This window comes from Parabacteroides sp. AF39-10AC (assembly GCF_003635405.1).
Taxonomy (GTDB): Bacteria; Bacteroidota; Bacteroidia; order Bacteroidales; family Tannerellaceae; genus Parabacteroides; species Parabacteroides distasonis.
Map to the genome: position 1 here is coordinate 1 of NZ_QTLP01000023.1, position 42,353 is coordinate 42,353.

The 42,353-nt window shown below is 46.1% G+C and carries 38 protein-coding genes; 28 read left to right on the forward strand and 10 right to left on the reverse strand.

Going from position 1 to position 42,353, the window contains the following annotated elements; all coding sequences use genetic code 11:
- Positions 1-217 precede the first annotated feature (217 nt).
- From DW033_RS18095 to DW033_RS18135, 11 genes are all read left to right on the forward strand, one after another.
- Positions 218-829: a DUF4373 domain-containing protein gene (locus DW033_RS18095; RefSeq protein WP_048926875.1), complete on the forward strand. Its 612-nt coding sequence runs from the start codon at positions 218-220 to the stop codon at positions 827-829.
- Entirely contained in the window at positions 732-1,346 is a 615-nt protein-coding gene (locus DW033_RS18100; protein ID WP_081024259.1) for a DUF6633 family protein, read from the forward strand. The genes DW033_RS18095 and DW033_RS18100 overlap by 98 nt, the downstream gene beginning before the upstream one ends.
- On the forward strand, positions 1,333-1,560 hold the full coding sequence (locus tag DW033_RS18105) for a DUF4248 domain-containing protein (protein WP_005863971.1): 228 nt from the start codon (positions 1,333-1,335) through the stop codon (positions 1,558-1,560). The genes DW033_RS18100 and DW033_RS18105 overlap by 14 nt, the downstream gene beginning before the upstream one ends.
- A gap of 248 nt (positions 1,561-1,808) precedes the next feature.
- Positions 1,809-2,201 (forward strand): hypothetical protein, encoded by a 393-nt coding sequence (locus DW033_RS18110; protein ID WP_233554239.1) that lies wholly within the window; start codon positions 1,809-1,811, stop codon positions 2,199-2,201.
- A gap of 63 nt (positions 2,202-2,264) precedes the next feature.
- On the forward strand, positions 2,265-2,486 hold the full coding sequence (locus DW033_RS18115; protein WP_005863967.1) for a hypothetical protein: 222 nt from the start codon (positions 2,265-2,267) through the stop codon (positions 2,484-2,486).
- A gap of 69 nt (positions 2,487-2,555) precedes the next feature.
- Positions 2,556-2,846 (forward strand): hypothetical protein, encoded by a 291-nt coding sequence (locus DW033_RS24395; RefSeq protein ID WP_005863966.1) that lies wholly within the window; start codon positions 2,556-2,558, stop codon positions 2,844-2,846.
- A 39-nt stretch (positions 2,847-2,885) separates the two neighbouring features.
- Positions 2,886-4,049, forward strand: a complete 1,164-nt coding sequence (locus DW033_RS18125; protein ID WP_048926877.1) for a 6-bladed beta-propeller — start codon at positions 2,886-2,888, stop codon at positions 4,047-4,049.
- Positions 4,050-4,065: 16 nt separating this feature from the next.
- Positions 4,066-4,206: a hypothetical protein gene (locus DW033_RS24530; RefSeq protein WP_005863964.1), complete on the forward strand. Its 141-nt coding sequence runs from the start codon at positions 4,066-4,068 to the stop codon at positions 4,204-4,206.
- Between the two features lie 153 nt (positions 4,207-4,359).
- Positions 4,360-5,079, forward strand: a complete 720-nt coding sequence (locus DW033_RS25000) for a 6-bladed beta-propeller (protein WP_229040570.1) — start codon at positions 4,360-4,362, stop codon at positions 5,077-5,079.
- A 108-nt stretch (positions 5,080-5,187) separates the two neighbouring features.
- Positions 5,188-5,574, forward strand: coding sequence for a hypothetical protein (locus DW033_RS25005; protein WP_229103509.1), 387 nt, complete (start codon positions 5,188-5,190; stop codon positions 5,572-5,574).
- 7 nt (positions 5,575-5,581) lie between these two features.
- Complete coding sequence (locus DW033_RS18135) at positions 5,582-6,793, forward strand: 6-bladed beta-propeller (RefSeq protein ID WP_008773300.1); 1,212 nt, start codon at positions 5,582-5,584, stop codon at positions 6,791-6,793.
- Positions 6,794-6,868: 75 nt separating this feature from the next.
- Here DW033_RS18135 and DW033_RS18140 read toward each other — a convergent pair whose 3' ends face one another.
- Positions 6,869-7,984 carry an ATP-binding protein gene (locus DW033_RS18140; RefSeq protein ID WP_005863959.1) on the reverse strand — a complete coding sequence of 372 codons (1,116 nt, stop codon included), beginning with the start codon at positions 7,982-7,984 and terminating at the stop codon, positions 6,869-6,871.
- A 184-nt stretch (positions 7,985-8,168) separates the two neighbouring features.
- Between DW033_RS18140 and DW033_RS18145 the strand changes: the two genes are divergently transcribed.
- From DW033_RS18145 to DW033_RS18205, 14 genes are all read left to right on the forward strand, one after another.
- Entirely contained in the window at positions 8,169-8,603 is a 435-nt protein-coding gene (locus tag DW033_RS18145; RefSeq protein ID WP_005863956.1) for an HU family DNA-binding protein, read from the forward strand.
- Positions 8,600-9,070 carry an N-acetylmuramoyl-L-alanine amidase gene (locus DW033_RS18150; RefSeq protein WP_009016469.1) on the forward strand — a complete coding sequence of 157 codons (471 nt, stop codon included), beginning with the start codon at positions 8,600-8,602 and terminating at the stop codon, positions 9,068-9,070. The genes DW033_RS18145 and DW033_RS18150 overlap by 4 nt, the downstream gene beginning before the upstream one ends.
- A gap of 70 nt (positions 9,071-9,140) precedes the next feature.
- Positions 9,141-10,115, forward strand: coding sequence for a FecR family protein (locus tag DW033_RS18155; RefSeq protein WP_005863952.1), 975 nt, complete (start codon positions 9,141-9,143; stop codon positions 10,113-10,115).
- A 262-nt stretch (positions 10,116-10,377) separates the two neighbouring features.
- Positions 10,378-13,521, forward strand: a complete 3,144-nt coding sequence (locus DW033_RS18160) for a SusC/RagA family TonB-linked outer membrane protein (RefSeq protein ID WP_122383007.1) — start codon at positions 10,378-10,380, stop codon at positions 13,519-13,521.
- Between the two features lie 19 nt (positions 13,522-13,540).
- Positions 13,541-14,245 carry a RagB/SusD family nutrient uptake outer membrane protein gene (locus DW033_RS25010; protein WP_233554240.1) on the forward strand — a complete coding sequence of 235 codons (705 nt, stop codon included), beginning with the start codon at positions 13,541-13,543 and terminating at the stop codon, positions 14,243-14,245.
- Between the two features lie 30 nt (positions 14,246-14,275).
- The gene (locus DW033_RS25015; RefSeq protein WP_233554242.1) at positions 14,276-15,109 is read left to right on the forward strand and encodes a RagB/SusD family nutrient uptake outer membrane protein; all 834 of its coding nucleotides are present in this window, start codon (positions 14,276-14,278) and stop codon (positions 15,107-15,109) included.
- Positions 15,110-15,181: 72 nt separating this feature from the next.
- Positions 15,182-16,726, forward strand: a complete 1,545-nt coding sequence (locus DW033_RS18170; RefSeq protein WP_005863945.1) for a Gfo/Idh/MocA family protein — start codon at positions 15,182-15,184, stop codon at positions 16,724-16,726.
- 98 nt (positions 16,727-16,824) lie between these two features.
- Entirely contained in the window at positions 16,825-17,631 is an 807-nt protein-coding gene (locus tag DW033_RS18175) for a DUF1080 domain-containing protein (protein ID WP_005863943.1), read from the forward strand.
- Positions 17,632-17,637: 6 nt separating this feature from the next.
- A complete protein-coding gene (locus tag DW033_RS18180) occupies positions 17,638-18,360 on the forward strand; it encodes a galactosamine-6-phosphate isomerase (RefSeq protein ID WP_005860625.1) in 723 nt (240 codons plus the stop codon).
- Positions 18,361-18,375: 15 nt separating this feature from the next.
- Positions 18,376-19,302: an ROK family protein gene (locus tag DW033_RS18185; protein ID WP_005863941.1), complete on the forward strand. Its 927-nt coding sequence runs from the start codon at positions 18,376-18,378 to the stop codon at positions 19,300-19,302.
- Positions 19,303-19,313: 11 nt separating this feature from the next.
- A complete protein-coding gene (locus DW033_RS18190; protein ID WP_005863938.1) occupies positions 19,314-20,585 on the forward strand; it encodes an MFS transporter in 1,272 nt (423 codons plus the stop codon).
- 34 nt (positions 20,586-20,619) lie between these two features.
- Positions 20,620-22,602 carry a glycoside hydrolase family 97 protein gene (locus DW033_RS18195; protein WP_122383008.1) on the forward strand — a complete coding sequence of 661 codons (1,983 nt, stop codon included), beginning with the start codon at positions 20,620-20,622 and terminating at the stop codon, positions 22,600-22,602.
- 180 nt (positions 22,603-22,782) lie between these two features.
- Entirely contained in the window at positions 22,783-23,499 is a 717-nt protein-coding gene (locus DW033_RS18200; protein WP_005863934.1) for a ThiF family adenylyltransferase, read from the forward strand.
- Positions 23,496-24,155 carry an ABC transporter ATP-binding protein gene (locus tag DW033_RS18205; RefSeq protein ID WP_005863932.1) on the forward strand — a complete coding sequence of 220 codons (660 nt, stop codon included), beginning with the start codon at positions 23,496-23,498 and terminating at the stop codon, positions 24,153-24,155. The genes DW033_RS18200 and DW033_RS18205 overlap by 4 nt, the downstream gene beginning before the upstream one ends.
- On the opposite strand, the gene DW033_RS25020 is transcribed toward DW033_RS18205, so the two are convergent.
- From DW033_RS25020 to DW033_RS18240, 8 genes are all read right to left on the reverse strand, one after another.
- A complete protein-coding gene (locus DW033_RS25020) occupies positions 24,149-25,570 on the reverse strand; it encodes a hypothetical protein (protein WP_233554243.1) in 1,422 nt (473 codons plus the stop codon). The genes DW033_RS18205 and DW033_RS25020 overlap by 7 nt on opposite strands.
- A 24-nt stretch (positions 25,571-25,594) precedes the next feature.
- Positions 25,595-29,983, reverse strand: coding sequence for a hypothetical protein (locus DW033_RS18210; RefSeq protein WP_233554244.1), 4,389 nt, complete (start codon positions 29,981-29,983; stop codon positions 25,595-25,597).
- Between the two features lie 37 nt (positions 29,984-30,020).
- Positions 30,021-31,658 (reverse strand): hypothetical protein, encoded by a 1,638-nt coding sequence (locus DW033_RS18215; protein WP_172681056.1) that lies wholly within the window; start codon positions 31,656-31,658, stop codon positions 30,021-30,023.
- 24 nt (positions 31,659-31,682) lie between these two features.
- The gene (locus tag DW033_RS18220) at positions 31,683-32,819 is read right to left on the reverse strand and encodes a FimB/Mfa2 family fimbrial subunit (RefSeq protein WP_122379033.1); all 1,137 of its coding nucleotides are present in this window, start codon (positions 32,817-32,819) and stop codon (positions 31,683-31,685) included.
- Between the two features lie 167 nt (positions 32,820-32,986).
- Positions 32,987-35,098, reverse strand: a complete 2,112-nt coding sequence (locus tag DW033_RS18225) for an Mfa1 family fimbria major subunit (protein WP_122383009.1) — start codon at positions 35,096-35,098, stop codon at positions 32,987-32,989.
- A 63-nt stretch (positions 35,099-35,161) separates the two neighbouring features.
- On the reverse strand, positions 35,162-36,631 hold the full coding sequence (locus DW033_RS18230; RefSeq protein ID WP_008778656.1) for a DUF3868 domain-containing protein: 1,470 nt from the start codon (positions 36,629-36,631) through the stop codon (positions 35,162-35,164).
- Positions 36,632-36,650: 19 nt separating this feature from the next.
- Positions 36,651-37,241: a DUF3575 domain-containing protein gene (locus DW033_RS18235; protein ID WP_005863920.1), complete on the reverse strand. Its 591-nt coding sequence runs from the start codon at positions 37,239-37,241 to the stop codon at positions 36,651-36,653.
- Positions 37,242-37,851: 610 nt separating this feature from the next.
- Entirely contained in the window at positions 37,852-38,811 is a 960-nt protein-coding gene (locus DW033_RS18240; RefSeq protein ID WP_005863918.1) for a site-specific integrase, read from the reverse strand.
- A gap of 118 nt (positions 38,812-38,929) precedes the next feature.
- Here DW033_RS18240 and DW033_RS18245 point away from each other — a divergent pair, with 118 nt between their 5' ends.
- The 3 genes from DW033_RS18245 (at position 38,930) to DW033_RS18255 (ending at position 41,900) form a co-directional block, all read left to right on the forward strand.
- Positions 38,930-40,294 carry a sodium-dependent transporter gene (locus tag DW033_RS18245; protein WP_005863916.1) on the forward strand — a complete coding sequence of 455 codons (1,365 nt, stop codon included), beginning with the start codon at positions 38,930-38,932 and terminating at the stop codon, positions 40,292-40,294.
- Positions 40,295-40,371: 77 nt separating this feature from the next.
- Positions 40,372-41,100, forward strand: a complete 729-nt coding sequence (locus DW033_RS18250) for a helix-hairpin-helix domain-containing protein (protein WP_005863914.1) — start codon at positions 40,372-40,374, stop codon at positions 41,098-41,100.
- Positions 41,101-41,135: 35 nt separating this feature from the next.
- Entirely contained in the window at positions 41,136-41,900 is a 765-nt protein-coding gene (locus DW033_RS18255) for an AAA family ATPase (RefSeq protein ID WP_005863912.1), read from the forward strand.
- Between the two features lie 2 nt (positions 41,901-41,902).
- Here the strand turns inward: DW033_RS18255 and DW033_RS18260 are convergent.
- Positions 41,903-42,353, reverse strand: a 451-nt coding sequence (locus DW033_RS18260; protein WP_233554246.1) for a flavin reductase family protein, incomplete at its 5' end; no start/stop codon positions are given.

Sequence of the window (42,353 nt, forward strand, 5' to 3'; positions counted from 1 at the left end):
TTTTTCAAGTTTTTTACGGCAACGGATATCGGGTACATTATAATATAGGATACCCTATTTAGAGTCTATATTCATCTAAAATAACTAAGTTCGCATCAAAATAGAGTTGGAAGAGAGTGTCGAATTTCGTTTTCGAGTTTGTTAGCCGAACCTTAAACCTATTTCTTCATCCCTCGTACGGGAAACTAATCTGAATGCCACACTAAATTAAAAAATTATGTCGAGACCAATCAAGAAAGGATTAAGTTATTTTCCACTGGACACCGATATGCTGTCCGATCGAAAAATACGTCGCTTATTTCAAAATTATGGATGCGAAGGTTTCTCCACCTACATGGCGATCCTGTGTGAAGCGTATGGCACCACGGGATATTACATCCGATACACGGACGATTTCTGTTTTGATATCGGATTTACGCTCAATCTGAAGGAAGAACAGATCCGTGAGATCATCGGATTTTGTGTTGAGATCCGATTATTTAATCAGGAACTATTCGCCCTGCAAGGAATCCTCACATCTTTCGGAATCCAATCCCGCTATCGGGAAATCAACAAGCGGAGCATATCCCGTATCTCCCCCGAATGGGAAATCCGGGAAGAGACCGCCCCTATTTCTACGGTAGAAATATCGGTTCCTGTTACAGAAACCCCGGTTTTAGCGACAGAAACAGCCCCAAAAGGAAAAGGAAAAGGAAATAAAACAAACACGGTAACAAAAATTCAAGCTAGAAATGAACATTCGACCTCAAATGATAACGGAGAGGCAGGCCGCAGAGCCGAGTTACTCCAAATGGCAGCCAACGCCACAAGCGCTAGCCGACATGCGTAAACGATACGGAGACGCCCAAGGTTTCCTATCGATATTCACCCCCGATCTACAGATCGCCGCCGCCCGTCACCCGGAGCGGACCTATACGGGCACGGCCCCTACGCTGGCCACGATAGCCGTCGGCTACGGTGAACCGGTAGCTATCGTATGGATCTGCATCCAGCTGGAGAACGTAAACCTGTTCGCGGGGGTAAAAGAGAAAATGCCCGTCAGCCGCCAAAAAGAGCTGTCAGCCTTGATTCTCACAGAGTACCCATTTTTAAAGGCTTCCGAGATACTCCTTTTCTTCCACCGGCTGAAATGCGGACGGTACGGACGCTTCTACGGATCGGTGGATGCCTTGACCATCACGACCTCGCTCCTGCAATTCATGGACGAGCGACGGAAAGAGAGCGTCCGCTACCGGCAACCGGACACGGCAGCTCCCGCCACGACCACCCCCTCCTCGAGTGGTATCACGTATGAAGAGTATTTAAGATTAAAAGAACAAAAACAGCAACACCATGAACACGAATAGAATCTATGGCCATCAAGAGTTGGCCCTTTTATATTTCCCGAACGTACTCCCCTCCTCGGCCTCCACGCAATTGACCCGTTTCATCCGCCGGGACCCGGAGCTACTGTCTGCCCTCGAAGCCATCGGCTATCGTAAAGGCATCCGCCTTTACACGCCCTTGCAAGTGCGGACCATCGTCGATCATATGGGTGACCCCGAGAATTGGAATCTTTAATTTCCAAGCCTCAATTATCAATTTTCCATTATTAACGGCATAACGGTGATTTCTCCCGTAATCCAACTCTTTTTTTCGAGCGAATCACGGCCGTAAATGTTCTCAAAAAAACACGTACATGTTTTTCGAAAAACACGTACGACTTTTTCCGAAAATACGTACGTCTTTTTTTCGGGTACAAATCCCGACATTGACCGACACTGACCGACTGCCCTTTTTTCAGTCTCTTACCTTTGCGGAAAAAAGAAATGATGAATAAACTTGTATGTATCGGGCTAATTATCCTATCCGCATTGTCTTGCTCGGTTTCACGAGATAACAAGCAAAGGCTGTATAAACACGAGAAAGACTCCCTCTCGGCAATCCGTATCGACCATCTCTTTCGCCAAGCCAAAAGCGACAGCCGGAATCACCTATCGGCCACCCTGCGCCAAGTAACCTTCTCTTCCCCCGACAGTTCCGGGCGGCAATATCCGCTGTCCGTGACCACCGCCACCCTGCAAGAACAATCCCGGCGATCGGCAACAGACACCTCTTCCCTATCCAGCGCCCAACGATCCACGCAAACCAGTCCGCCACGCACGTATCGCAGGAGAGCAAGGAGCGAAAAAGACAGGCGACCCCTTGGTGGCTATGGCTAGCGCCGGGCCTTGCCCTCATCGTGATTCTCAAAAAACGACCTCGACAAAATAAAAACTCATCCTATGAACCATAAAAGAAATAAGTATCAGAAAAGAATAAATATACAATTAACAGTAGCCGTGATGTTATGCCTAGCCGGCCTCTCGCTGCTGTTCATGGGATTCTGGTGTAGCCCCACGGGAGAGATCCATAATTCCGTATTAATCGGCTTCGGTGAGGTCTCCACTTTCGCCGGCGCCCTATTCGGGGTGGATTACAAATATAAGGAGAAAAGGAACTATTAAGAAATAAGAAAACGGTAGGTGATAGTATAAATTTTTTTATTACTTTTACCCCTTACATATAATGGACTTATGAGAAAAACCTTTGTTTACCTCTTAATACTAGGCTTAACCTATTTTATTTCTTGTGATAGGCCAAACCATCACCCTTCAATCTTCCAGAAGGTAGAGAGATTAATGCCCCAACATCCGGATAGCGCCTTGGCACAAAAACAGTGGGAACAAGCGGCTTTATTATCCAAACGCTATGAGTTATCGCATGATTCCATAGAAAAAGCACGTCTGGAACAAGAGCTGGAAACAGAAAAGAATAAATGTATAACCTTGAGCAAAAGAAAAGACGTTCTAACCTATGTCATGTAAAAAAATAGCGGAATAAACAATAAATAAAATAATAGGCAAATGAAAACATTCAGTTTTATAGGAGTAACCATCCTGTTTGTAGTGACAGGGTGTGGAGGCAGTCATTCATCGACCGATGAGTTTATTACCGTAGATGTAAATGAAAGTTATTCAACCAAAAAAGAACTGGTACTGCAAGACTTCATGGATGTGGAATACATTCCTCTGGAAACAAACGATGAGTTTATTAATCAGGGATATGTACAAGCGGTTGGTGAAAAATACATAATAGTGGCAAATTATAATAATGATGGGAATATATTCGTATATGACCGGAGCGGAAAGGCCATCCGTAAGATAAACCGTAAAGGACAAGGAGGGGAAGAATATATAAATTTTAGATGTGTTACGTTGGACGAAGAAAACAATGAAATATTTATAAATGATCACTATAAGAAAAGAATAAAGGTTTATGATTTAGAGGGAAATTTTAAACGCAGTTTGAAGCAGAAAACAGAAGGTGACTCTCAGTTCTATTGGGAAATATTCAATTATGACAAAGAAAATCTGATTTGTTACGATGAAATCAATGCTGAGATACCCTTCCTGCTCGTATCGAAGCAGGACGGGAGCATAACCAAGGAAATAAGACCTTCCTTTAAAGAGAAGAAGTACTTTTTTCAAGTCTTACGGATGGAAAATAGTACAAGAGCTGCCGGACCGGGATCTTACAGCAGAATCACTCCGTTTAATGGTAATTGGATTCTATTAGAACCCTCATCAGATACGATCTACACATTGATGCCCGATTGCAGTTTACGTCCGTTTATCGCACGAACGCCACCTATCCATACCATGGATCCGGAAGTGTTCTTGATTCCGAGGTTGATATCCAATCGCTATTATTTCATGGAAGGTATAAAAAACGTATATGATTTCAGGAAAGAAGAAGGATTCCCTAAAACCTACTTTGTGTATGATACCCAAGAAAAGGAGTTTTCTAGGTATATTATATACAATGGAGATTATACTTCTAAAAATGAATTCTATATGGTTATGCTGACCCCTATCAATGCCCAAGGTGAATCATGGGCTACCCTGAACGCTTTCGATCTTTGCCGGGACTATCAAAAGGGAAAGTTGAAAGGCAAACTAAAAGAAGTGGCCGCGACATTGGAAGAGGATGACAATCGGGTGGTAATGTTGGTGAAATCTAAAAAGTAAAAAAATATCAACAGTGATGGAAAACAATTCATCAGCTGGTGGTCATAGGGAATCACGCCAACACGAAGGATGCCGTCATCCGGATAAGGCATTGGAACGATCTGAGGTGAACATAGAGGGCTTTACTACCAACAAAAAGAGCCTCAATAAATGCTAGACAACACCTTTACGAAAATATCGGAGATATTATTTGCTTATATACAGGAAGAAGTATATGTTTGTCGTGAGGACTCTGTAAACACAAATCATCATTCCATTTTCATGGAATGATTCAACTTGTGTAATATTCATTGTTTAAATAAAAAAACGCATGAATAAAATCATATATTACGTATCGATCACGTTACTAACGGTTGTTTCCTCATGCGGAAATAAAGAGACAAATGTATCCAGAAAGTTGACCTTGGATAATTGCCCGGTCATAGCTCAGGTTATTAATCTGCAAGGAGATCCGGTGACTAATTTAGACTTTTCTTCCGTAAAGGATACATTCAATTTACCATTAAGCTCCTTGCTATCTTCCTTTCAAGTTATTCGCCTAGAAAATTCGGAAGACGCACTGACCGCCGCAGGACAAGATACCCATATAGCCGTGAGTGACCATTATATTTTAGTGAAATCTTTTAGGGCAGGCTCTTCTTGTAAGCTCTATAACCGTAATGGGGATTTCATCAGAAAGATCTCCTCCCAAGGACAAGGGCCGGATGAATATAACTTATCTATTTATGATCAGTATTTAGATGAAAATAATAATAAAATCTATCTAATGGAGATTCGTGCCTCTAAGATATTAGTGTTTGACCTCGACGGGCAGCCACAAAAACACATTCCTCTGGCCTATATAACCCATAAAGGACGATTTGTTATCAATGACGAGAAAAAAACAGTAACCGTCATGTGCATACCTTTTCAGGGAACTCCCACCGCATTGATCTGGACACAGGATTTCGAAGGCAATATCATCCAAGAATATCCGGTCTCCGACCAATTCATGTTGATCCCAAGCACTTACGATTATGAGGTACGGTAGTCCTTGAATACCAACGCTTCCGACTTCTATCTTCATAATTGTATAGCCTCGCAAGACACACTTTATCATTATGACATAGACTCGAATACGCTACACCCTGTTTTTACGATGCATACGGGTCATGAGCCGATCTGCCATTATTTCACGGAGCTGCCCAATCACTTTCTAGTCACTTGGTATACGCAAACCTCTTGGAATAATGAGTTACCCCGTTTCCCGAAAATCCTAGTAGACAAACAAAGCCTTAAAGGTTGTTTCGTGAATTTGAAATGGAATATGCTAGGGAATATAGATGGGCCTACCAATCCGTCCTTCAATCGAGGTTATTTCACTGCGATCATGGAACCTTACGCATTAAAAGAGCAATTGGAAAAAGTTTTGATTTCCAATCAAAAACTATCTCCGGAGGTGTTGAGAAAAGTAAAAGAGTTGAATAATCGAATTACCGATGATGATAATTGTATCGTCTTTATAGGAAAATTGAAAACAAAATAAAAGAAACATGAAAGCCATAATCACAATCTCAGCGATATGCATACTTTTAACGGTAGGATGCAATCGAAACCCAGAGAATCCGGATAAGTTGCGAACCATACTTTTCGAGCGATGCATAGAGACAGAGCAAAAGATGAAAATCTCCGAGATAGCCGATACCATTGAGTATTTAGAGTTGAAGACTCCACATGATATCGTAATCTCCCGCATCTTAAACATTGTCTGCGGTGATAATTTCTGGTTGATTCACACAAGGCAAGGAATTTACAAATTTACGAGAACCGGTGAATTCGTTAAACAGATAGGCCGTCAAGGACAAGGACCCGACGAATATCTCTATATTCTAGGCATAGATATAAATCCTACTCGAAAAGAGATCATCCATGCGGATACGCAACAGATCTTATATTATGATTACGATGGAAATTTTCTTCGGAAGGAGAAAATTAATGATTACTTTTTTAATATAGTCTTTGTGGATTCTGTATTATGGACTTGTAATCTTTGTATGCATATAGATAAATATATGGCTTGCGCATTGAGTTTAGCGGGTGATACCGTTACTGTCATGCCCAATCCGAATTATGGGATAGAGAGTCTCAACGAGGGATTTTCTTTTGTCTCCTCCTCTGAATTGAGAGAATTCTCGAAATATAAAGAGAATGTTTATATGAAAACCCGCTCGTCAAGAGATACCGTATATCAGTTATCGGGAACAAAATGGAGACCTTATCTCTATCTAGATATGGGTAAATACCAGATGCCCATAGAGTACGAGGCTTGGTATTCCGAGGACGCATATAACAAAAATGCGATTAATTATTGGAATATACCAAGATTGGAGGAAGACGATCGTTACTTCTTTTTCACCGCAGTCAGGCAAAAGCAGACTCAACGGGGAGAGAATGAGAATGATTACAAATTCGTGATTTACGATAAAAAAGAGAGGGAGGGTTTTGTTGTGAAAAATGAGGACGGGATGAAAATCACCGACGATATTTTAGGTGGCCCCAATTTCTGGCCTCGTTGGAGTACTAACGACCTATACATTACGACCATGGAATGGTTCGACCTAGCGCAATGGATAAAGGATAAGAAACGCACCCTATCCCCTACCTTGCAAAAACAGTTCGAAAGTTGGGGAGAGGACACAAATCAACTGATCGTGTTGTGTAGAAAAAAGAGAACAAATATTTTGGCATTTGGGCAAAGAAGATAATCCCATCATAATATTAATGGAATAATTTTTGGTAGTACGAGCAAACTGTGTCAACTAAATATTTTTCATCCGTTGTCATATCCGGCTGAGCCAAATAGACATGAACCTATCATACACGATATACCCATCCGGTTGCCTCAATATAAACTCCTTATCTATTAAGATCCTTAAGGAAGTATTCACGCTACTCACCGCCTTCAAATCATACTTTTTGATGAAGGCGGCAGCATTGACCTCCCGGACAATCCCTTCCTTGGCGATCGCTTTCAATAGCTGGATTTGATTAAATGTCAACAATTGGAAATAAGTCTGGTAGGTATATTCTTCTTCCCGTAAGATCTCCATCATGAGAGAATCAAGAAGCTCCGGAGAAAGTGTTTTTTCCGGTAAAGCGAAGAGACGGTTCAAAAGATATTGCACATACCAAGTATGCCCATCTACCCATGTGTACACCTTATCAAATATTTCTTCCGGAAGCTCCTTCCCTTCCTTCTCGAAGAAAGAATGGGCAAAGGAAAAATACACCTCCTTGCTGATCTTGTCTAAAAATAATTTTTGGGTGGATTGATAGAAGGGGCGCTTGATTGAGAAGAATATATATTCCATCAAGTGCTTTTTACTCCCCGAAAAGATAAAATGAACATTCGGCAAAAATTGAATATAAGAACGCAATAGGCCTTCCACCCCTTTCTCCGGATATTCCATGATTTGCTGGAACTCGTCAATAGCCAGATAACATTCTCTTCCAGACTGCCGCAAGTAGTCGAAAATCTCCTTCAGCGTCTCCTCCTCTTTCGAAGGGACGATATCCAAGGATACAGACGGAATGCCCGATAACTCATCCATTGTTATCACGGGACGGCAACTCTTAAAAAAAGAAAGCAAGGTCTTCAGCGTAGATTGAGAGAGACTATCCAGCTTACCTAAGATCTCCCTTCCCAACAAAGCGACAAACTCACGCAAATTTTGAGTAGAGAAAATATCTAAGTAGAAGCACTTGGCATTCTTCTCCTTTTCTTGTAGCGTATAAAAAACATTCTTGATCAAACCGGTCTTTCCCATACGGCGAGGGCTTACCAACGTGATATTTCTCCCATTATGAAGAGCGGATAAAATCACTTCTGTCTCTTTCTCCCGATCACAAAAATATTCTGGACCTTGATAACCAACTATTAAAAAAGGATTATTCATATTCAGCATCTTATTTGCATTACGCAATTCACGTAACGCAAATTACGTAATAAAAAACCAGAATAACAAGTAAACCGACTACTACTTACATATCCCGACACTCACCGACACTCGCCGATTCCCGTTTTTCAGAGGGTCTATCTTTGCATTGTCATTAGTAATTAACCTTTTAAAATTCAAAATTATGGCAGTGAAATTTAAAGTAGTAAAGCGTAAGGTATTGAACGGCGCAGAGAAAGACTCAGTAAAGAACTACGCGATCGCTAAAACGTCGGGGACTTCGGACCTCAACAAATTATGTAAACTGATTTGCTCTCGCTCCACACTTTCGTCGGCGGACGTGAAAGCGGTGCTCGATTCATTAAACTGGGCGATGGATCTGGAACTTTCCTCCGGCAACGTGGTGCAATTGGGAGAATTTGGAAACTTCCGTATGTCTATTAACTCCGAAGGAACGAATACGCCCGAGGACTTCGACGCCACCAAGATAAAGGGGGCACGTATTATCTTTTTCCCGGGCTCGGCCCTGCGGACTACCCGCAATGAGGTGAATTTCGAGCCTCTGGAGGTTACGAAAAAGAGCGCAGGTTCTGATAGCGAAAGCCCGGACGAGATATGAGAAAAATTGACCTGATCGTGATTCATTGCTCGGCAACCCGTGAGAATACGGATTATAGCCCGGAGCAACTGGAGAGTGACCATAAGGCACGGGGATTCCTCCGTGCCGGTTACAACTTCTACATCCGTAAATCGGGAGAAGTAGTGAACCTGCGCCCGCTAGAGCAAATTCCGGCTCATGCGAGAGGACACAACAAACACAGCATCGGGATTTGCTACGAGGGTGGACTGGACATCACCGGACAGCCACGGGATACCCGCACACAGGCTCAAAAGACCTCGTTGTTACGTTTGATCCGGCATCTCTTAATCTGCTTTCCCGGCTCATGGGTCTGTGGGCACCGGGATCTCTCGGAGGACTTAAACGGAGACGGGACGATCTCGCCGGATGAATGGATCAAACAATGCCCCTCATTCAACGCGATCCCCGAATACAAAGAACTCGTGTATGAGCTACGAAAAAAATAAGTAAAAAATCTATGCTCCCACTAAGGGTTTTCAAATTTGGTTGCGACTATTAGTATAGAAACAACTTAAAATGGAGAACAGCATAGATCATATTATCACAAGGATATTAAGTGGCAACAGCTCCTCGGAAGATTTTCTTTCGCTGAGCGAATGGCTGAACGCAGACGAAAAGAACAAAAAAGAATTTCGGTTGCTAAAGAGTTATTGGGATGCGGAAGTCTCGTTCAGCCATTCCTTAATGCCTAATGTGTCCCTCGATAATTTGAGAAAGAAGATCGACGATCAAAGCCGGCAAAAGAGATTGAGGCTGATCCGTTTCATCGCTACTCCCATTGCGGCGGCAATCGCCTTTCTTGTTCTGTTTTTCGCTACGACGCACTTAAATACCCGGGAAGGGAAGGTTCAGCAATTCTATACCTATATAACCGATAAAAATAAATCTCATTTTACATTGGATGATGGTACGAAGATCATTTTGAACCGGAATAGTCGCTTTACCTACTCTGACGCATACGGTACGGATCAGCGAAAGGTTAATTTGGAAGGAGAAGCCTATTTCGAGGTGGCGAAAAATCCGGAAAGACCTTTCATCGTCGATATGGGAAATGCCTCCATACGGGTATTAGGAACGACCTTTAGTGTAAAAGCCGATAAAGGGAAGGATCAGATCACAGCCGTCCTGCTGGAAGGGTCTATCCGTTTCGAAAGCCCGACACAACAAGTCTTACTCGCTCCCGACCAGCAACTTACATTCATCCGTTCAACGAACAAGATTGATATCCAATCCGTCAACGCAAAAGAAAATCTGGCATGGAAAGACGGCTTGCTAAAGTATAAATCAATAGCGCTTTGTACCTTGCTGAATGAGCTTGAGAAAAGATACGAGATCCCGATCCATATAGAAAACAAGAGATTGCTGGACCCGAATGTCACTGTATCCGGAACATTCAGCGAGGATCAATCTTTAAAGGAGATTTTACAAGTAATATCTCGCAGTTTGCCGATCAAATGGTCACAAAGAGATGGAACTTACTATATTCAATAAAATAAAAATATCAACACATCTTAAAAAACAAGCAATGCCTATGAGATAACACGGATCATATCTTTCAAAAAAAACAAAACCGGCTGCAAAAATACAGCCGGCCCCATTAAAAAGAATTAATTCCTGCTTCTGCTACTCCACGACCAAATTTTGTGGCAGACGCATATTATCAACCTTTTATCAGTACAAAAATATGGAAAATGTTTCGTATTATAGGTCTTTTAGGTCCAAAGACTTAAAAAAAATGCTCTCGGTCCTAAAAATGTCCTTTATTTTACTTTTCTTGACACTGTTCCAAGCGGTAGCGACTAATTCCTATTCACAATCTGTAACGATTTCCGTGAAGACGGATCAGGCCCCGCTAACCGATCTATTCGCTATTATAGAAAAACAAAGCGATTTCTTATTCTTCTATGTGGATTCTGACGTAAAGAACGTAAAAGTGAGCGTGAACTCAACCGATAAGTCCATAGAAAATATCTTATCGCAAGCACTACGCAACACGAGTTTGAAATATTCGATCGAAGGACGAAATATCAATGTATTTAATAAAAACATTGTCGCCCAGCAAACTAAAAAACGTATTACCGGTGTCGTTAAAGATGCGGAAGGAAACGCTATTATCGGCGCTAACGTTGTCGAGAAAGGCACGACCAACGGCACGATTACAGATCTGGATGGTAAATACGTTATGGAAGTATCCTCTAACGCGACCCTTGAGTTTTCCTATATCGGTTACATGACACAGTTGCAACCGGTAGGCGGTAAAAACGTGATCAATGTAAACTTGAAAGAAGACACTCAAAAACTGGACGAGGTAGTCGTAGTAGGTTACGGTACGCAGACAAAACGTGAGATTACCGGTTCTATCACCAATGTGACCGCTGAGGATTTCAACCAAGGTCTGACTCGTAACGCAGCGGATTTGTTACAAGGTAAGGTGGCCGGTTTAACGATCAATACGGGTTCCGGCGACGTAACGGGCAACTCGACGATTCAATTAAGAGGTATGTCAACCTTACAAAAGGACCAAGGTCCGTTGGTTGTTATCGATAATGTACCGGGCATGGACATGTCTACGGTTAATCCGCAGGATATCGAATCTATCTCTATCTTGAAAGACGCGTCTTCAGCCGCTATCTATGGTTCCCGTTCAGCGGGTGGTGTTATCCTTATCACTACGAAGAAAGGTTACGCCAGCAAACCGACCATCGCTTATAATGGAGCGTTCGGTGTATCTACCTTAGCTAACAAACCGAATCTGTTAACAGCGGACCAATGGCGTAGCTATACTTCCTCTACCCCGGGTAAGGATGGTAAGGATTTTGACATGGGAGCGAACACGGATTGGTTCGACGAGATCACGAGAATCGGTTTCCAACAGGATCATGCCGTGTCTTTATCAGGAGGTGGTTCACACCATAACTATAGAGGTTCCCTTTCTTATATGCAACGTGAAGGTATCGCACGCGATAACTCCATGAACCGTTACAACGCCCGTTTCCAATTCTCCCAACGTGCGCTGGAGGATCGTTTGAAAGTAAGCATCACCGGCGTGGCTACCGTTACGGATAACGCACCGACAAATACGACAAACTTCTTGCTTGCCTACAATATGATTCCCGTACGTCCGGTTAAGCTAGAGGATGGATCTTGGTTCGACACACGTGAATACGACCAAGGAAACCCGGTACGTAACCAGAAAGAGAATACACATAAGAACCGCATCAATAATTTCTATGGAACCGCTGATGTCGGTTATACGATTATCGATGGCTTAGAGGCTAAAGTTCTTTTAGCTAAAAGCCGGAACACGGAAGATGAGAGTAAATACAGTAGCATCGAGTCTCAAGCCGGCTACAACGATGGCGGTAAGGCCGAACGTTGGTCGAGATTGCGTGATAAGGATTTGATGGAATGGACCGCCAATTACTCGGCAGAGTTCAATAAGCATAAGATCAATGCCTTGATCGGTTATTCTTGGGAAGAGGAGAACTATGAGGAGACTCACGTACAGACCCGTGGTTTCGTCACTGATTTATTAGGCGCTAACAATTTGGCCGCGGGACAAAACCTGAACCCCGGAGACGCGGAGTCTGAGAAATGGCAAAGTCGCCTGATCTCTTTATACGCAAGAGCCAATTATAGCTTCAATGAGAAATATATGTTGACAGCTACCGTACGCCGGGATGGTTCTTCCAAATTTGGAACGAATAACAAATGGGGTACCTTCCCTTCCGTTTCCGTGGGTTGGAATATCACCCAAGAATCATTTATGCAAAAAGTAAACTGGCTTAACGACTTAAAGTTAAGTGTCGGTTATGGTATCACTGGTAATCAAACAGGATTGGACCCCTACAAAACCCTCGAGCTTTACGGCACAGATGGTGTATATTATGATACCGGTTCTTGGTTGCCTTCTTATAAGATCAGCCAGAACGCCAATCCGGACCTAAAATGGGAACAAACAGCGATGTTGAACATCGGACTTGATTTCTCCGTATTGGATAGCCGCCTAGGAGGTCGTATCGAATGGTATAACAAAAAGACCTCTGACATGCTTTATACCTATCCGGTACCAACCCCTCCTTATTTATATAATAAGATCATGGCAAACGTAGGTGATATGCGTAATACGGGTATCGAGTTGAGTTTGAACGCAGACGCTATCCGCACAAAGGATTTCGACTGGAACATTTCCTTGAACTTGGCTCACAATGAAAATGAGGTAACTCGTTTATCCAACGATGTATTCACGATGGATAAGATCTTATTAGGTGACGTATTCATCCGGGGTGGAAGCTCCAGTGGTACGCACGTATTGGAAGAAGGACGCCCTATCGGACAATTCTACGGTTTGGTTTGTAACGGTATTGACGAGAACGGTAGATATATCTTGGTAGATAAAGACGGCGACGGCGAGATTTCCGATCCGGCGGATTACGACTACATCGGTTCCGCACAGCCGAAATTGACTTACGGTATCACCAACTCTTTCCGTTACAAGAATTTTGACTTATCATTTTTCTTGCGTGGAACGATCGGTAATGATATATTGAATGCGACCCGCATGGCATACGCTCAATCCGGATTCCTGCCGGGAACGAATGCGCTGGACGATCCATTGACCTATACGTTAAGCGAAACTCCTAGATTCTCCAACTATTATTTAGAGAAAGGATCTTTTATGCGTCTCGACAACTTGACTTTAGGTTATAAGATCAAAGCTTTGAACGGTATCCGTGTTTATTTCACGGCACAAAACCTATTCGTTATCACGAAATATAAAGGTCTTGATCCCGAAGTCCCTATGGATTCAGGAGACGGTTTAACCCCGGGTGTAGAACCTCGTGAATTTTATCCGAAGGCACGCACATTCTCTGTTGGATTAAACTTGAATTTCTAATACATAAACAGTAACGATCATGAAAAGATTATTCAAAAATATAATATGTGCCGTACTCGCTCCGGTAGCGCTTGTCTCTTGCATGGATTTGGACGAGAACGTATACGACAAACTTCCTACCGACGAATTCGGGACAACGGAAAAGCAGATCAACGCAATCATGGCTCCGGCATATCAATCTTTGAAAAATATGCTAGCCTACGACGGTCCTTGGGGGGCGGCCGATATGACAGCCGATATCTTGATGGCACCGACACGTGTAGGTGGTGACTGGTGGGACGGTGGACAGTATATGGAACAATGTATGCATAGCTGGAAACCGAACTCTTACTCTGTAGAAAATTGCTGGGATTATTGTACGGGAGGCCTAACTACGGTTAACTCCGTATATAATATTATAGAGAAAAGCGAAGCCATGAGCGATGAGCTTAAGCTTCAATACTTGTCCGAGTTAAGAGGATTACGCGCTTTCTGGTATTATGTAATCGTAGATATCTTCGGTAACGCCCCACTAGTGACAGATTTTGAGGATACCTCCTTGCCCTCCAGCACAAGCCGTGCGGACATTTATAAATATGTGGTTAAGGAATTAACCGAGATCATCCCGAACTTGCGCTCCGATGTATCAGATGCCAGCTACGGTAAGTTTACGCAAGGTGCTGCCCGCATGGTATTGGCGAAGATGTACCTCAACGCCGAGGAATGGATCGGTGAACCGAACTAGAAAGGTGTTGTGGAGCAATGCGACGAGATCATGAAACTCGAATATATCATCGAACCGAATTGGAAAACCAATTTCGAGGTTCATAACGAGGTATCACGAGAGATCATTCTCCCGATCTGCTACAAGGCATCCGATGAGTGGGGCAACTCCATCCATCTTTGGACATTGCATTATCTGGATCCCGATGTATTAGGTTTCACCGGCGGTATGTGGAACGGTATCAACGCCCAGCCGGATTTTGTCCGCACATTTGATACGGAAGATCCTCGTTACGAAGGTTCGTTCTTGATCGGCCCGATGATCGACCCTAGCACGGGAGAGATTTTGAAAACGACCCTAGGACATGACTTGATCCATACGATCGACTTAAATGTGGTACCGGGAACAGAGAAAACCGATGCGGACGGTAACTTAACTCCGTGGGGCGAAGTTCACCAAGAAGACGGCGCACGTATCAATAAGTGGGTATATGAGAAAGGCATGCAAAATACCAATATGGAGAACGATATCGCTATTTTCCGTCTGGCTGATGTATACCTAATGAAAGCGGAAGCCTTGGTTCGCATGGGCGGGGATCTCGGTGAAGCTACTCGTCTGGTAAACGCTATCCGGGAAAGGGCTTATGGTAATTCCGATCATAATTACACGAGCGTGACATTAGATGATATTTATAACGAGCGTGGTTATGAGTTGGCATTCGAATTTGTCCGCCGCCAAGATATGATCCGCTTCGGGACTTATCTGAAACCGAGATATATGAAGCCGAAACAGACTCCGGAATATCGTAAGATCTTCCCGATCCCGTTCAAGGCTTGGCAGAAGAACAATAATTTGGTTCAGAACCCGGGATATCCGGCATTCTAATCATATCAGTCTGTTTTTAATCTCAATTCTTTAGACCCCAATTCAATTATTAATCATAATATGAACAAATTTATGAAAGAGGTAAATAAACAATCCAGTCCGACTGGAATCTCTAGAAGGGAATTCCTTGGGATGGCAGCCACAGGCGCTGCCGCCCTTACGATCCTGCCCAGCTTTACCGTAGCGGGATTAGGACATGTAGCTCCCAGCGATAAGCTTTATATCGCGAAAATAGGCTGCGGCGGTATGGGAGCCGCCGATTTGGGTAGCTTAATGAATACGCCGCATAAGAACGCGGCGATCACCTGTCTGTGCGACGTGGATGACCGTCAATCTGTCGACGCTCGCAAGACCTATCCAAAAGCTAAGTATTTTAACGACTTCCGTGAGATGTACGAGAAGGAAGGTAAGAACTTCGATGCCGTATGTATCTCCACCCCGGATCATAACCATGCGATCCAAGCTTTCGGCGCTATGCGGATGGGTAAGCACGTATATCTGCAAAAACCGATCGCGCACGATATTTACGAGGCACGTATCCTTACCGAGGCTGCCAAGAAATATAAGGTCGTGACCCAGATGGGTGACCAAGGTAACTCTTGCGACGGTATGCGTACCCTTCGTGAATGGCTCGAGGCAGATCTGTTGGGTGACATCCAGAAAGTATATTGCTGGACCAACCGCCCCGTATGGCCGCAAGGTATTCCTTGGTCGAACCAGAAACCGCCTGTTCCTAAAGGCTTGAATTGGGATTTATGGTTAGGAACAGCGGAGTATGTAGACTATGTGGATAATTTGGTTCCGTTCAACTGGCGTGGTTGGTGGCGTTTCGGTACAGGCGCTCTTGGAGATATGGGTTGCCACATCATCGGCCCTCCATTCAAATTGCTTCAATTAGGCTATCCGACCGAGGTTTCTTGCAGCACGACCAATGTTTACTCCGGAATCTTCGAAGAAGCCTATTATCCTGAAAGTTGCCCGGTAGCCAGCTCGATCCGTTATAAATTCAAGAAGAAAGACGGAAGCGACTTGAGCCTATATTGGATGGACGGCGGTATCATGCCAGAACGTTTCGAGGAGATCGACCCAGATGCCGATATGACCTGCACGATGGGAGACTTGGATATGATGGACGTGGAAGGCGCAACCGTATTCGTAGGTACGAAAGGTATGGCTTCTTGCGGCTGGGGTGGTTCCGATCCAAGATTCTGGCCGAAGGGGGTAAAGGCGAACAAGAAACCTTTATTCAACAAAGACGTGAACATTCCTCATAAATATAAACGTATCGAAGGGGGTACGAATGGCCACTATTGGGCATGGATCGACTCTTGTATCGCAGGGTACGACAAGGCGGACGTAGAATCTCCATTCGAAGGATACGCCGGTCCGTTGACGGAGACCGTATTGATGGGTAACTTGATCTTACGGAGCCATAATATCCGGGAACAAGTGAAACATAACGACTCGATCTACGGAGAGCGTGAAGGCTTCATCTATCCGGGAAGAAACAAGACTTTCCTATGGGATGGAGCGAATATGCGTATCACCAATTTCGAGCAGGCGAACCAATTCATCAAGCGGAAATACCGCGATGGATGGGAAGACCTGAAGTTATAAAAGCTAACAGGAATCTAACGGTAACCTAACAGGAACCTAACAAATTCCTAATAATTATCTAACAAGTTTCTAACAAACAACAAACATTCATAATAGCGATGAAAAAGATTTATAGCAGTATTATGGCCGTAGCCTTATTCGCATCGGCCTTGTCATGTACCTCCGGCGGTAATACCAACGATGCCGGAACGCAAACCGCCCAAACCCAAGCCCTCGATAGCGACGGTATCCCTACGGGAGGCGAGTGGATCACCATGTTCGACGGCAAGACCTTGAACGGATGGCGCGGCTATTGCCGTCAGGATGTACCCCAAGGTTGGGTGGTTGAAGACGGATCGATCACCTATAAAGGTAGCGACAATAAGGCAGACACGGGCTTCGGCGACTTGATCTACGACAAGAAGTTCAAAAATTTCGTTTTCGAGATCGAATGGAAGATCGACAAGGCCGGTAATAGCGGTATCTTCTATACAGCGCAAGAAATTGAGGGTACACCTATTTATTACTCCAGCCCAGAATATCAGTTACTCGACAACGAGAATATGCCGGACGCATGGGAAGGTTGCGACGGTAACCGTCAGGCCGGTGCCGTATATGACATGATTATGCCGGATCCACAACCCGTAAAACCGTACGGAAACTGGAACAAGACGAGAATCGTTGTCTATAACCAACGCGTGATCCATTACATGAACGACGTGAAAGTGCTGGAATTCCAGTTCGGTACACCGGTATGGCGTGCGTTAGTGGATCATAGTAAGTTCAGCAAGTTCAGCACGAGTCCGGAGAAATGCCCGGAAGCTTACGACTTGATGCTACAATGCGGAAAACAACCGGGTTACATCGGTATGCAAGACCACGGTTATGGTGTTTGCTTCCGCAATATCCGAATCAAAGAGCTCTAAAATCGTATGAGAATAGAGATTTGTCAATCTTATGAGGCATTAAGCCTTAAGGCAAAAGAGATTGTTACCTCAGAGTTAGGGCAGCACAAGGCACTTACGCTTTGTGCCGCCACTGGGGGCTCTCCTACCCGGATGTATGAGTTGCTGGTAGAGGAAGCCAGTCGCCAACCGGAATTATTCTCCCAATTCACGGTACTAAAGCTTGATGAATGGGGAGGAATCCCGATGGACCACCCGGGTACGTGCGAGTCGTATCTACGGAACTATTTCGTAGGTCCGCTTCAAATCCCGGAAGACCGGTATATAGCGTTCCAAAGCGATCCGGAAAATCCTGAGGCAGAATGTGAGCGGATCCAACAGATACTGGATCAAAAAGGCCCTATCGACATTTGTATATTAGGAATAGGGATGAACGGCCATATCGCCTTGAACGAGCCGGCTCCTTCCTTGCATACGAATTGCCATGTGGCTCATCTGTCCCAGAAATCCTTGCAACATCCCATGATCGCCGGGGATACGGAGAAACCGGGATACGGACTGACATTAGGCATGGCGAATATCTTTCAGTCACGCCTGATTATCCTTCTTATCAACGGGATAAAGAAAAGGGAGATTACTCAAGCTTTCCTTGAACAGAAGATCTCGACGGAGTTGCCGGCCTCCTTATTGTGGCTGCACCCGAACGTGATTTGCCTGATCGACAGGGAAGCGGCGCATAGTTCTAATTAAGCTTTTACAATTATCATGAAATACGCTATCGCATTAGACATTGGAGGAACAAGCATAAAATATACTCTTGTGAACCAGAATGGCGACATTCTTTACGAATCGTCGGAAACCACACAATCAAAAGAGAATCCACGCCCATTATCCGATACCATAAAAAGTATCGTACGGAAAATGACAGACTACGCCCGTTCCCGGGATTGGGGGATTTACGGAATTGGCATAGGTGTACCTTCCGTAGTAGATAATGGGGTGGTTCTCTTTGCCAATAATCTTCCTGAACTAGATAACCAACAATTGGATCTTGCGTTAGCGGAATTTAATCTACCGGTATTCATCGACAACGACGCAAACCTTATGGGGTTGGGCGAGGTGATATATGGGGCGGCTAAAGGTCTCTCCGATATCGTTTTCTTGACGGTGGGTACCGGCATAGGGGGTGCCTTGTTCTTGAACGGCCGGCTTTATGGCGGCTACCGGAATCGGGGCACCGAACTTGGGCACTTAATTATTCATGGTCTGAATGGGAATCAATGTACTTGCGGAGCGTCCGGTTGCCTAGAGGCACACGCTTCCGTAAGTGCGTTGATCGCCTTATACCGGCAATTATTGGAGAAGAACGGACGGGAGATACCTTCCCGTATCGATGGAAAATATATAGTAGAGCGCTATAAAGCTCAGGAGAAAGAGGCCGTACTCGCTATGGAGGATCATTTCCGGAATCTGTCCCTAGGCGTAGCGAGCCTTATCAACATTTTCGCTCCGCAAAAGGTGATTATCGGCGGAGGCATTTCGGAATCCGGAGATTTCTACATTGACAATATACGGGAGCAGGTCGGGAAATACGTGATGAAGGAAACCTCGTACTTCACGACTATCGAGCTTGCCCGATTAGGAAATAAGGCCGGATGCCTCGGGGCGGCGGCATTGGTGTTTAATCATTGAATCTATCTATCATGAATAAGAATAATTGGATCGTACTCCTCATCTTGTGTATTTGGTTTGTCATTTCTTTTGTTACCAATATATTAGGCCCTATGCTACCGATGATTATCGATAGTTTTGGGCTGAGCCTGACATTGGCCGCATTCTTACCGTTCTCATTTTTCTTAGCATATGGCATCATGTCGATCCCGGCAGGAATGATCATCGAGCGTTTCGGGGGAAAGATTTCCTTATTGATCGCTTTCAGTCTGGCGTTTTTGGGTGCGGGGCTTTTCGTCATATTCCCGACCTACCCTATCGTATTAACTTCCCTTTTCGCTATCGGTCTGGGCATGGCGATGCTACAGGTGATCATATTGCCTTTGATGCGTGAGGCGGGTGGAGAGAAAAAATATGCCTTTAATCAGGTATTGGCCCAGATCGTATTCGGGGCCGCTTCTTTCATGAGCCCGTTCGTCTTGGCCGGACTTATGCGGAAATTAACCGGTGAGGATTCGGCAAACGACTTCTTCATCCGTTTCCTCAAAGGGATAACGCCGGAGAGCTTACCTTGGAGCTCGCTCTATTTTATCTTTACGATTGTTTTTGTCATCATGTTAGTGGTTATCTCTTATGTCAAATTCCCGAAAGTAGAATTAAAGGAAGATGAGAAGGCGGGAACGATACAAAATTATAAGGAATTGCTCAGGCAAAAACAAGTTATATTCTATTTCTTAGGGATTATCGCTTATGTGGGAACCGAGCAAGGATTGGCGAATTGGATGAGCCTTTTCTTGAATATGTATCATGGGGTCAGCCCGGAAGGAGCCGGGGCTACTACGGTTGCTTGGTTCTGGGGATTGATGTCCATCGGCTGCTTGTTGGGATTGGTGATCGTTAAGTTAATCGACTCAAAGCTGATGTTACGTATCTTCTCGATGATAGCGATCCTTAATTTAGCGATAGCGCTCTTCGGTCCTACGCAAGTAGCGATTATCGCTTTCGCTTGTTGCGGCTTCTCGATCTCGATCATGTTTTCGGTGATATTCGCCTTAGCCCTTAACTCCGTGGATAAGCATCATGGAGCTTTTTCCGGTATCCTGTGTACGGGTATTTTCGGTGGGGCATTGATTCCGTTCATCATTGGTGGACTTGGAGATCTGATCGGGTTGCGCTATTCCATGTTTTTCCTATTTATCACGCTGGGCTATATCTTGAGTATTTCCTATTGGGCAAAACCATTGGTCAAGAATGAGACCGTCAGCCTTAAAGAATTGTTGAAGCAGTTAAACCGTACAAAATAAATATGTATATCTTTGGCCTATAAAATTATCATCCATGAAAAAAGAATCAATCTACCTCATTCTGGCATTTTTTATACTTTGCGCTCACTCTTTATACGCAAATAAAAGCGTACGGTTGTCTTCTCCAAACGGAAAGATCAAGTTCTCCTTGGTTTTGGATAAGAATAGCCCGGTATACAGCGTAGCGTTTAATAAACAAACCCTGATCCAAGACTCTCCGCTAACGTTGACTTTCGATAATGGGGCTTTCGGGGAAAATGTAAAGATCAACAAACCCGTGTTCAGCACGAAGGAAGAGACCTACGAACTGATCGTCGGCAAGGCGAAACATATACATAGCCTTTCCAAAGAGGTAATCATCCCGCTAGAGGAAACCGTTCAACCTTTCCGCAAGATTAATCTGGTCGTAAGGGCTTTCGATGACGGTATCGCCTTCCGCTATGAGTTTCCGAAGCAAAAAGGATGGGATTCGTATATCATGTATGACGAGGGAACCACCTTCAACCTACAAAGTAACCCGAACGTAACCACTTTATTCCTCCCCAACTACCAAAGTTCCCACGAAGGTAAATATACGGTCACGGATTATGCCGACATGGATAATAAACGATTGATGGATATGCCCGCCCTGTTCTCTTTCCCGAACCATGTTTATATGGCGATTACCGAGGCGGCGGTTCGTGATTACGCCGGTATGTACCTATGGAAAGAAAACGGGGCTCTTCTCGGGAAACTATCACCTAAACTGGGACAAGAACGTATCAAGGTAGAGGCATCCCTACCCCATCAATCTCCTTGGCGGGTCTTGATGATCAGCGATCAAATCGGTTCCTTGATAGCGTCCAATATCCTTACGAATCTCAATGAGCCTTGTAAGATAGAGGATACGTCTTGGATTAAGCCGGGTAAGACTACTTTTACGTGGTGGAACGGGAATGTCGTTCCGGATACGACTTTCCTTGGCGGAAACAATTTCCCCACGAATAAATATTACATTGATTTCGTAGCCCGTAACGGATTGGATTATCACTCGATCTACGGGAACGCCGAGCAAGCTTGGTATGACGAGGATGGAGCCGGATTCGGTTCTCCGGGCCCGAAAGCGGACATCTTGAAAGTCGTTCCGAGCCTTAATATGCAGGAGATTTGCGATTACGCCAAGAGCCAAGGCGTACGTATCCATTTATGGACCAACTGGAAGCCTCTGTACGCGAAGATAGACGAGGCTTTCGCCCAATTCGAGAAATGGGGAATCGCCGGTATGATGATCGATTTCATGGATCGAGACGATCAAGAGATGATCCGCATCCAAGAAGAGTTCTTGGCGAAGGCGGCCAAGCATCATCTATTCGTGCAATTCCACGGAGCTTGCAAGCCGTCTGGATTGAACCGTACCTATCCCAATGAGTTCACCCGCGAGGGTACGCTTAATTATGAGCATTGTAAATGGGACAAGGATACCGATGCGGATCATGACATCCATATGCCTTTTACCCGTTTATTAGCGGGAGCGACAGATTATCATTTAGGTGGTTTCCGCTCTTTGCCAAGGGATAAGTTCAAGAACCAAGAACGTAACCCTTACGTAATGAGTACCCGTTGCCATATGTTAGCGATGTACGTGGTATTAGAGAGCTATCTCGGCATGATTTGCGATACGCCGGAGGCTTACGAGGGACAACCGGGATTCGAGTTCCTGAAAGCCGTGCCTACGACTTGGGACCAAACAGTCGTTCCGAACGCTTCCGTCAATGAATACGTAACGATCGCCCGCAAAAAGGGAGAGGATTGGTTTGTCGGTACGATCAATAACAGCCAAGCACGCAGTATCGATGTAGACCTCAAGTTCTTGGATAAGGACAAGAAATATAAGATAACGATCTATAAAGATGCTGAAGATACGAATATAGACTCGAACAAACTCGTAAAAGAGGTTAAGGAGATCACCAACAGGGATAAAATCACCCTTCCGCTGGCCTCCGACGGAGGATCGGTCTTTCATATTCAACCCATCTGACGCAATCCACCCACTGCAACCCGGGTTGCAGTGGTACTGCAAGGCTGATGCAGTAATACTGCAACGCCCATACAGTAACGCTGCAACGCCCGTGCAGTAACAAGACACAAAGCTTTCGGATAAAAGCAAGTATTGGAGGAACCGGAACAATTGATTACTTTTGTCCTCAAAAGTATATAAATGAGTTACAATTGGAATACACGGACGGAACTTTTGTTCGGAGCGGAGCGTATGGAGCGCTTATCCCGTAGCCATGTATTGGTAGTTGGACTGGGAGGTGTAGGAGCTTATGCCGCCGAGCAGATTTGCCGGGCCGGAGTAGGAAAGATGACGATCATAGACGCCGATACGGTAAACGAGAGTAATATCAACCGCCAATTGCCCGCCCTTCATTCCACCCTAGGGATGCCGAAAGCCGAGGTCGTAGCCAAGCGTTTGCTCGATATCAATCCCCAGTTGCAACTAACCGTCCTGAATGAATTCCTGCGAGACGAGCGGACGGAGGAGGTACTCCTATCGGCCCCTCTCGATTTCGTGGTAGATGCCATCGATTCCCTAAGTCCCAAGGTATACCTGATGTACCAAGCATATATCCATAAGATCCCCATCGTGTCCTCCATGGGGGCGGGCGCTAAGGTAGACCCGTCCTTGGTACGGATTGCGGATATCTCCAAGACAATCAATTGCGCCCTCGCGAAAGCGGTGCGGAAACGGTTGCGTCCTCTAGGCGTAAGCAAGGGGATTCCCGTCGTATTTTCCACCGAGTTCGCCGATCCGGACGCCGTGATCGAAGTTGAAAACGAAACATGTAAACGTACGACCACGGGAACGGTCTCTTATATGCCGGCAACGTTCGGTTGTTTCCTTGCCTCGCACGTTCTAAGAAACTTGATATGATACAAACCGAAGGAATAACGAAAAGTTTCGGAGCCTTACAAGTATTGAAAGGCATCGACCTCACGATAAACAAGGGCGAGGTTGTCGCTATCGTAGGCCCTAGCGGGGCGGGTAAGACAACCTTGTTGCAAATCATCGGCACGCTCGACGCACCGGATAGCGGGCGGCTGGTTATCAATGGCACGGAGACAAGACGATTGGGCGATAAGGAATTGGCGGCTTTCCGCAACCGGAATATCGGCTTCGTCTTCCAGTTCCATCAATTACTGCCGGAGTTCACGGCCTTGGAGAACGTGATGATCCCGGCATTGATCGCCAAGGAGAAATCGGCCGTGGCCGAGAAGCGAGCGAAAGAGATGCTGGACTTCCTGAAACTCTCCGATCGCATGGCACACAAGCCCGCCGAGCTATCCGGCGGAGAGAAGCAACGGGTAGCGGTAGCCCGTGCGCTTATCAACAATCCGGCGGTTATCCTCGCCGACGAACCTTCGGGAAGCCTCGATACCAAGAACAAGGAAGAATTGCACGCCCTCTTTTTCGAGTTAAGAGACCAGATGAACCAGACGTTCGTCATCGTGACGCATGACGAACAACTGGCTACAAATACAGACCGTGTAATCCATATTAGAGATGGAGTGGTAGAAGCTGCTTATTGAACCCGCAGCTTCACCGTCTTCTGATCGTGGGCGATCTCCGCACGGATAATGTAGATGCCTCCCGGGAGATCGAACGTATAAGTCGGACGAGCGGGATATAAGGTACGTACCAAACGACCCATCGGTGTAAACACTTGTATCCGCTTCAATGCCTCGCTAGCACTGGCCACTACCCTACCCGATACGGCGGAATAGACAGAGATAGATTCCGCATCGCCTACCCCCTCATTACCAGTAGGCGAGCCCGCACTTAGGAAATAACGTCCATGGCTGCTGCCGTCCAAACGCAAGGTATACGTATTGTCCGACAGCTCCGTACTTTTACGGGTCACGGCATCGTACAGGTAAAGCGTCTCCGCCCAATCGCCGATACCCTCTATCGTCAGTGTAACCTCGCCCTTACCCTCGCCGGCATATACGCCAAGGGGCACTTGGTCGATCCGTCGTGCTACGTTCACGCCCACGGCACGAGTCCCGGCAATAGTGTACACCTGCGGGATCTCCTCCAGTTCCGTATCCAGCAAGATTACGGCATCCTTATCTGCCTCATAGCTGTTCGTAGCATCATCCTGCCGCGTCAGCAAGGCCGTGCTGCGATATGCATCCCGCTCCGCTGTCAGCCTCAATACCGGGTTCTTGGCCATAGCGGTACGCAAGGAAGAAGAGACCTTCTCCGGCTCTCCTTGCATCATGGAGGGATCGAAACGAACGACCTTCAGATCGGCACCGGTTGTCGTACCTTCCGCTTTCGTTTTGGCCGCATCTTTCAGCTCTACAAAGAAGGCCTGCATGGGGGCGATAACGGCTCCGGAAGTAGTATCAGTATCTCCATTTTCCCATGCCACATCAAGCGTACCGACAACAAGCCCCTCTCCAATCTTCGTATCCAATGTCCAATATTTTTGCGCTAAGATAGCCTCATTCCCTTTCAAGAAACGAGCGATATCCAACAGATACATATACGGATTACCCAGCAGGAAGTGCTTACCGTCACCATCGGCGATGGCACGGACGGTTCCATTATCCGTATTCCACCATTCTTCCGTTCCATTCGCATCTGTCAATACCACCTCGATAGGCTCGTTATCCGCCAGCTTGCCGGCATTGATCCGTTCCGCTAAAGTCGGGGCTTTGGTCATGGCGGCTCTCAATGTAGCGTTTTTCGTCTCCGGTTTCCACGGTTCATAGTCGTAAGAGTCATCCGCTTTCGGCAGGCGTACCAAGACATTTCCATTCAAAGCATCCGCATTCTTCTTTTCTACGCTGGCATAGAATCCCTTTCCTAATGCGTAAGGGACGTTCACATCGTTGTATTCACGGCTCCAGTTGGATTGGACTACCTCGTAATGAGTTGTATCCAAACCATTCTCCGGAAAAGAAGCTATTTGATCTGCTTCGCTCTTCGGCACGTACATCGTGATCGCCTTGTCCCAAGCTTTCTAGTAGAAGGCAGGAGCTTGGCGGTCGTTGTCAGCCGTGCTGTAGGTGATATCGGCGAAAGCATTGGTGTTCTGACGGCCCGTGTTCTTCACGGTGTACATATCGCCGGCGAATACGCTTTGCAGGGGCGATGCCATCCAATATTTCGCATTAGGTGTCATCTCGAATTCCACGCGGGCGGTGTCGTACGTCAGGAGTTGCTGACGGCGTAACTGCGCCTCGGGTTTGAAATAGATAGCCTTTACCTTATTTATATAGTACGGAGCTACGATAAGTCCTTTATCATTCTTATTTACCGCCATATCATATTGGATATATTGGGTAGCCTTTGTTTTAGATGTCGTATCAATTCCTTGCAGTAAATTCTTATCCTCTTTCAAGTCTTCCAATTCCAGCGTCTGCCCTCCCGGGATCGTGATACGGGTGAAATGAAGCGGGGCGAAGGCGGCAGTCACAAGATCTTTACCGTTGGCATCCGTACCGTCTGTTCCGTTCGGATCTATATACAATTCCCCTTTCGTGGATTGATGCCAGTTCATGTCATTATACCATGCCTCGCCGGTGTTTGTACCCTGCCAAGTCAGATACTCCGGTACGATCTTGACAAGCAAGGTAGCATATCCCTCGCAAGAGCCTTTTACGAAAATTCCGTCCTTATATTCACCGAATGGAATATAGAGTGAATAGATTTGGCCTTCGGCGAATTCTTTATAAGCATCCTCATTAAAGGTCATCGAGAATAATCCGCCGCCATAATCTTTTTCACTTTTAGCTTTCGCAAACAAAGCCGTCAAATCACCTACCTCTGTATAAATCTGCCCTTGCCGCAAGAATATAGTCGTAGCGTCACCGTTGGGCTTACCCAATTGGTTAGATCCTTTCATACCCATTGTCAAGCCTTCTCCTTGAATGGGAATATCCGTTATGCTTCCCTCCATGATATTCGGCAAGCCGATACGCAGGGGTACATGGGGATAATGCTCCATTCCTTCCGGGTACTCCACATCCGGGAAACCGGCAAGTAGTGTCGGAGCGGGAGCGGCTTCCATTGTTAATTCGTGAGGCTCATTACAAAAGAGCCATATACGTCCCTTTTCATCCTCATGATCATCAGGCAAGTAAGGAATCGCCACCACCTTTTCTGTCCAGCGGAACTCTGCTTTTCCATACTCACCACCAATCACTAATCGTGGCTCGTTGTCTACATCACCCAAAAGCAATTCCTTCAATTGTCGGGTTACCTCTTCCTTGTAGTTTTCTTCGCAGTACCGAATCAAACCATCCGCAGAAGCTTCAGAACCCTTAAGCTCATCTCTATAAGAGCGCAATATATCCGTTAACCCCAGCTTTCCGTCAAGAGTTGCAAAAGCCGACGAATCTCCCAAGAACCAATCGAATGTATATGGAACATCAGGGAAAACTTTTTCAAACTCATCTGTTACCCCAAGTGAATTATTGTCGTCATCTACTTCTTCCACCAACACGGTAGCCTTTTCAATCACGCTGATCCGTCCCTCGCAAGCGATCGCACCCTCCGGGAACTGGGTCTTGGTATTTGCCACGATCGTAACGGATGGGAGTACGGTGAAAGGAACCGTCAGAAGGCAAGGATCGTCGAAGCCATATCCCGCATAGGCATTCGGGAAATTCACCACTTCATCACTAGTCACTGTTGCGGCCGCACTAAATATCACCACATCATACTTGCCGGAAGCAGGCTCTACCTGCGTCCCGCTTCCGTATGGTTTCTCACCTTTATATTTCAGCTCCGTCTTATTCACATCAATGGCACCCAACTGGATGATATTTGTATTTTCCGCATCCCACCAAGGCACACGAGGACGAGAGATACCCATCACCGAACATACGGCTCGTATCAATTGTTCATATATCTCATAGCCGTTTATGACCGCATCTATATTAATATTTTGCGGATCCGGTACGATATAGTCCCAATTTTGTTTTTGACAAAGTGTTTTCAAACCCTCTGTCAAATAGTTGATATAGGCTGCCTTATCCTCGTATAGTCCACCATATTTTTTTGTAACGAGTGTGTCTATATCCGCATTCCAAACGTTGCTCTTGGCATCGTATAAGAAATCATTGATCATACGTAGGTTGACAACAATCTGCCGATGCATTGCGGTCTCATAACTTGTCAGACCTTGAAATCCATCATGATTTAACCCTTTCTCTGTCGGAACGATGATACGATACACTTTGCTTCGATTGTTATAGTTCTCATTCGCATAGTCCTTCAAATCCGTCTTCAATGTAATCCAGTCTTCAGGCTTGTCTATATCCCCGGTTTCCTTTTTATCGGTAGCTCCGACATAAACGTTTCCAATCGTTTCATTAAGACTCTCTTTTCTTTTCTTCGGATCACTCCCCATCAAACCATAGCGGTATTTCCATATATGCTTTGAGTCTTCCGTAACACCGTCTTTCATTCTATCTTTAATGGTAGCCAACGCATCCGGTTGAATGCTCCAGCCCATATTCTGAAGCAAAAGCTCATATTCCGTAGAAACGGTCAGGTTGGCAGAAGAACACACGTCTACTCGTTTCACGTCGATCTTGGGCTTGGTGCGGTAGATACGCAGACCATCGATGGCGTAGTCCGCACCGTTAGAGTGAAGGGTGTTGTTTTGTACTTCCAGATAATATTTTTCATAACCAACAAGCGATTCGGGCACAGAGAAGGTGTACATTAATTGTTGCCATTTGCCGATGTTACGATTTGTCCAAGATCCCCCATTTACAATTGAATCTTGGAGCGCATTTCCCGAAGAAAAACGGTGTAAAATGACTTCAACCTCTTTACCATCCTCCCCCTTCTTCACTCCGATAAAATTCATATTAATATTAGGAGGAAGAGTACTTCTAGCGGAGGAAAGAGTCATATCATTCACCCAAAAATTAACCAGAATACCAGTATGCTGGCATATCGTACCATCCAATTCCATTTTCACCAAGCGTCCCGGCAAATTCGCTGCATCTACATAAAAGAAATAGCCTAATGATTTTTTTCCCGTATTATAATAAGTCCGATCGTAGATTCCTTCTTTACTAGGAGAGCTACCAAGGAGCATAATCCAACGATATTTTCTGTTAGCAATTGATTCATTATTCGTTGATATTCCCTCTATATTCGCAGTACGAAATAATCCATATTGATTTTGCAGGGGTTTAAGATTATTTTCTATGATGTGATTCTTATAATCATACGGGGCATACTCTGTAATTCCCAAATCCAACCATTTCCCGCTTTCTGGAAAACCAATCGGTGCTATATTGTTCTCCGAGTTTAACTCATCTACGGATATAGTATCACCCCGGTCGAAATTTATATGCCCGATTCTCTCATAAAGATCCGGATGATTATCCGGGTTACGTCTTGTATCATCGGATATTTCTTGCCCCGACTGCAACATAAAACCATAATCACCGGGGATAAGCTTGTATTGAGCTAGCACAGGACTCTTCTTGCCACTTGCACTTATCGCCCGCACATCATACTTCACAAAATCCGTGTTTACCTCTATCGAACTTATCATCTGCTTCCAATGAAGTTTATCTCCCGATTCAATATTTGTCCATGTCCCTCCATCTTTGCGATATTGGTAATAATCTCCCTGCACAATAGTTCTATTATCATCATCGTACCACGCATAGTTATTGGCAATTTGGCCCAATTGTATATTGATCGTCTTGCTGTTTTCAGGAACGTATATATCCTCTTTAATAAAAGGAATCATATCATTCGCTCCGGAAGCTTTTATTCGCTCAGCGATCTCCTTAGCCGGACGAATAACGAACTTATAGCGTACGGAAAGGGTTGGTTCTGTAAATTCCTTGGAAGCTATGTTTTTATCATTATAATCTGTATTTTGGCTCACATCACAAAAAACAACATCGTCTTTCACCGTCTGTACTTGATATTCAATCGTAGACGCTCCCGGTACATTTTTGCCTGTGGCAAAACCTTTATACCAAAAAAGAGAAGTTCCTGCATCCCGTAAACAAGTAGGATACTTGTTCGGTTCTAAGGAACCTCCCTCCACAAAAGAACCATCATCCATAGGATTTACATCTTTACCTTTTATATTATCCTTTGTCAAGGTTTCACCATCCAATCGATACCAACGGACATACCAATCATACTCTGATAGATGAACACTTCTTAACTCCGGAATAAACAACTCCCTCGCTTCCCCGTCCGCTATATACACCGTATCCACACGTTCTGTAATATCGGTTTGGGGTGAACCATTCTTATAATTGATTGTGTACGTCTGCCCCCACGCCGACGCAACCGTACCGGCGGACAGGATCAGCAAGCAAGTTAATAACAGGGATTTATATCGTAGGTTGATTGATGGTTTCATCCGTCAGGTCCTCCTTTCTTAGTTTGTTGTTGTTATATTATGGTTGTTGTTGTTTTTCGTAGTTTCTTATTTGAATGGTGTAAGGGATTTGCATCTCTTGCTCCATGTTCTCGCCGTATTTTATCACGAGTGTGAGGACGACCGTGGCATCCGCTTCTCCGCCCAGTTCTTGGGTACGGATCGTGAAAGAGCCGGCTTTCTTCAGACCGCCTTGTCCCGTACCCGGCGTAAGCGCAGTTTCGGGAATATCCAATTCCGCATCCGTCTCAAAGCTCGTTCTGTCTACGTTTATGGCCGTGATTAGCGGTTTATTCGCATCGGCATTCTTCCAGCTGACGGAACTGTACTTCTCTGTCGCGACATTTCCCCCCTCCTTTTCCTCATAGCCCTTGATGGAGAAATCTCCTGTCACGCCATCTATGCCGGATATCTCGAAACGGATCGACAAGTCGCCGGCGGCTTGCAGGGTGTGTTCTACAGGTGTCAGGATCTGCACGCCCGTCTTCTCACCATAGACCAAGGCGGTCGGGTAGACTCCGATGGGGAGGCGTTGCTCGGCTACTTCCAATTTTGTCGTGATGTTGGTTATCAAGACCGGGATAATCAGCAGGTCGTTGCGGCGCACGAAACCGAAGCTCGTGGTATGCTCCGTGCGAGGACGGCCTTCGATATCGACACCCAGCAGGATCTCTCTCGCCCCCGCATTGCCTTCGGGGATGTAGCGGGTATAAGTCTTTATGTTGTGGCCTTCCGCACCGTCCTTGATCTTCGCAGGTACCTCTTGATTCGCTTCGGAAGGGATGATCTCCTCTTTAAATAAATCCGTTTCCTCTACCGTCTCTCCAGTCGGAAGATTCGGGGCCAGTCGCTCCGCACCACCTTCTCCGGCAGTCTCCAAATACTTGTTATTTCCCCAAGGCAAGAGCCAGATCGGCAGGCTTCCCTTGCGGAGGTTCATGATGTCCAATTGTTTTACGGTTATAGGTTTGTCTAAGTTGTTAGTTATCTTCACTTGTACCTTGCCGATCATGCGGATCAAGGGAATCTCGAATTTGTTCTCTGCCGGAGCGGGTTTCAGCGTATACTCCTGGGCGTAGCTGCTCATGGGGATGCGCTTTCGAGACGCTTCCTCGCCTCCGAATTTACCCTTTTTCTCCTCATTCCTTGTATCGATACTCGTTCCCGAGTCCAATATCTTCACCTCCGACAGTTCCGCCAAGGAATGTGCCCCGGTAATTTTTTGATACAACGATGTACCATCTTCCAGCGACTGCAAATTGGCGAACGCATAAAAAGAGTATTTGCCGAGGGGTAACCTCATCTCTACCTCCGTATGAGAATCATCAGGATCATTGACATCCGGCGTCCACGTACCCTCTCTAGATGTATATCCGGCCAATTCAGCGTTCTCATCATCATACGCCACCACCAGCCAGTCCGTGATGTCTCGCTCGTATTCATCATCATCTTCCCAAGTAATTGTCTCGCCGGCTTTCGTTTGCGGCGGTCGTGCCGAGCGGGAAGTCCGCAGGGTGATGGTCACGACACAACTGTTCGGGTCGTCGTCGGGGAGATCGCCCCCCCGGTCTTCGCCGCAGGCTACGCAGAGCCAGCAGAGGCAAAGACCGGCGGCGACCGCCATCAATTGGTTATATAGGGTATAACGTCTCATCATTCGCGCTATTTAATAAATCTCAGTTTACAATATACCATCGTTGATACGGATCACCCAGTCTTTCACCTGTATCTTGAAGCAGGCGTACCCCACGATCGTAGGGTCTTCCGGATCAGGCCCATCGGGATTATCCGGGTTGTCAGGGTTGTCAGGATTATCCGGGTTGTCAGGATTGTCCGGTCCCGGCGGATCCGGAGGCGTAGGCTTATCCGGGCAATCGGGGCATACCTTCGGCGTAAGGAAGAAGATGATCGAGTACTCATCCTGCCGGTCCAGATACTCCTGCGGGGAGATACGGTGCCCCTCCATCTTGGTGAGAAGGAGGTAATCGTTGAGGTTCACGTTCAGCACATCCTTCTCCCATCCGTGGTGACGGATGATGAGGCGGTAGTTGCGACCCGCCATCAGGCGCATGGTGTTCATCTCGGCCACGGCCACGTATTGCCCGCCCACGGTAGCGCCGGGAGTCGGGTCGGCTCCCAACTCCACGTTCTCCGTATAATAAGGCAGGTAGTGGATGGTGGGATCTTGCAGCAGGGAATTGTCGTAATCCATATACCCGTTGTCGGCCACGATCCGGAAGGAGAAGTTATTCACGTCCATGTCCTCCCCCATCACGTTTTGCAGCACGACACGTAGCTTGTTGGTATTCTTGGCGAGGCTGATCACCTTCTCCTCGGGCATGTCGCGCGTCACGGTGAAGGTATCGAGGCTATGCCAAAGCGGGTGCAGCTCGTTGGGTTGTGTCGTATCGTCCTCACGCAAGGTACGTACCTTGACGTCTTGCGCCCTCTCGACAGCCCGCGACGCCTCGGCGGGATCGTTCCATGCGTAACTGCCCTTGTCCAGCCCGGCCCAAGTGACTACCTGATAGGTACCCGGCTCCATGTCGAGGGCGATGGAGTTCCGCTCGTCCAGCTCGCTCTTCTCGATCCGCCGCTGGAAGAGGAAGTTCCCTTCTTGGTCGCAGAAGAAGAGCGTAACGAAGTCTACCTCATGCTGGAAAGCGTCGGCGAATTTCATATTATAGTCGTACTTGAAATACAGCCGGAACTCGCAAAGCGGCAGCGAGTCGTCGTGTATCCAATCGCAAGCGTATAGCCCCACGGACAAGGCAGCTACGCCAATCAACTGTTTGCAGGTATGAAATAAACGGTTCATAATCATTTTATTAAGATACACAGTAATCCTCCGCCCGTACTACCGGGGATGGAGGTAAACCATGATGCCCATTATAAGGTTCTTATGATGGGCATCGTAAGGTGGCTTGGATGGGCATCGTAAGGAGCTTACAATGCCCATCGTAGGAATCCCCCGGAGGGGTAGGGTTAAATAATGATGTCTTTGTTCGTGCGTTTCACCCAATCTTTCACGTAGATGGTGACGTCGATGGTAACATCATCCGTCTCATCCGGTTTGTCCGGCGTATCCTTACCCGGCGTGTAAGGTAGCGGGTCACCTAAGCCACGCACACCCGTCACGTACAATTGGTACACGTTGTTACGCACGATACAGAACTCCATCACGCCCATCATACCATCGTTCCCGTTATCGTTATGACGGATCCAGAACTTGTAATAGCTCTTTCCGCCTTTGTATAAGGAAACGTTGTAGAATTGGTACAAATTACCGATCTGCTCTGGGGTGAAATTATTCGGATCAGTGTAGGTATCAGGGAGATGACCACCGTCTTTCTCATTTTGTTCAATTCTAAATTCAAAATAGCATAGGCGCTTTTTTAGCCCATCAGTCCAGTTTGTTTCGCCCTTAATCATGTCACTAAGATATTTCTTAAACGCGATCTCAAATCCGTTCTGATCAGACATGGAATTAATCGCCTTTTGTACATCAGCAAATTTCGGTAATGTTACCTCATTCCAGCCTTTAATTAAGCCTTTCAATAAATTAGGATCCGAACCCTCTTCCAAATTAAATGCGCAAGCGGCAACAGACGGAAGATCTTTATAGACAGAACGGACAGTCGCACCCTCACCGTTCTTATGGACTGCCAAAAGGAATGTTTTATTGTCATCTAAAGGAACAGACTCAATAGAACCCGTTTCTTGATTATAGAAACTGACTTTAAAATTATCACCATCTGGCATAAACTCAGACTCGAAAATAACGCCGGTAGAATAACCATTTACTTGCGCCTCACGATCCAACGTGTTCTCCTTGGTGTACACGACGGGGTAATATATTCTATCATTCAATCCTTTATAAAAAGCTTCAGTATTAGCATCAGGAATCTTAGCCATATTCTCAACCCTATTTAAGTCTTTGTTTTCCGGATTAAAATAGTTGATATAAGAGTCCTTGAATTGAGCCCAAGGATTATTGCCTTCCCCCGTAGGTACCTCTTTTTTGCTGATCGACGGATCCAGCACATAATTATAAAAGCCACCCGGATTATTTAGCGCCGTCATAGACCATACTTCATCACCCAAATATTTAAAGTCATTACCTTTTTTAGTATAACTTCCAGTCATCGCATCCGCTAAACTTGACCCTTCGCCAAAGTTCTTATCCGCTTTAGGAGAGACCTGCTTAAACACGTAGCTGTTACCCTTCCATTGGTTCACGACCTTGTAACCCGTCAATTTGAATGAGCCTTTATTCTTTACCGGAGAACTTTCGAGTATTTTATCTGTCTCTAATACAGCAGCATATCCCAAGTCGATACGTGCGGCCATACGCTCCACGAATACGGTTGTTGCCGCCGGTTTCGTCTCATCTGTATTTTCCACGGAAATGTGAACAAGCGACTTCCCTATGCCATCTACGCCTTTCATCTTGTGCGTAGACATAATGAAGTGATCCGCTTTCGAAACCTGATTAGTGCCAGTCCATAAATCCTTTAAAGTTTCTCTGTCTCGTAACTCACCCAAAGTAGTAATACCCTCTATTCTATATCCGGCATTAACTACCGTAAATACTTGATAATCACATCCATCTACTGTCAGCTCCTCATTCATCGTCACCTTCATCGTCACTTTTCCGGCACTGTCATGATTAGGCTCGCCACCTCCACTCGGATCAACACCGGTCTTAGATTCATACCAACCCTGTCCGGCAATCTCTAAACTTTTATTTACGTCATCATTAAAGAAGTCCAAGGGGTTAGAGTCAAATGTATTACCGTCATATTTCACCAAGAAGATATTAACATCATACACCTTACCCTCATTAGCGCCATCGAACTCTTCCAAGAAACCGTTGCCGTCCTCGCCCCAGCCGGCACCATCGTTATTAGGATTAGAAGGAGTTCCTCCCGCCTTCGTCAATGCCCCCTTCGACACCGTGGAGACGTTCACTGTCATATAGACTTTGCCGCCATCGTCCTCACCACCGGAATTGCCTCCGTTTTCGATATCATCGGAGCAACCCGTAACCGCCAGCAAGAAAGCGGCGGCCGCGCTTAATAAATAATTCTTTTTCATGTTTCTCATTCGTTTTTATATTTGATACTCATTATTATCATCCTGCGATCACAGCTCTCGCCATCAATCAGCCAGTTCCTCCCGCTTCGCGGCGATCTGCCTCAAGTTCTCCTCCACCTGCGAGGCTACGGAAGGATCGCCGGACAACTTACCCAGCAGGGCCTCCGCCTCGTCCAAGCGGTTCTCCAGCATGGCGATGGCCGCCTCCGCCAAGGTACGCTCCGCGGAATCGGAAGTCTTCGCCAGATAACGGCGGGCCGATTCCAAGCGACCCGCGTCGATCGCCGTAAGGGCGGCGTTCAGGTTCGACACCGGATCCTCCGGATACATACGCACGGCAATCTCGAACACCTCGCGGTAAGCGTCGCTACCCGGTTCCATCGTCTGCGCCACCCGGAACATCTCGTTTAGACTCAACTGCCTAGGGTCCGAATAGATCAGCTCACGGGCCTCCTCTACCGTAAACGAGCGGATCGTGTAGCGCACCGCATAATCCGAATGGCGCAAGGCGGGATAAATATCACGCAAGAGCACCCGATACGAGGCCCCCCCGTTCAACGCCTTCAGCTTCGCCTCGCGGCGGTCGTAATCCTTCGGTTCGTCCGCACGGATGATGGCCAGCAGCTCCTCCTTGTCCGCAAGCGAGGAGTTCTCCACCCGTTTCTCCAATCCGGCCCAGTCCTCCGGCTCGAAATCCACCGTGAAACGGGCCTGCTCGAAGTGGTAAAGACCCTTCACATATTCGATCAACGCCTTGGCGCGATGCTCGGCCAAATAAGTGTTATGCTTATAGGTACCTTCCGGCGACGCGAAACCCTTGATATATACCTCCGTGATGGTAGCGTAAGGATCCTCCTTCACCGACGACACGGTCTCAAGGATCTTGCGCAGCTCTGAGGGATTATCGCGATACTCGGGATATATCTCCGTGCGGTTTACCGGGAAGTCGAGGAAGGCGCTTCCTTCCTTCACACGCTCTTTCACACGCTCCGCCTCCGGCGTGACGTAGGCCAAAAGCGGCCGCAATACCACAGGCTCCGCGATCCGGATCGGGAAAAGCGGCGACTTGTCATTGCTCAACGCCTCCCAGCCGCAACCGCAAAAATCGGCTACCAGCGACACCTCCGAACGCTCCATCCACTTGGCGAAAGGAATAGAGGCATGGTAATCGAACGTCTGCTCCTTCCCATTGTAACGGCGTAAGACAAACTCCCCGTTCGCTGCCGCGTCGCGCCCGGACCGGTCGTACTGGATCTGGCGGTTACGCCCGTTCACGATCACGGGAGGCAAAGCCCTTACGCTATCGCCCCGCTCGATCAGCGGCGTACAGACCAAACTCCGGTTGGCCGGTAGCGACAACTCGTCCAACGCTAGTTTCATATCAATTATCAAGCGATCGCCCACATGCTCCACCAACCGCTCCTTCACGACGATGGCGGTAGCCGTCTGCTGCGCCTGTACGGGAATCGTAGTACCCACACAACCGGCCAAACAAGCGATCCCAAGTATCATCCATCCTTGTAGATTCTTCATTTTTCAGTCCTCCATCGATTTAAAATTGGTAAATGAGATTGATCGCCGCCTGCGTAGGCCCGAAGTAATGCTTCTTGATCCCTTCTTGCTTGCGGCCGCAATTCGCGCAGGGATACTTGTCCGACTTCAAGTACAGATAGCCCACGCCCACCGTAGCCTCCAAGTTCCAATGGCGAGACAGCAGCCACGAGTATCCATAACTGATACCGGCTCCCGCGCCCCATCCCTGGTGACGCTCGCCCTCTGTACCCAGCCATTTGATATCGGCTACATTATATAATAGGTACGGAGTATGCACGCCGAGGAAATGGCCGTTAAACGTCTCGCAAAACCAATACCTCAACTCCGGGTGCAGACGCAAATGCTTCAGTGAGCGGCCATAACTCCCATCATCGTTCTTGCCGCTGAACGGATTCAAGCCTGCCTCCAACTCAAGTGTCCAATGACGGGCGAGATAAACTTCAGCCCCCAAATTAAACGTGGCAGTAGCCCAATAAGGAATATTGCTCTTGATCCCAATCATGGAGCCTTTCCCTTCGACCGGCACCCCCTGCGCTCTCGAAAGAAACGGGACTGCCAACAAGAATAGCATGAAAATCGTCTTCTTCATTCTTTCTTATTCATTATGGTTGTTAATCTTATATCTTTTCACCCTTCTGCCCCTCAAGACCTAACTTCCTAAAATCAACTAACGGCAAGAATGGCCCGTGGACTTATTTATGGAATAAGGTTTAGCGTTTCAAAAACGTCAGCGGAGAATAAACGTTAAACAACATTTTATTGTCGTTTATATAGTATATCAATAGACCACACGGAACGTTTCAGAAAAACATGTACATGTTTTCCTGAAAAGACGTACATGTTTTTTGGAAAACACGTACATGAAATCCAATAAATATTATGGTGTTTCTATACAGCTATCAATCAATGGCTTACATATAGGCCTATCCAAACGAGCTTATTGTATTATTTGTTTTTGATATTCAGGAGGAATTTGTAGAGTATAGAAATTCCTCTTTAGTTGAGAGAGTGAATCAATAAAGGTGAATATGGTTCATTTTAAAGACATAGCTTCCCCTAAATTCCTTATTTGGTGAAAAGAACTTGACAATTTTAATGCAGAAAAGTTGTGATAATAAAATATTTATTATGTATTTTTGTGAACTAATAGGGAGGAAGTTACTATTTTAACGCTAAAACTCCTTATTCCATAAATAAGCTCACAAACCATCCATCCTTTTCTCAAGAATCCGATTTACAGAGCCTATCACCTTCATGTTCGCATGAGCCAAACGTGATATATCCAATTCTTCCAGATAAAAACGAGTCGTTTTCTCCGACGAGTGCCCCAACGCCTGGCTGATCAAGGCCATCGGCATATCGCAGCGTAAAGCTTCTGATGCCCAACTATGGCGAACAACATACGACGTAAACGGATTCGGTAACCGTAAAGTTTGCCCAATCCGTTTCAGCCGGGCATTATGCCGAGCCAAGCTACGCTTATACCTCAAATGGTCCGGATTCTTGGGCGGAAGAATCGGGAACAAATACGGCGATCCGGTCGCTCGCTGCCGATCCGCGTATTTCCGGATCAATTGCAACATACTACTGGTTATCTCCAACCGGATCATACGTCCTGTCTTATGACGGTGATATACCAACTCATTCCCCCGGATATTCTGCCTCGTCAAGTACGCTATATCCACAAAAGGCATCCCGCAAGCCATAAAACTGAATAGGGAAAGATCTATCGATAATTCCACTTGCGGGTCATCCGCCACCTTGATCTGAGCGATTTGCTGGAACAAAGATGCGGGAATCGCACGCCTCGCCGTCATCGCACGCCGGAGTTTCAAATTCTCAAACGGATAATATGACGCAGGAATCAACGACTCTTGGCAAGCCGTATTATAAAGCGCCCGCAAACTACTGATATACGTATTTACCGTATTAGTAGCTAATCCTTTTCCCTGAAGATACGTGATGAAATCTATCACCAACGCACGATTCAAATCGGCCAAACAGAACCCCGGGTTCTTCACGAATCTTAAAAAATGCCTTACGGCCACCTCATACAACTCAGCTGTCCCTTCTTTCTTTAACTGCCGTTTCATGTCTCTTCGTTTTCCCATATAATCCATCAATGAGATTGCTAACTTTTTCTTACGTCCTCGTTTCATACTCCTTTCACTAAATTATTTATACTTTACACGAACAAATTAATTCAAATTATTACTTTTGTTCCCGAAAATAAGAAAATAGGTAACAATTAAAAGCATAAAAGCAACAATAAATAATATGGCAAACAATCGAGTCACATTCGGTAGTAAATTGGGCGTAGTACTAGCTACCGTAGGATGCGCCGTCGGATTGGGAAGCGTATGGCGCTTCCCGTATATGCTGGGAGCAAACGGAGGTGCGGCCTTCCTACTGGTCTACATACTTTTCATGATATTCTTGGGCATTCCGGTAATGATAACCGAGTTTTTCATCGGCCGGCATTCCCGCAGCAATACGGTGGGTTCTTTCAAGAAAATGGCTCCCGGTACAAAATGGTGCTGGATTGGGTACAACGGTATCTTGGCCGCGTTTTTGATCTTAAGTTATTACTCGGTCGTCTCCGGTTGGACGCTTGAATATGTTTGGCAAACGCTAAGTGGCCGTTTGTATGGACAGCCGGATATAGACTATACGGCCGATTTTCAGGATTTCGCTTCCAATGTCTTCCGTCCGATCTTTTGGATGGGCGCTTTTATCGGGTTGACTCACTTCGTGATTGTCTCGGGCGTAGAGAAAGGCATCGAACGGGCCTCTAAGATCATGATGCCGCTTTTATTCTTGATCTTGCTGATCATGTGCGTACGTTCCGTGACCTTACCGAACGCTGAGGCCGGATTGCTTTTCCTTTTCAAGCCGGATTTTAGCAAATTGACTTCCTCAGTGGTCTTGAGCGCACTAGGACAGGCTTTCTTCTCTTTGAGTTTGGGTATGGGCTGCCTGATCACTTACTCCTCTTACTTCGGGAAAGATACGAATATGCAGGCCACCGCTTGGCAGGTGACAATCATTAATACGCTTGTCGCCGTATTGGCCGGTATCATGATATTCCCGGCGGTATTCAGTTTCGGCATCACCCCTTCCGCTGGTGCGGAACTCGTGTTTATCACGTTACCGAACGTATTTGGGCAATTACCGCTGAGTGGCTTGTGGTCCTGTATTTTTTATATCTTGCTAGCGATGGCGGCACTGACTTCCACGATCTCTTTACATGAGGTAGCTACGGCCTACGTTCTTGAGGAGTTCCATATGACACGCAAGAAAGCGGCTTTGATCGTTTCCTTAGGAGTCTTTTTCTTAGGTATTTTCAGTTCACTCTCATTCGGGGTGATGAAAGGATTCACGATTGGAGGCTTGGCCTTTTTCGACGCGCTGGATTACTTGACCGCCAAGATCATGCTACCGCTGGGAGGTATGCTCACTTGTATTTTCGTAGGTACACGTGTCGATAAAAAAGTATTGAAAGCCGAGTTGACCAATGAGGGGACTCTTAAGTTCCGTCTTTTCGGCGCTTACGTATTCTTTATGAAATACGTGGCCCCAATCGCCATCGGTATCGTATTTTTGAACGAATTAGGGATCTTGAAATGGATTACCGGTAAATAATACCGAGAATTCCTTGTCAATAGAAACGGAACTTCTACCTTTGTCGGTGGAAGTTCCACAAATCAAAACATAAGACTATGAAATGGCGTGATTTACTTTATTTCTCCAAGGGGGAAAGGCAGGCTCTTACCCTACTCCTTTCCTTAATAGCGATGGCATGGATCGCAATTATCGGGACGGATTTCTACCGTTCCCAATTTCAAACAGTCCCATTGGCAAACACCGGAATCAAACAAGATTCCTCACGGATCTATTCGAATAAAACACCTTCAAATTTCATTCGGAAAGAAAAAGAATCCCATTCGAACGAAACTAAAATCCCTTCCGAATGGAAATCCAAACGCATCCGAAGGGAATCAAAGCCCCATTTCCCCTCTTATCCCCAAGCAGAAAAATGGCCGCAAGGAACGGTTGTCGAATTAAACTCGGCTGATACCACCGCCCTTAAAATGGTTCCGGGAATTGGTAGCGTTTTTGCCAAGCGGATCATTAAATACAGGGACTTACTAGGAGGATTTTATTCCGTGGAACAGCTAGGAGAAGTATATGGTATTGACGAGGAACGCTATGAAGCGATGAAATCGTGGTTTTCCGTGGACCCGTCAGTTATAAGTCATCTATTTGTCAACCAACTGTCAGCTAAAGAACTGGCCAGTCACCCATATGTCAGTTATAAACAAGCTAGGATCATTGAGAAAATGATCCGGAAAAAAGGGAAATTACAAGGTTGGGAGGATTTATCCCTATTGGAAGAGTTTCCGGAGCATGAACAACAACGATTACGATATTATCTTTCATTCCATTGATATTTTCACTATGTTTGTAACAAAACATATTCTGTATGATCTATCTGAAGCAAGTCAAATTACTGGACCCGGACTTGGTAGCCGGCAATCCCGAAGAACTAAAATACCCGTATAAGGCTCCGGCGGTACGTTTCACGGAATCATTCATTTTCCGCAAGCCGGTTACTTTCCTTGTCGGGGAAAACGGGGCGGGAAAATCTACCCTGCTGGAAGCGATGATGAGTAAATATGAGGAAAGGGATGAGGAAGAACCGGGTATGCTCTATGACGGAACCGAGGCCTACAAGATTTACGCCAATGTCTTACCCGAGCATATTAAGCTGATCGAAACCCGAAAACCGGAAAAGCATTTCTTCTTCCGGGCAGAATCCTTTTTTAACCATGCGGCCGAATTGGATAGGCAAGCCCAACTGGAATTACGTAAGTACAGCAAGATCTACGCCTATAAAGCTTACGGTGGCAGGAGTTTATTGGAGCAATCGCACGGCGAGAGCTTTCTCAGCGCTTTCCTGAATTATGCCAGCCGCAATACATTATTTATATTAGACGAGCCGGAAGCCGCACTCTCCCCACAACGGCAGCTGGCCCTTTTGGTGCGTATCCATGAACTGGTGAATAACGGTTGCCAACTGATTATCTCCACGCACTCCCCGATCTTGATGGCTTATCCGAACGCGGACATTTATGCCATCGATGATACCGGAGCGCACATCACCCCGTATGAGGAAACAGAGCATTACCAGCTCACTAAATATTTCCTCACGCATACGGAGCAAATGATGAAAGAACTGCTTGAGTGAGATTACTTCTCCCAAGCATTTACGATCTCGGCAATGTAAACGATATGCGCATTGCCGTTCTTCTCATCATACCAACGAGGGAAAACACTAGGATCTAAAAACTTAGCCTCCTCGATCTCGGACTTATAGACCACTTTACATTCCAACGTAAGGCGAGCTTCCTCGAATACAGGATTACCAGCCTCCGTAAAGAACGGTGTCAACCCCGTAGCGGCCACTTTATCAATCTCCCGGCCGGATTTAGAGCCACAAATGCTATGGGCTTTCCGGTGCTCCGGTCCTAGGAAAGTAATCGTGAACTCATTTTTAGCGTCGATAAACTCACGGGTATAACGCTCCGGACGAATAAAAGCAAACACCACCGGACGGTTCCATAACACTCCCACGCCGCCCCAACTGGCAGTCATCATATTAAACTTCTCCTTATCACCGGCGCTTACCAGCATCCACTCC

Coding starts and splice junctions, on each gene's coding strand:
- DW033_RS18240 (WP_005863918.1), bottom strand. CDS start 38,811: ATGAAACGAGGACGTAAGAAAAAGTTAGCAATCTCATTGATGGATTAT.
- DW033_RS18195 (WP_122383008.1), top strand. CDS start 20,620: ATGAAAAAAGAATCAATCTACCTCATTCTGGCATTTTTTATACTTTGC.
- DW033_RS25015 (WP_233554242.1), top strand. CDS start 14,276: ATGAAACTCGAATATATCATCGAACCGAATTGGAAAACCAATTTCGAG.
- DW033_RS24530 (WP_005863964.1), top strand. CDS start 4,066: ATGGAAAACAATTCATCAGCTGGTGGTCATAGGGAATCACGCCAACAC.
- DW033_RS18190 (WP_005863938.1), top strand. CDS start 19,314: ATGAATAAGAATAATTGGATCGTACTCCTCATCTTGTGTATTTGGTTT.
- DW033_RS18225 (WP_122383009.1), bottom strand. CDS start 35,098: ATGAAAAAGAATTATTTATTAAGCGCGGCCGCCGCTTTCTTGCTGGCG.
- DW033_RS18185 (WP_005863941.1), top strand. CDS start 18,376: ATGAAATACGCTATCGCATTAGACATTGGAGGAACAAGCATAAAATAT.
- DW033_RS18235 (WP_005863920.1), bottom strand. CDS start 37,241: ATGAAGAAGACGATTTTCATGCTATTCTTGTTGGCAGTCCCGTTTCTT.
- DW033_RS18125 (WP_048926877.1), top strand. CDS start 2,886: ATGAAAACATTCAGTTTTATAGGAGTAACCATCCTGTTTGTAGTGACA.
- DW033_RS18210 (WP_233554244.1), bottom strand. CDS start 29,983: ATGAAACCATCAATCAACCTACGATATAAATCCCTGTTATTAACTTGC.
- DW033_RS18145 (WP_005863956.1), top strand. CDS start 8,169: ATGGCAGTGAAATTTAAAGTAGTAAAGCGTAAGGTATTGAACGGCGCA.
- DW033_RS18215 (WP_172681056.1), bottom strand. CDS start 31,658: ATGATGAGACGTTATACCCTATATAACCAATTGATGGCGGTCGCCGCC.
- DW033_RS18110 (WP_233554239.1), top strand. CDS start 1,809: ATGATGAATAAACTTGTATGTATCGGGCTAATTATCCTATCCGCATTG.
- DW033_RS18105 (WP_005863971.1), top strand. CDS start 1,333: ATGAACACGAATAGAATCTATGGCCATCAAGAGTTGGCCCTTTTATAT.
- DW033_RS25005 (WP_229103509.1), top strand. CDS start 5,188: ATGCATACGGGTCATGAGCCGATCTGCCATTATTTCACGGAGCTGCCC.
- DW033_RS18255 (WP_005863912.1), top strand. CDS start 41,136: ATGATCTATCTGAAGCAAGTCAAATTACTGGACCCGGACTTGGTAGCC.
- DW033_RS18150 (WP_009016469.1), top strand. CDS start 8,600: ATGAGAAAAATTGACCTGATCGTGATTCATTGCTCGGCAACCCGTGAG.
- DW033_RS18140 (WP_005863959.1), bottom strand. CDS start 7,984: ATGAATAATCCTTTTTTAATAGTTGGTTATCAAGGTCCAGAATATTTT.
- DW033_RS25020 (WP_233554243.1), bottom strand. CDS start 25,570: ATGTACGTGCCGAAGAGCGAAGCAGATCAAATAGCTTCTTTTCCGGAG.
- DW033_RS18175 (WP_005863943.1), top strand. CDS start 16,825: ATGAAAAAGATTTATAGCAGTATTATGGCCGTAGCCTTATTCGCATCG.
- DW033_RS18250 (WP_005863914.1), top strand. CDS start 40,372: ATGAAATGGCGTGATTTACTTTATTTCTCCAAGGGGGAAAGGCAGGCT.
- DW033_RS18245 (WP_005863916.1), top strand. CDS start 38,930: ATGGCAAACAATCGAGTCACATTCGGTAGTAAATTGGGCGTAGTACTA.
- DW033_RS18160 (WP_122383007.1), top strand. CDS start 10,378: ATGTCCTTTATTTTACTTTTCTTGACACTGTTCCAAGCGGTAGCGACT.
- DW033_RS18095 (WP_048926875.1), top strand. CDS start 218: ATGTCGAGACCAATCAAGAAAGGATTAAGTTATTTTCCACTGGACACC.
- DW033_RS18115 (WP_005863967.1), top strand. CDS start 2,265: ATGAACCATAAAAGAAATAAGTATCAGAAAAGAATAAATATACAATTA.
- DW033_RS18200 (WP_005863934.1), top strand. CDS start 22,783: ATGAGTTACAATTGGAATACACGGACGGAACTTTTGTTCGGAGCGGAG.
- DW033_RS18180 (WP_005860625.1), top strand. CDS start 17,638: ATGAGAATAGAGATTTGTCAATCTTATGAGGCATTAAGCCTTAAGGCA.
- DW033_RS18100 (WP_081024259.1), top strand. CDS start 732: ATGAACATTCGACCTCAAATGATAACGGAGAGGCAGGCCGCAGAGCCG.
- DW033_RS18220 (WP_122379033.1), bottom strand. CDS start 32,819: ATGAACCGTTTATTTCATACCTGCAAACAGTTGATTGGCGTAGCTGCC.
- DW033_RS25000 (WP_229040570.1), top strand. CDS start 4,360: ATGAATAAAATCATATATTACGTATCGATCACGTTACTAACGGTTGTT.
- DW033_RS18205 (WP_005863932.1), top strand. CDS start 23,496: ATGATACAAACCGAAGGAATAACGAAAAGTTTCGGAGCCTTACAAGTA.
- DW033_RS18170 (WP_005863945.1), top strand. CDS start 15,182: ATGAAAGAGGTAAATAAACAATCCAGTCCGACTGGAATCTCTAGAAGG.
- DW033_RS18155 (WP_005863952.1), top strand. CDS start 9,141: ATGGAGAACAGCATAGATCATATTATCACAAGGATATTAAGTGGCAAC.
- DW033_RS24395 (WP_005863966.1), top strand. CDS start 2,556: ATGAGAAAAACCTTTGTTTACCTCTTAATACTAGGCTTAACCTATTTT.
- DW033_RS18135 (WP_008773300.1), top strand. CDS start 5,582: ATGAAAGCCATAATCACAATCTCAGCGATATGCATACTTTTAACGGTA.
- DW033_RS25010 (WP_233554240.1), top strand. CDS start 13,541: ATGAAAAGATTATTCAAAAATATAATATGTGCCGTACTCGCTCCGGTA.
- DW033_RS18230 (WP_008778656.1), bottom strand. CDS start 36,631: ATGAAGAATCTACAAGGATGGATGATACTTGGGATCGCTTGTTTGGCC.